The organism is Shewanella sp. Sh95 (genome assembly GCF_001308045.1).
Lineage (GTDB): Bacteria > Pseudomonadota > Gammaproteobacteria > Enterobacterales > Shewanellaceae > Shewanella > Shewanella xiamenensis.
The window spans coordinates 1-57,671 of sequence record NZ_LGYY01000088.1 but is presented as its reverse complement, the minus strand read 5'-3'; the positions used below and the strand labels follow the sequence as shown (position 1 = coordinate 57,671).

Sequence of the window (57,671 nt, the reverse complement as noted above, 5' to 3'; positions counted from 1 at the left end):
TATGACGGTTGTTGACTTAGGGGCCGCTCCAGGTGGTTGGTCACAGGTTGCTGTTAAGCTAGCTGGAGACAAAGGTAAAGTCATCGCCTGTGATATTTTACCTATGGATCCCATCGTCGGCGTGGATTTCTTGCAAGGGGACTTTCGTGAAGAGAAAGTGCTCGAAGCATTGCTAACTCGCGTCGGTGCGGATAAGGTTGACGTTGTATTGTCTGATATGGCGCCCAACATGAGTGGTTCAGATGGTGTCGATCAGCCGCGCGCCATGTATTTAGTCGAGTTGGCGTTAGATATGTGTCATCAAGTTTTGGCACCTAACGGCAGTTTTGCGGTCAAAGTCTTTCAGGGGGAGGGGTTTGACGAATATATGAAGGCGGTTAAAGAGGCATTCAAAGTCGTAAAAACACGTAAACCGGACTCGTCGCGGGCACGCTCCCGTGAGGTCTATCTTGTGGCGACAGGGTACAAGTTGTAGTACCCTAGCGTTAATCATCGCAAGACTTTATGAGGTCTAGTAATTTGAGTGACATGGCAAAAAATCTAATACTCTGGGTTGTCATCGCCGTTGTGCTGATGTCAGTGTTTCAGGGTTACTCCCCCTCTTCTTCGTCATCGCAGAAGATGGATTATTCTACTTTCCTAGACAATGTTCGTGATGGACAAGTCGCCAGCGTTGAAGTGAAAAGTGACCAACGTACTATCGAAGGTTCTAAGCGCACGGGCGAAAAATTCACGACCATCATGCCACTGTATGACCAAGATTTAATTAATGATCTTGACCGTAAAGGCATCACTATGAAAGGGCAAGAAGCCGAAGAGTCTGGGTTCCTAACTCAAATCTTCATCTCTTGGTTCCCTATGTTATTGCTTATCGGAGTATGGATTTTCTTCATGCGCCAGATGCAGGGCGGCGGTGGCAAAGGCGCTATGTCCTTTGGCAAGAGCAAAGCCAAGCTGATGAGCGAAGATCAAATCAAGACCACTTTTGCTGACGTTGCTGGCTGTGATGAAGCCAAAGAAGAAGTGAAAGAGCTGGTCGATTATCTGCGTGATCCAACCAAATTCCAAAAACTGGGTGGCCGTATTCCAACGGGCGTGCTCATGGTTGGCCCACCAGGTACAGGTAAAACCTTGCTTGCTAAAGCGATTGCTGGCGAGTCAAAGGTGCCTTTCTTTACCATTTCGGGTTCTGACTTCGTGGAAATGTTCGTCGGTGTTGGCGCATCTCGTGTGCGTGATATGTTCGAACAAGCGAAGAAATCAGCTCCTTGTATTATCTTCATCGACGAAATCGATGCCGTAGGTCGCCAACGTGGCGCAGGCTTAGGTGGTGGTCACGATGAGCGTGAGCAAACCCTTAACCAGATGCTGGTTGAGATGGATGGCTTCGAAGGTAACGAAGGGATTATCGTGATTGCGGCGACCAACCGCCCTGACGTATTGGACTCTGCGCTGCTGCGTCCAGGTCGTTTCGACCGTCAAGTGGTTGTTGGCTTGCCAGATGTTCGCGGTCGTGAGCAAATTCTTAAAGTGCATATGCGCAAAGTGCCACTTTCTGAAGATGTTAAAGCGAGCGTGATTGCCCGTGGTACGCCAGGTTTCTCCGGTGCCGATTTAGCCAACTTAGTTAACGAAGCTGCACTGTTTGCGGCGCGCGGTAATCGCCGTGTGGTCGGTATGGAAGAATTCGAGCGTGCAAAAGACAAGATCATGATGGGTGCTGAGCGCCGCTCTATGGTGATGTCGGAAGCCGAAAAAGAAATGACGGCATACCACGAAGCGGGCCACGCGATTGTGGGCTGTTTAGTGCCAGAGCATGACCCTGTGCACAAGGTCACCATTATTCCACGTGGTCGTGCACTCGGCGTGACCTTCTTCTTACCTGAGGCCGATGCGATTAGCCAAAGCCGTCGTAAGTTAGAAAGCCAGATTTCGGTTGCCTACGGTGGTCGTTTAGCCGAAGAGCTGATCTACGGTAGCGAAAAAGTGTCTACAGGTGCCTCGCAAGACATTAAATACGCGACATCGATTGCCCGTAATATGGTGACCCAATGGGGCTTCTCCGACAAGCTTGGTCCATTACTCTATGCCGAGGAAGAAGGTGAAGTATTCTTAGGGCGTAGCATGGGTAAAGCCAAGGCGATGTCCGATGAGACTGCGACGCTTATCGATGCTGAAGTGAAGGCCTTTATCGACAAAAACTACGGCCGTGCCAAGCAAATTCTGCTGGATAACATCGATATTCTGCATTCGATGAAAGACGCGCTGATGAAGTATGAAACCATTGATTCACTGCAAATTGACGATTTGATGAACCGTCGTGAAGTGCGTCAGCCTGCTGATTGGCAAGCAGATGACAATGGTTCAAATGACAAAGGCAATGGCAAAGGTGAACCTGCGGTTAAAGTCGACGAAGTGGTTAAGTCAGCGCCTGTTGAGTCAGAGCTGAAAGATGCCGATGAGTCACCCGCTAAATAACGTTTGTTAATTGAAAGAGAACCCCGTTAAGGGGTTTTCTTGTTTTATCTTGCTAGAAAATTGACTGCGCTGTCATTCAATATAAATCAGTTACATGAGTGAACTGCGCAGAATACGGATGAAACGCGCTAGCAAGCTGTCCCAAATGGAGTCAATGCGTGTTTGAATTAATTGCTGGAACCAAACGCTTATCCTTAGCTTCGCCCGTCGTGATGGGCATTCTGAATGTTACTCCCGATTCTTTTTCCGACGGTGGAAAGTTCTCTTCCTTTGAATTAGCTTGCCAACATGCTGATGAGATGGTCGCCCAAGGGGCGCTTATCATCGACATCGGTGGCGAGTCGACAAGGCCGGGTGCGGCCGATGTCACGGTTGAGGATGAACTCGCACGGGTGATCCCTTTGGTGGAATATGTCGCGAAACACCATGATGTGTGGATTTCGGTCGATACCAGTAAACCAGAAGTGATGCGCCAAGCGGTGAATGCCGGTGCGCATTTAATCAACGATGTCCGCGCATTATTAGAGCCTGGGGCTTTAGAGACCGCGGCACAACTGAATGTACCCATCTGTTTGATGCATATGCAGGGCGCGCCGCGCACTATGCAAACGGCGCCTGAATATCAAGACCTTGTTGCTGATGTGTCTCAATTTTTGACTGAGCGTATTCAAGCCTGCATCGAGGCGGGGATCCCGCGGGAGCGATTGTTAATCGACCCAGGTTTTGGCTTTGGTAAAACCTTAGAACATAACTATGAACTGCTGGCGAAGTTAGAGCGTTTTGAGCAGTTTGAGCTGCCGATATTGATAGGTTTATCCCGTAAGAGCATGATAGGAAACCTCCTTGCTAGACCGACCTCCGAGCGTCTAGCAGGGAGCCTTGCTGGCGCCATGATAGCGGCCCAGAAAGGGGCACATATCATTCGTGTCCATGATGTCCCTGAAACTGTCGATGTGCTGAAAGTGTTACAAGCGACACAGGCATATCTATAAAGGCTATTTTTGTTAAGTATTTCATTAATATTATGATCCCAACCGAAGGGACACATTGAAGTTTGTGGGGCAATATGAGCGAGCGTAAATTTTTTGGAACCGATGGTATTCGTGGCAAGGTAGGTTCAGGCCAGATGACTCCAGAGCTGGCATTAAAGTTGGGTTGGGCTGCAGGGCGGGTGTTATCCCGCAGCGGCACCAAAAAAGTGATTATTGGTAAAGATACCCGTATTTCGGGTTATATGTTTGAGTCAGCTTTAGAGGCGGGTCTTTCTGCAGCCGGCCTGAACGTGATGTTGATGGGGCCAATGCCAACACCTGCTGTGGCATACCTCACTCGCACTTTCCGCGCCGAAGCGGGGGTGGTGATCAGTGCATCCCATAATCCTTATTACGATAACGGTATTAAGTTTTTCTCAACCGATGGCAGCAAGCTGGATGATAACCTAGAGCTGGAAATTGAAGCCGAATTAGAAAAGCCCTTAGAGTGTGTTGAGTCACATCTGTTGGGCAAAGTGTCACGAATTGAAGATGCTCGCGGTCGTTACATCGAATACTGTAAAGGTAATTTCCCTGCAGATCACACATTAACAGGGTTAAAAATTGTCGTCGATTGTGCCCATGGTGCTACTTATCACATCGCACCAGCGGTATTTCGCGAGTTAGGCGCTGAAGTCATTGCCATTGGTGATAAACCAAACGGAGTCAATATTAATGACAAAGTCGGCGCAACGTCCATGGCGAAGATTTGCGAAACTGTTTTGGCCGAAAGTGCCGATTTAGGGATTGCGCTCGATGGCGATGGTGACCGAATTATGATGGTCAACAGCCGCGGTGAAGTTATCGATGGCGATCAAATTCTTTATATCCTAGCCTGTGATGCCAAGGCCCGTGGTGTGTTACGCGGAGGTGTGGTGGGGACGTTAATGTCTAACCTTGGCCTTGATTTGGCACTTCAGGCGTTGGATATTCCCTTTGCTCGCTCTAAAGTGGGCGACCGTTATGTGATGGAGTTACTCAAAGAACTCGATTGGCGCATCGGTGGTGAAAACTCGGGGCATATTCTTAACCTCGACCATGGCACGACCGGTGATGGTATTGTTGCTGGTATTTTGGTGCTGGCGGCCATGCGTCGTCAAAACGCAACCTTAGAGCAGTTAACTGCGCCAATGGAAATGTTGCCACAGGTGTTGGTGAATGTGCGTTTTGAAGGTGAACACGATCCATTAAGCTCTGATAAAGTTAAAGCTGCTCAAGCTCTGGTTGAATCACAACTGGGCGCTCGAGGTCGCGTATTGCTACGCAAATCAGGTACTGAACCGTTAATTCGCGTGATGGTTGAAGGTGATGATCACAATGCTGTGTTAGCGCACGCTAATTTGATTGCAGATGCGGTAAAATCGGCGAGCTAATCAAACCAATCTTTAGTCGAGTGCAGCTGATACCGATTAAAAATGAAGGTGTTAGCTGCATTAATGAGCAGGAACAGGGTTTGGCGTGTAAAAAGTAAGCATTCCAACCTAATATCTGAAAAAATTCGAATTTAGCTATTGTAACTTAATAAGTGGTTCGCTATTATTCACGCCGCTTTCAGAGGAGACAGTGATGGCACTCAGACGTCCTATGGTAGCTGGCAATTGGAAGATGAACGGCAGTGCGGCACTAGCCCAAGAGTTGTTCAAGAAGTTTGCCTCAAAGCTCCAAAATGATTCAGCTGAAGTGGTTTTATGCCCGCCTTCTATCTATCTAGAAAGCGTCAGGCAACTGCTAGAAGCAAACAAGGAAGCGTTAGACGGTTCACTTGTTAGGATGGGCGCTCAAAATTTAAGTCAACATGACTTTGGCGCTTATACCGGAGAAGTTTCGGGTCAGATGCTTAAAGATTGCGGATGCCGATATGTGATTATCGGGCATTCAGAACGTCGCCGTATGTACGGAGAGACGAGTAATATCGTAGCGGAGAAATTTGCCGCTGCACAAAAGCACGGTTTAACCCCCATCTTATGTGTGGGTGAATCGGGTCCAGCACGTGAAGCAAGACGTACCTTTGAGGTGATTGCAGAAGAGCTGGACATAGTGATCCAGAAAAATGGCACTATGGCTTTTGATAACGCCATTATCGCTTACGAGCCATTATGGGCTGTAGGGACTGGTAAGAGTGCGACACCAGAGCAGGCACAAGAAGTACATGCGTTTATACGCAAGCGTCTCTCTGAAGTGTCTCCGTTTATCGGAGAAAATATCAGGATTTTGTACGGTGGCAGTGTGACACCGAGTAATGCAGCAGATTTATTTGCCCAACCTGATGTTGATGGTGGACTGATTGGCGGTGCCAGTTTAAACTCTACCGAGTTTTTAAGTCTGTGTACCATAGCGATGAGCGCATAATATGTATGAAGTTTTAGTGGTTGTTTACTTGTTGGTTGCATTAGGTTTAATTGGCCTAATCTTAATCCAGCAAGGTAAAGGAGCTGATATGGGTGCCTCTTTTGGTGCCGGTGCATCAGGTACCTTATTCGGTTCAAGCGGTTCAGGTAACTTCCTGACACGGACAACGGCGATTCTTGCCATTGCGTTTTTCACGTTGAGTCTGCTGATCGGCAACTTAAGTGCAAACCACGCAAAAAATGAAGATGCATGGAAAAATTTAGGTGCTGATGAACAGGTTACCCAGCCAGTTGATCAAGCAACCGAAAAGTCAGAAACCAAAATTCCTGACTAGTAAAAGGTGTCGCCGAGGTGGTGAAATTGGTAGACGCGCAGCCTTGAGGTGGCTGTGTCCTAACGGACGTGCGGGTTCAAGTCCCGCTCTCGGCACCATAATTAAACTAAGTAAGTCCAAACAAGAACTGACTTAGTTATTGCAAGCAAAGACGATAGTCAATATACTTGCACACAGTTGACGCGGGGTGGAGCAGCTTGGTAGCTCGTCGGGCTCATAACCCGAAGGTCGTCGGTTCAAATCCGGCCCCCGCAACCAGCTCCTAGTAATGAATGTTGTTTAATTCATTATGGTTTACAGGTTCTTGAAGCTAATAACCTCGTCATTACGGGGTTTTTTGTTGTCTGGGACTTTTAAATTTGTCGTATTGTTTACGGCGTTTTACTAGGGCTATTAAGCCCTTTTTTGTTTTTTCGGGGGTCAAATTTGGCAACATTAGAATCCAGACTGGCAGACATGCTCACAGTGCCTGTGGAAGCACTCGGCTTCCAACTTTGGGGCATTGAATATGTTCAAGCGGGTAACCATTCAGTCCTGCGCGTGTTCATTGATGGTGAGAATGGCATCAATATCGAAGATTGTGCCAACGTAAGTCGCCAAGTCAGTGCTGTGCTCGATGTTGAAGACCCTATTTCTACTGAATATACCTTAGAGGTTTCTTCGCCTGGTGTAGATAGACCGCTGTTCACTGCTGAGCAATATGTGTCCTATATCGGCGAGGATGTCAAGCTTCAACTGACTATGCCTGTCGCGGGCAGTCGTAATTTAAAAGGCGCCATTACTCAGGTTGACGGTCAAATGCTGTCGGTGAAAGTAAATGGTAAAGAGCTGGTTGTCGCCTTGGATAATATCCGTAAAGGCAACATCATCGCAAAGTTTTGATGGTTTCAAGGTGAACGAGGCAAGACAAAATGAATAAAGAGATTCTGCTAGTCGCTGAAGCGGTTTCAAATGAAAAGGCCGTTCCACGCGAGAAGATTTTTGAAGCGCTGGAGACTGCTCTGGCTACCGCTACCAAGAAAAAATACGAAGGTGATATCGACGTTCGTGTTGCTATCGACCGTAAAACTGGCGCTTATGAAACTTTCCGCCGTTGGATGGTAATTGATGACAACGGTGTTGCGTTAGAAAATCCATACCGTGAGATTACGCTGGAAGCAGCACGTTTCGAAGATCCAGAGATTCAACCAGGTGAATTTATTGAAGACCAAATTGAATCAGTGGCGTTCGATCGCATTACTACCCAAACCGCTAAGCAAGTGATCGTACAAAAAGTACGTGAAGCTGAGCGTGCGCAAGTGGTTGAGCAGTTCCAAGATAAAGAAGGTGAGCTGATCACTGGTGTCGTTAAGAAAGCAACCCGCGAAAGTGTAGTTGTGGACTTAGGCAACAATGCTGATGGCGTATTATTCCGTGAAGACTTGATTTCACGCGAATCTTTCCGTCCTGGTGATCGTGTTCGTGCATTGCTTTACTCTGTTCGTCCTGAAGCGCGTGGTGCGCAGTTATTTTTAACTCGCACTAAGCCTGACATGCTGATTGAGCTGTTCCGTGTTGAAGTGCCGGAAATTGCCGATGAACTGATCGAAGTGATGGGCGCGGCGCGTGACCCTGGTGCTCGCGCTAAGATCGCAGTGAAATCGAACGATCGTCGTATCGACCCAATTGGTGCTTGCGTTGGTATGCGTGGGGCACGTGTGCAAGCGGTATCGAATGAACTCGGTGGTGAGCGTGTTGATATCGTATTGTGGGATGATAATCCAGCACAATATGTGATCAACGCCATGGCGCCAGCTGATGTGGCTTCTATCATCGTTGATGAAGACAATCACTCAATGGATATCGCTGTTGAAGCGGAAAGTTTAGCTCAGGCCATTGGTCGCAATGGTCAAAACGTGCGTTTAGCGACTCAGTTAACAGGCTGGGAACTGAACGTGATGACAGTGGAAGACATGAATAAGAAACACCAAGCCGAAAGCGCTAAGGTGAAGAGCTTATTTATGAAATCTCTGGATGTAGATGAAGATTTTGCACAAGTACTGGCTGATGAAGGTTTTACTTCGCTCGAAGAAGTGGCTTATGTACCTGTGTCAGAATTATTGGCAATTGATGGCTTTGATGAGGATCTCGTCGAAGCATTACGTGAACGTGCTAAGGCTGCGATCTCAACTCGAGCGCTCGCATCCGAAGAAGCACTAGATGGTGTGGAGCCAAGTGAAGAGTTATTAGCACTTGAAGGTGTTGAAAGACACTTAGCCTATGTTTTAGCGAGCAAAGGTATCGTGACTCTAGAAGACTTGGCTGAACAAGGCATTGATGATTTGATCGAAATTGAAGAATTGACAGAAGAAAAAGCAGGTGAGCTGATCATGGCTGCCCGCAACATCTGTTGGTTTGGCGAAGAAGCATAAGTCGATCAACAGGGGGATTTAACTGATGGCAGATACTACCGTAGAGAAATTGGCCACGGAAGTGGGTAAAAGTGTTGAACGTCTGATTGAGCAATTCTCTCAGGCCGGAATTAAGAAAGGCCACACTGATAACGTGTCTGAAGCTGAGAAGCAGCAGTTACTGGATTATCTGAAGAAGCAACATGGCGCCGATAATGCGCCGACTAAAATGACGCTGCAACGTAAAACCGTATCGACCCTGAGTGTGGCCGGTAATGGTGGTCAATCTAAAGACGTTAAAGTTGAAGTGCGTAAAACCCGTACTTTTGTTAAACGTGATGTGAGTGACGCAGTGCTTAAAGCGGAAGAAGAGGCTAAAGCCAAAGCAGAAGCCGAAGCGAAGGCCAAAGCAGAAGCTGAAGCGAAAGCGAAGGCAGAAGCCGAAGCTAAGGCTAAAGTGGAAGCAGAGGCGAAAGCGAAGGCAGAAGCTGAAGCGAAAGCAAAAGCGAAAGCAGCAGCGGAAGTGAAAGTAGCCAAAGATATGTCACCAGAAGCTGAAGCAGCTCGTTTGGAAGCTGAACGTTTAAAAGCAGTACAAGAAGCTGCTACTAAACGTAAACAAGACGAAGAAGCCGCCAAAGCGGCAGAAAAAGCGCGTTTGTTAGCAGAAGAAAACTCTAAGCGTTGGGCCGAAGAAGAGCGTCAACGTTTAGAAGCTGAGCGCTATAGCGATCACCATATCACTACCTCTAAAGTGGCTCGCGCTGCTGAAGATTCGTCGGATATGGATGAAGAAAAACGTGGCCGCCGTGCGCGTAACAAAAATACCGCCAAAACCAAACGTGGTGGTAAAGATGCTCGCGATGGTCGCGAAAAACACATGCGTAACCGCAGCACAGCGCCAGAATCAATGGCTCATGGCTTCAATAAGCCAGTTGCAGCCGTTAACCGTGATGTGCGTATCGGTGAAACAGTTACAGTGGCAGAACTTGCTCACTTAATGGCAGTTAAAGCGACTGAAATCATCAAGCAAATGATGAAGATGGGCTCAATGGTTACGATCAACCAAGTGTTAGATCAAGAAACCGCCCAGTTAGTTGCTGAAGAAATGGGCCATAAAGTGGTACTTATTCGTGAAAACGAATTAGAACAACAAGTACTTTCTGAGCGTGACGAAGAAGGCGGCGTGAAGCTTGAGCCTCGTGCACCTGTTGTAACCATTATGGGTCACGTTGACCACGGTAAAACATCGCTCCTTGACTATATCCGCCGCGCGAAAGTGGCAGCGGGTGAGGCCGGTGGTATTACTCAGCATATTGGTGCATACCATGTTGAGACCGAAAACGGCATGATCACTTTCTTAGATACCCCTGGTCACGCCGCGTTTACCGCAATGCGTGCTCGTGGTGCTAAGGCGACGGATATCGTTGTACTCGTTGTGGCTGCCGATGACGGTGTTATGCCGCAAACCATTGAAGCGATTCAACATGCTAAAGCGGGTAACGTGCCATTAATTGTTGCAGTTAACAAGATGGACAAGCCAGAAGCCGATATCGACCGCGTGAAGAGCGAATTGTCTCAGCACGGCGTGATGTCTGAAGAATGGGGCGGAGACAACATGTTTGCCTTCGTATCTGCTAAGACGGGTGAAGGCGTTGATGATTTGCTTGAGGGTATCTTACTCCAAGCTGAAGTACTTGAACTCAAAGCTGTTCGTGATGGTATGGCTGCTGGTGTGGTTATTGAGTCTCAACTGGATAAAGGTCGCGGCCCTGTAGCAACGATTCTGGTTCAAGAAGGTACACTGCGCCAAGGTGACATCGTTCTATGTGGTTTAGAGTACGGTAAAATCCGTGCGATGAAAGACGAGAACGGCCGTTCAATCACAGAAGCTGGCCCATCAATCCCTGTTGAGATTTTAGGTCTGTCAGGTGTGCCATCAGCTGGTGATGAAGCAACCGTGGTGCGTGATGAGCGTAAAGCCCGTGAAGTTGCGCTTTATCGTCAAGGCAAGTTCCGTGATGTGAAATTAGCGCGTCAGCAGAAGTCTAAGCTGGAAAACATGTTCGCGAACATGACCGAAGGCGAAGTGAAAGAACTGAACATCGTTCTGAAGGCAGATGTTCAAGGTTCACTCGAAGCGATTACCGACTCCTTAATGGGTCTGTCTACCGACGAAGTGAAAGTAAACATCATCGCTCGTGGTGTAGGTGCACTGACCGAAACCGACGCGACCTTAGCTGCGGCTTCTAACGCGATTATGGTTGGCTTTAACGTGCGTGCCGATGCGCAAGCGCGTAAGACTATCGAAAACGAAAGTGTTGACTTACGTTACTACAGCGTTATCTATAATCTGATTGATGAAGTGAAAGCGGCGATGACAGGTATGCTGTCACCTGAATTCAAACAACAGATTATCGGTCTGGCTGAAGTTCGTGACGTGTTCAAATCACCAAAACTGGGCGCAATCGCTGGTTGTATGGTGACTGAAGGCACCATCAAGCGTAGCGCACCAATTCGCGTTCTGCGTGATAACGTGGTGATCTTCGAAGGTGAACTCGAATCATTACGTCGCTTTAAAGATGACGTTAACGAAGTTAGAAATGGCATGGAATGTGGTATCGGTGTTAAGAACTACAACGATGTCCGCGTGGGTGACCAAATCGAAGTATTCGAAACCGTCGAAGTGGCACGTACACTGTAACGATAAAGAGGGCGGCATTAGCTGCCCTTTCAATTTAATGACATTAGCTATTATGGTAACTCTATTATGGCAAAAGAATTCAGTCGTACACGTCGTATAGGCCAGCAGTTACAGCAAGAGCTGGCTGTTGTCCTACAACGCGACATGAAAGATCCCCGTATTGGTTTTGTGACCGTCAATGACGTTGATGTTTCTCGCGATTTAAGTTACGCCAAAGTCTTTGTCACCTTCTTTGAAGAAGACAAAGAAGTTGTGCAAGAAAAGCTGAACGCGCTGATTGCTGCCGCTCCTTATATTCGCACCTTAGTGGCAGGCCGCATGAAATTGCGCGTGATGCCAGAAATTCGCTTTGTTTACGACAGCTCATTGGTTGAAGGCATGCGTATGTCTAATCTCGTCAGCCAAGTCATCAACAGCGATAAAGCCAAACAACAACAGTTTGGTAGTGCTGAAGATGGTGTTGTTGATAATGACATTGACGAGAGCGATGACACCGAAGGTAAAGCGTAATGGCAAGACGTTCAAAGGGCCGCTTTATTGACGGTATTGTATTGTTGGACAAGGCCACTGGCATGAGCTCCAACTTTGCATTACAGCGAGTAAAGCGCTTTTTTAATGCCAACAAAGCGGGGCATACGGGGGCGCTCGATCCACTGGCGACGGGCATGCTGCCAATCTGTTTAGGTGAAGCGACTAAGTTTTCCCAGCATTTGCTCGATTCGGATAAGCGTTATCTGGTCACGGCAAAACTAGGGCAACGTACCGATACCAGCGACTCAGACGGCGAAGTCGTACAAACACGCCCGCTCGAGTTTACAGAGGCGCAGTTAATGTCTGCCTTAGCGCATTTCCGTGGCGATACTTTGCAAGTGCCATCCATGTATTCAGCGCTCAAATATCAAGGCCAACCCTTGTATAAGTATGCCCGAGAGGGGATTGAAGTGCCGCGTGAGGCGCGTCCAATCACTGTCTTTGAACTGAACTTCATCGGTCTAGAAGGCGATGAGCTAACCTTAGACATTCATTGCTCTAAGGGCACTTATATTCGCACTATTATTGACGATTTAGGCGAAATGCTCGGTTGTGGCGCCCATGTGATCATGCTGCGCCGTACTCAAGTTGCACATTATCCCTACGATAAAATGGTCACTCTTGAGCAGCTAGAAGCCTTAGTCGCTAAAGCACAGGAACAACAACTTGATCCAAGCAGTTTGTTGGATTCGTTACTGTTACCTATGGATACGGCGGTTGCCGATTTTCCTGAGGTCAATGTCCCTGATGCGAGTGCAGCTTACTTAATGCAAGGTCAAGCGGTGCGAGTCGCGAACTTAGAAGCAAATAAGCTGGTACGGATTACCTTAGGGACTGCACGTCGTTTTGTTGGTATCGGTGAGATGAATGATGATGGCTTACTGGCCCCGAAGCGTTTAGTCGTTATTCACGACGAACCTAAAGCATCTTAATGGATTTGCTCGGATATTATTCCACCGCTTTTATTGCGCATGCCAAAGATTATGGGTAGAATAGCGCGCCCTCTGGCTGAGTTAGTGATCGGCTAGGGATTCACATTTTATATTTGGAGAGACACATGTCACTAAGTACTGAAGCGAAAGCAAAAATCCTGGCTGAATTTGGCCGTGGCGCAAACGACACTGGTTCAACTGAAGTTCAAGTTGCGCTGTTAACTGCTCAAATCAACCATTTGCAAGATCACTTCAAAGAGCACATTCACGATCACCACTCACGTCGTGGTCTGTTACGTATGGTTAGCGCTCGTCGTAAGTTATTAGCTTACCTGAAGCGTACCGAAGCTACACGTTACAATGAGCTGATCCAAAAGTTAGGTTTACGTCGTTAATCTCTCGTCGATTAACGTAAAAAAGGAGGCTTAGCCTCCTTTTTTATTGCCTAAAATTCAGTATGTTGAACTATATCCTCAGTACATTAGGCACCACGTAATCCATCAATATTACTAATGGTTGCAGTTTGACTGGCAATATATAGCGTCTCAAACTCAGCCTGTGGTAAAGGTTGGCTAAAGTAAAAGCCTTGACCTATCTGGCACTCATTACTCTTAAGCCAATCGAGTTGCAGCTCGTTCTCAATCCCTTCAGCCACAATAGTTAGGTTTAATTGCTTACCTAACATCAAGATTGTTGATGCAATTGCACTATCCTTGGGAAGATCGGAAACAAAGCAGCGGTCAATTTTCATAGTGGTGATTGGCAGATGGCGTAAGTAAGAGAGGGACGAATAACCAGTACCAAAATCATCTACCGCGATACCAAATCCTGCCGATTTAAGTTGCTCTAATTTGTTGATAGCAAGTTCTATATCATTCATTAATGAGGTTTCAGTAATCTCTATTTCTAATAACTCGGGTTGAATTTGGTATCGTAGCGCCATTTGTTTGATATCAGAGACTAAGCTTGCGTCGGCAAATTGTTGTGAGGCGACGTTAATTGCGATAGGAATGGCATAGTTATATTTCTTCTGCCACTCCCGGAGTACTCGGCAACTCTGCTCTATCACCCAACGACCGATAGGGATAATAATGCCGGTTTCTTCTGCCACCGGAATAAAGGACATGGGACTAATTAAGCGGCCATCTTTTTGCCAACGAATTAAGGCTTCACATCCGGTAATTTTACCTGTTTGCAGATCAAGCTTAGGCTGGAAGTAGAGCAGAAATTCATTATTTTTCAGTGCATCATGTAGTGATGCTTCTGTCCGAAGTCTAACCGCAGCTCGTTCTGTCATTTGCTGTTTGAAGAAAGCCCATTGATTAGAACCTGCCGCTTTTGCACTGTACATCGCAATATCAGCATGGCGGATAAGATCTTCGGCGCTATTTCCATCCTCAGGATAGATAGATATTCCGATAGAAGCCGCAGGGTGAATCGCGTGTTCATTTAATTGGATGGGGACATTAAGTTGCACTAAGAGTTTATCGACAAAGTCAGCAGCTTGGTCTGGAGAGTGAACTGAGTCGGCTAAAATAACGAATTCATCACCGCCTAGGCGAGATACAGTGCCTTTATCACCCACTACACGTTCGAGGATGCGCGCGATACGGGCGAGGAATTGATCGCCAAGGGCGTGTCCTAGGGAGTCATTAATATTTTTAAAGCGATCTAGGTCGATAAACATCAGGGCAAAGCTACGTTTGTGTACTCTAGAGCGTTGGATTGTGACGGCAATTGTTTCGAGCAGTAAAGTACGATTAGGCAATCCGGTGAGTGGATCTCGTGTTGCCATTTTTCGAAGTTTTGACTGGGTTTGACTAAATTGAATTAAGATCTGATTAAATTTCGACGTTACCAGTCCCAATTCATCATCCTTATGTGCATTGGACATGGGGAGCAGGTTTTCGTCGGGCGAATCGGGTGCGATTTTATCGATTGCTTCACTTATCCGGGCTATCGGCTGGGTTAAGAAGCGGTGGAAGACGACAGATAATACCAAGGTGAGCAAAAGTGCACGGGCTAAGGTTGCAAAAAAACTAAACCTGAGTTGGCTAAAGAGGGTATTAGTCAGTTCCTGTGTGTCATAGAAAATAGTCAATGTGCCAATAAGTTGTTGTTTTTGTGTGCCTTCGAAATAGAAGGGACGATACAGTGGGCGTGAAATTTCTTTAAGATCATCAAACAGTTTATTGCTGAGGCTTATAAAAGTTTGTGAGCTGGTTTTCTGATTATTACTCACTGACACAAACATGGAGCCATCATCGAGTTCGATGACTGCTGAGCCGACATGCTCAACTTTTATTGCACCTTCTAAGGTTTGTCTAGCGAGATTATCATCTAGTGCCCAAACGGCGTTAGCTGAAGGTTGTTCTACCGAATCGAGCAATTCCTGTTGAGTGGTAGTGAGTTGTTGTTTGGTGGATACCACCACAAGGGCAATTTCAACAATAAAAATAGCGATAGCAAAAAATAACGCAGTAAAAACGACGAGGTTAGTCTGTTTCCAAGTTAGGGATTTAAAACGACCCGTCATTCAGATCTTCCTTTTAATTGTTATTTTTCACCAGAGGGGATTGCCTATATCACTGTAGAGCATAACTCTTTGTTGATTTAACCACTTTAGTGAAAAGATAGCAGTTTGTCATCATTATCTGCTCTTTATCTATGGTTCATAATTGCAGTATACTTACGCGCGTAATTCAAGGTCATTAATTAAGGAATGGGTCACGTGAATCCAATTGTAAAGAGTTTTGAGTATGGTCAACATACAGTCACCCTGGAAACAGGCGTTATAGCGCGTCAAGCTGATGCAGCCGTGTTAGCGAGTATGGGTGACACGACAGTGTTAGTCACTGTTGTAGGTAAAAAAGAAGCCGATGCAGGCCGTGACTTCTTTCCTCTGACTGTTAACTATCAAGAAAAGAGCTACGCAGCGGGTAAAATTCCTGGTGGTTTCTTTAAGCGTGAAGGCCGTCCTTCAGAAGATGAGACATTAATCGCTCGCCTGATCGACCGTCCAATTCGTCCTCTTTTCCCCAATGGTTTCACCAACGAAGTTCAAGTTATCATCACTGTGGTATCTGTCGATCCACAAATCGAGCCGGATATTATTTCGATGATCGGTACTTCGGCGGCGCTTGCCATTTCGGGTATTCCATTCAGCGGTCCATTAGGTGCGGCGCGTGTGGGTTACATCAATGGCGAATACGTACTGAACCCAACAGTGACTCAGTTAGAAAGCAGCCAACTAAACTTGGTTGTTGCAGGTACTGAGAGCGCGGTATTGATGGTTGAGTCAGAAGCTCAAGCCTTACCAGAAGAAGTGATGTTAGGCTCAGTGGTTTATGGTCACGACCAACAACAAGTGGTTATCAAAGCGATTGCTGAATTCAAAGCAGAAGCCGGTAAACCAGCTTGGAATTGGACTGCTCCAGTGCAAGATGAAACGCTGGTTGCTCAAATCAAAGCGCTTGCTGAAGCGGGTTTAGGCGATGCGTATAAAATCCAAGTAAAGCAAGATCGTTATGCTCAAGTTGCTGTAGTTAAAGCTGCAACGAAAGAAGCGTTATTAGCAAGCAATCCTAATATTGATTTACGTGAAGTTGATGGTCTGCTCGGTAGCTTAGAGAAGAAAGTAGTTCGTGGTCGCATCATCCGTGGTGAGCCGCGTATCGATGGTCGTGAGCCAGATATGATTCGCGCATTAAGCGTATTGGCAGGCGTATTACCACGTACCCACGGTAGTGCACTGTTTACCCGTGGCGAAACCCAAGCGCTGGTGACTTGTACTTTAGGTACTGAGCGTGACGCACAGAAGATTGATAGCATTATGGGCGAGCGCACTAGCCGCTTCATGCTGCACTACAACTTCCCTCCTTATTCTGTTGGTGAGACAGGTATGGTGGGTTCACCTAAGCGTCGTGAAATCGGCCACGGCAAGTTAGCATGGCGCGGTATCAACGCAGTAATGCCATCTGCTGAAGAGTTCCCATACAGTGTGCGTGTGGTTTCTGAAATCACTGAATCTAACGGTTCAAGCTCTATGGCATCAGTCTGTGGTACGTCTCTTGCGCTGATGGATGCGGGTGTACCTATCAAGACTTCTGTAGCGGGTATCGCTATGGGTCTAGTGAAAGAAGGCGATGACTTTGTGGTTCTGTCTGACATCTTAGGTGATGAAGACCACTTAGGTGACATGGACTTCAAAGTAGCCGGTACCCGTGACGGTGTGACTGCACTGCAGATGGATATCAAGATCGAAGGTATTACCAAAGAAATCATGGAAATTGCACTGCAACAAGCCTATGGTGCACGTGTACATATCCTAAACGTGATGGATCAAGCGATTGGTTCGCACCGTGATGATATCTCTGACCATGCTCCACGTATCACAACTATCAAGATCAACCCAGAGAAGATCCGTGATGTTATCGGTAAAGGCGGCGCGGTAATTCGTGCACTGACCGAAGAAACTGGCACGACTATCGAGCTTGAAGATGACGGTACAGTAAGAATTGCTTCTTCTAATGGCGAAGCCACCAAAGAAGCTATTCGTCGTATCGAAGAAATCACTTCAGAAGTTGAAGTGGGTCGTATCTACAACGGTAAAGTTATCCGTATCGTTGACTTCGGTGCCTTCGTTAACATTCTGCCAGGTAAAGATGGTTTAGTGCACATTTCGCAAATCAGCGATGAGCGTGTTGCTAATGTCTCTGACCACCTTGAACTGAACCAAGATGTCACCGTTAAAGTGATGGAAGTGGATCGTCAAGGCCGTGTAAGACTGTCAATCAAAGAAGCACAGACTAAAGAGCCTGCTGCTGAATAATGGTCTAAATAGACATTATTGGCGTCAGTTTTGACATGACGTGACTAAAAGGAGATCAATTGATCTCCTTTTTGTTTGTTTGGGTTTAATAAAGTTGTGTTTAATGCTATTCCTCAATAGCAGTCCAGTTGTGGGATTGCTATCATGAACATTCTTCTGCGTGAGTTGGGAATCTAAAAAGGTAGAAATGGATGAGTCTTAAAATTAGAACCGCTGTTGTTGCTGTGCTGGCGGGTGCCAGCTTGATGTTGGCTGGATGTGCGACCACTCAATCCCCCTTAGACAACCAAAATGACGTTGAAGGTAAATTGGTTATCGCCCCGGTGATGACTGATTATAAAGTCGAGGTGACCCTTGCCAAGCTCAATGAGATTTTATCAGCTGTTGAATTGACCAACGAGCAGCGCGCTCGTTTCCATTACGATCGTGGGGTAATTTACGACAGCGTGGGCTTGCGTTTAATGGCGCGCATCGATTTTATGCAAGCGCTAAAATTGCAACCCGACTTAGCCGATGCCTATAATTTCCTTGGTATTTATTATACCCAAGAGGGGGAATACGATAGTGCCTATGAGGCGTTTGATGGCGTATTAGAGTTATCGCCAAACTATGATTATGCCTACTTGAATCGTGGTATCGCGCTTTATTATGGTGACCGTAACGATCTTGCCTTAAAAGATATGCAATCCTTCTATGCTGCCGATAATAAAGATGGTTACCGAGCATTATGGTTGTATTTGATCCAATCAAAGGATGATGCCGTTGAGGCTAAACGCCAGCTACAGGAACACCGTAAGGGGCTTGAAGCGGATGCATGGTCAACAGTGATTGTTGATTATTATCTGGGCGTTAAGAGTCGTGAACAGGTATTTGCCGATGCCAAGTTAGGCCTCACTCATCCTAAAGAATATGCTGAACGTTTATGTGAAGCTTATTTCTATCTTGCCAAAATGGCCATTGCCAATAAGCAATATCAAGAAGCTGCAAATTATTTCCGCCTCGCCCTTGCGACTAATATTTATGACTTTGTTGAGCACAGATATGCGCGAATTGAGCTGGCAAAGGTCAAAGGGTTACTCGAAGGCACAAAATAAGTCTTATCGCCCGAGGCTCATCTTGGGCTTTGCCTAGCCAAGCACGCACTGAGGCGCTATAATTTGCGCCTTTTTTAGCGATACGAGTGCATAGGTTAAATGTCAGACAATAAAGTAGAGGTCGATAAACGTCGCACCTTCGCGATTATATCGCACCCCGACGCGGGTAAAACCACCATTACCGAAAAAGTGCTGTTATTCGGAAACGCGCTGCAGAAAGCGGGTACCGTTAAGGGCAAAAAGTCGGGTCAGCACGCTAAGTCTGACTGGATGGAAATGGAAAAAGACCGTGGTATTTCGATTACAACGTCTGTCATGCAGTTTCCCTATGGTGGCGCGCTCGTTAACCTACTCGACACCCCCGGCCACGAAGACTTCTCGGAAGATACTTACCGCACCTTAACGGCGGTCGACTCTTGCTTGATGGTTATCGACTCGGCAAAGGGTGTTGAAGATCGTACCATCAAATTGATGGAAGTGACCCGTCTGCGCGATACACCTATCGTGACTTTTATGAACAAACTCGACCGTGATATTCGCGATCCTATCGAACTGATGGATGAGGTCGAGAACGTACTTAATATCGCCTGTGCGCCTATTACTTGGCCTATTGGCAGCGGTAAAGAATTTAAGGGTGTTTACCATATTCTGCGCGATGAAGTGGTGCTATACCAAAGCGGTTTGGGACACACGATTCAAGAGCGCCGTGTGATTGAAGGTATCGATAACCCTGATCTGGATAAAGCGATTGGCAGTTATGCCGCTGATCTGCGTGATGAAATGGAACTGGTTCGCGGAGCATCAAACGAGTTTGATCATCAAGCCTTCTTAAAGGGGGAGCTTACACCAGTGTTCTTCGGTACCGCATTAGGTAACTTCGGTGTTGATCATATCCTCGATGGTATTGTGGAGTGGGCGCCTAAACCGCTACCTCGTGAAAGCGATGTGCGGATGATCATGCCTGACGAAGAAAAATTCACCGGTTTTGTGTTTAAAATTCAAGCAAACATGGATCCTAAACACCGTGACCGCGTTGCCTTTATGCGTGTTTGCTCTGGTCGCTATGAGCAAGGTATGAAGATGCACCATGTGCGCATCGGCAAAGATGTTAACGTCAGCGATGCGTTGACCTTTATGGCGGGCGACCGTGAGCGCGCTGAAGTGGCGTATCCTGGTGATATTATTGGTTTACATAACCACGGAACCATTCGTATCGGCGATACGTTCACTCAAGGTGAAAAGTTCCGCTTTACCGGTGTACCTAACTTTGCGCCTGAAATGTTCCGCCGTATTCGTCTGCGCGATCCGCTCAAGCAAAAACAATTACTTAAGGGCTTAGTGCAATTATCTGAAGAAGGGGCTGTGCAGGTGTTTCGTCCCTTAGATACCAATGACTTGATCGTCGGTGCCGTGGGTGTACTCCAGTTTGAAGTGGTTGTAGGCCGCTTAAAGAGCGAGTACAACGTTGAGGCGATTTACGAAGGTATTAGCGTTTCAACTGCGCGCTGGGTTTATTGTAAAGATGAGCGTAAGCTAGAAGAGTTCCGCCGTAAGTGTAGCCAAAACTTGGCGCTCGACGGTGGTGATAACTTAACTTACATTGCGCCAACTATGGTTAACTTAAATCTTTCAATGGAAAGATACCCTGATATCGAGTTCGCTAAAACGCGCGAACACTAACAGGTAAGTGACTCTAGGGTTAAAGGCGGTGATTCACCGCCTTTTTTGTATCTAAAATTTGTGGGGTGATTGATGATAAGTTGGATAACTCGGGCGTGGCAGGCTTATATCCGTTGGTGTGACAAGATGGGACTCACGCCCGAGAATCGTCGTTGTTGCATGCCAAGATTAGAAGATCCGCCACTAATTCGAACTAAAGCTGATTGTCGAATAAAAGCGCAATCATCGAATGGAGACACAAAAACGGAGTGACAGATTGATGATGCTAGATACTCACGCGCACCTCGATTTTGTCGAGTTTGATAGTGACCGCGATCAAGTCATACAGCGTATGCATCATGCGGGCATCGATAATCTGATTATCCCAGGAGTCTCACCACAACACTGGACTAAACAATTGGCCATTGCTGAGCAATACCAGTGTTATTTTGCCTTAGGGATCCACCCTTGGTTTTGCCCCGAAGATGTTGATAAGGCAATCTCTGAATTAACATTTCACATTTCTCAGTTACGAGAATGTCCCCGTTTTGTTGCCATTGGTGAATGCGGTTTAGACAAACTTTATGCTGATAATTGGAGCAAACAGTTAGCGTTTTTCGATGCGCAGTTAACACTCGCCCATGAGTTGAACTTGCCCGTTATCGTCCATGCCGTCAAAGCTCACCAAGAGGTATTATTCCATTTAAAGCGTCATAAACTTCCAAGAGGTGGCGTAATCCACGCCTTTTCTGGTAGCCCCGATATCGCCGTTGAATACACTAAGCTAGGTTTTAAACTCGGCATTGGCGGTTTAGTGATGAATCCCAATGCGAAAAAACTGCTTAAAACCGTCAGTGAACTGCCGCCAGAAAGCTTCCTACTTGAGACTGATTCTCCTGCCATGACCCCGATAAGTGTTACAGAAAAACGGAACCAACCCGCTAACGCTGTACTTTTTATAGACAAAATTGCAACTTTGCAAAAAAAATCTAGTGTTCTAATATCAGAACACTTGGTGTCGAATGCAATGCAACTGTTTGACCTTTAGTTGTTTTTGGTTAAACAGGTGTAGGTCGCAATAGCATTTTGCTCTAAGCGGTTGAAATTAAACTCCAAAATTTTGATCAAAACGACGATTTTCGACTTTCTCTCGGGTATAATCTGACTCGGAAATAGGTTGATTAACAACATAATTAAAAAGTGTTAACAATAGGGTGATGGTTAATGAATATATTGATGAGCTTAGTAGGGGTGGTCGTCCTACTTGCGATAGGTTTCCTCCTATCGAATAACAAAAAAGCAATTAACTTGCGTACTGTGGGTGGTGCATTAGCCATCCAGGCCGCCTTCGGTGGTTTTGTACTGTACGTTCCTGTCGGTAAAGATATCCTGAAAAGTGTGTCTGACGCGGTTTCTAGCGTTATCGGTTACGCACAAAACGGTATCGGCTTCCTGTTCGGTGATTTAGCTAACTTCAAACTTGGCTTTATCTTCGCGGTAAACGTGTTGCCAGTTATCGTTTTCTTCTCTTCTCTGATCGCCGTTCTGTACTACTTAGGCATCATGCAGTGGATCATCCGTATCATCGGTGGTGGTCTGCAAAAAGCATTAGGCACAAGCCGTACTGAATCTATGTCTGCGACTGCTAACATCTTCGTTGGTCAAACCGAAGCGCCGTTAGTGGTTCGTCCATTCATTCCAACTATGACTCAATCAGAACTGTTTGCGATCATGGTGGGTGGTTTAGCTTCTATCGCAGGTTCAGTACTTGCTGGTTACGCGCAAATGGGCGTGCCTATTGAGTACTTAGTTGCTGCGTCATTCATGGCGGCACCAGGTGGTCTATTAATGGCTAAACTGATGCATCCAGAGACTGAAGTTGCTAAAAACGATATGGATGAATTACCAGAAGATCCTGATAAGCCAGCTAACGTATTAGACGCTGCTGCTGCGGGTGCTTCATCTGGTATGCACTTAGCGTTAAACGTAGGTGCAATGCTGTTAGCCTTCGTTGGTTTGATCGCTATGATCAACGGCATCATCGGTGGTGTAGGCGGTTGGTTCGGTGTTGAAGGTTTAACACTGGAACTGATCCTTGGTTACATCTTCATGCCTTTAGCTTTCTTAATCGGTGTACCTTGGAACGAAGCGCTGGTTGCTGGTTCTTTCATCGGTCAGAAGATCGTTGTTAACGAATTCGTTGCTTACCTGAACTTTGCACCATACCTAAAAGACATCGCTGATGGCGGTATGATTGTTGCTGACACGGGTTTAGCAATGACTGACAGAACCAAAGCGATTGTTTCGTTTGCACTGTGTGGTTTTGCGAACTTGTCTTCTATCGCAATTCTGTTGGGTGGTTTAGGTGCTATGGCTCCTAACCGTCGTCACGATTTAGCTAAAATGGGTATTCGTGCGGTTATCGCAGGCTCGTTAGCTAACTTAATGAGTGCAACAATTGCGGGTCTGTTCTTAGCTATCTAAGCGCAGAAACGTTGGGGAAGAGATTCCCTACTAACTAGGTCCTGACCATGCAGGGCAGGACCTAAGTTAATTCAACCATTTTCCAGTAGTGATTCCTGTAGTGAATAGTTTCTCCGATTGTATAGGTCAGATTACAACTAAACTTTAGCTGTGATGCTGTCTTACGGTCGTGACGTACGGTTAAGTTAATTAGTCGTAAACAATAAGTCGCGACTTTGTTCACAATTAAGAATTTTGTGTTCGTGATTTTACGCAAGATTATTGAGATTTTTTTTAATCGAGGTAAAATGCGAGCGCCACAAAAAGAACGCTACCCTAGACGGTAGCAACCAAAATAATGGGGTTGATGATGAAAAACGTTAAAACTTTAGCTTTAGCCGCTACAGCAGTAGCTGCAATCTCTGGCAACGCATTTGCTGCAGACCGTTCAGACCTTCACGGTTCTGACTACAAGTGGATGCAGTTCAACGCTATGTACTCTATCGGTGAAAAACCGGAGAATCCAGCGTCTGGCGACCAACATAACTACTTAGAAATGGAGTTTGGCGGTCGTTCTGGTGTATTCGATCTCTATGGTTATGTTGACGTATTCAACTTAGCAAACGAAAACACCAAAGACGGTGACAAGAACCCAGGTTCAGGCACCAGCAAACTGTTCATGAAATTTGCTCCGCGTGTTTCTATCGATGCATTAACCGGTAAAGATTTATCTTTCGGTCCAATCCAAGAAGTTTACTTCTCTACTCTGTTCAACTGGGACGGTCTGAACGGTGAAGGCGTTAACTCTACTTTCTGGGGTGTTGGTGCTGACGTAAACGTGCCTTGGTTAGGCAAAACAGGTATGAACCTGTACGGTTACTACGACATGAACGCGAAAGAATGGAACGGTTACCAATTCTCTGCTAACTGGTTCAAGCCTTTCTACTTCTTCGACAACAAGAGCTTCCTGTCATTCCAAGGTTACATCGATTACCAATTCGGTGCAGACGAAGACAAGACTGCTTTCGTACCAAAAACCTCTAACGGTGGTAACATCTTCTTCGGTCTATACTGGCACTCAGATCGTTACGCTCTGGGCTATGGCCTGAAAGGCTTCAAAGACGTTTACCTGTTAGAAGACGGTGCTGGTGCACTGGCTCTAGAATCTACAGGTTGGTCACACTACCTGTCAGCTACTTACAAGTTCTAATTTCTTGTAAGAGCCGTTGGAGCCGCGATGGCGGCTCCATCTTTTATGTGTCATGAATCTTTATCTAAACCCATTTATAATTTGAGCAGTGCGTTTATATAAAGGTTTGTGTTTTTCTCGCGCTAAAACGGATTTTTCGCGGAAAAGTAGGAACAAGACATTATTCGTATCCTCTCTTCCGGTCTTCAAGGATTCAAGTCGTGATCACTTATAGTCAATTTAAGTGTCAGGATGCCTAGTTATGCATAGGCAAGATTGAATACCTAATAAAAATGTAATTTGCCCTACACAAATTACTCGGCATCGCCTGAAGGCCCGGCCATATAAAAATAATCAAAATAATGCCAGCTCTGAGCGTTGCGTATAAGCGACTGATTTCTATTTATTTGTTTTTTCTTTTGGAGAGCTATTATGACTGATTTAAAAAAAGCAGCACAACGCGCCATCGAACTTATGGATTTAACCACCTTAAACGATGACGATACCGATCAGAAGGTGATCGATCTGTGTCACAAAGCCGTGACGCCAGCGGGTAATACTGCTGCCATCTGTATCTATCCTCGCTTCATTCCTATCGCACGTAAAACCCTCGATGAGCTGGGCGCCGAAGACATTCAAATCGCGACAGTAACTAACTTCCCACACGGTAACGATGATATTGCAATTGCGGTTTTAGAAACCCGTGCAGCCGTTGCCTATGGCGCCGATGAAGTCGACGTGGTATTCCCATACCGCGCGCTGATGGAAGGCAACGAAAGTGTCGGTTACGAGTTAGTCAAAGCCTGTAAAGAAGCCTGTGGCGATGTATTACTGAAAGTGATCATCGAATCGGGTGTATTAGCCGATCCTGCGCTTATCCGCCGCGCCTCTGAACTGTCTATCGATGCGGGCGCAGATTTCATCAAGACTTCTACCGGTAAAGTGCCAGTTAACGCGACACTTGAAGCGGCTGAAATCATGCTGACTGTGATCAGTGAAAAGAACACCAAAGTGGGCTTTAAGCCTGCTGGTGGCGTACGTGATGCTGCTCAAGCTGCAGAGTTTTTAGGTGTGGCTGAGCGTATTCTTGGTGCTGATTGGGTTTCTCCACGTACCTTTAGATTTGGTGCTTCAAGCTTACTCAACAGCTTGTTACACACATTAGAATTAGCCGATGCGCCTAAGCCGACTCAAGGCTATTAATCGAACATTGCATCTCGATTAATACCAAAATCGTATATCGAAACTAATTAAGTGTGACCTAAATCTAGTTGGAAACATCAAAACTTCGATAGCATGTAATTGTAATATTGCTACAGTTTTGATGTTTCATTGTAAAGCTAAATAACGGATATGTTGTATTAGTATTTAGCTTGGAGGCAGTATCATGTTTCTAGCTCAAGAAATTATACGTAAGAAACGCAATGGTTTAGCCTTGAGTACCGAAGAGATCCAGTTCTTCGTTAAGGGCATAACCACCAATGCAGTGTCGGAAGGTCAGATCGCCGCATTGGGCATGGCTGTGTACTTTAATGACATGAATATGGATGAAAGAATCGCTTTGACCACGGCAATGCGCGATTCTGGCACTGTGCTCAACTGGGACGCGTTAAACCTCAATGGTCCCATCGTCGATAAGCACAGCACAGGTGGTGTCGGTGATGTGATTAGTCTGATGCTTGGCCCCATGGCCGCTGCTTGCGGTGGTTATGTGCCGATGATTTCGGGTCGCGGACTCGGACACACAGGCGGTACGCTCGATAAGTTCGACGCTATTCCCGGTTATCAAACTGAACCTTCGAGTGAGTTGTTCCGCAAAGTGGTTAAAGACGTTGGTGTGGCGATTATCGGCCAAACTGGCGATCTGGTCCCCGCAGATAAACGTTTCTACTCCATCCGTGACAACACCGCGACCGTCGAATCCATCTCCCTCATTACCGCCTCTATTCTCTCTAAGAAATTAGCTTGTAGTCTCGATGCATTGGCGATGGACGTCAAAGTCGGTAGCGGCGCATTTATGCCAACCTATGAAGCCTCTGAAGAGCTTGCTCGCAGCATTGCAGCGGTAGCCAATGGCGCAGGCACTAAAACGACTGCCTTACTCACCGACATGAACCAAGTATTAGCCTCATGTGCGGGTAATGCGGTTGAAGTGAAAGAAGCCATCGACTTCTTAACCGGTGCTTACCGTAATCCACGTCTGTACGCTGTGACTATGGGGCTTTGCGCCGAGATGTTACTCCTTGGTGGCCTAGCAACTGATGAAGCGGATGCCCGTGCCAAGTTAAACCGCGTATTAGATAACGGCCGCGCTGCCGAGATCTTTGGCAAGATGGTTTCAGGCCTCGGTGGCCCAGTCGATTTTGTCGAAAACTACAGTAAGTACTTACCGCAATCGCAAATTATTCGCCCTGTCTTTGCGGATACCCAAGGTTATGCCCACAGCATGGATACCCGTGAACTCGGTTTAGCCGTGGTTACCTTAGGTGGTGGTCGTCGCAAACCTGGTGATGCACTCGACTACAGTGTCGGTCTGACGCAAGTCTGTGCCCTTGGCGATAAGATTGATGCTTCAACGCCGATTGCCGTGATCCACGCGCAATCCGAAGATGCCTTTGCTCAGGCGGAAGAAGCGGTTAAAAAAGCGATTCGAATTGATGAAGTCGCTCCAGAAAAAACACCTGAGATCTATGCTTATATCCGAGCAGCGGATCTTTAAGGAAGAATTATGAAACGTACAGTTATAATGATGTTGGATTCCTTTGGCGTGGGCGCAGCAGGTGACGCCGCCAAGTTTGGGGATCTAGGTTCTGACACTTTTGGCCATATCGCTAAAGCGTGTGCCGAAGGTAAAGCCGATATCGGCCGTGAAGGTCCATTAACGCTGCCAAACTTGGCGCGTTTAGGTTTAGCCCATGCGGCGATGGAAAGCACGGGGGCGTTTGCGCCAGGCTTTGCGGACAATGTTGAGCTGATTGGTGCCTATGGCCATGCTCAGGAATTAAGTTCGGGTAAAGATACCCCGAGCGGTCACTGGGAAATGGCAGGTGTGCCCGTATTATTCGACTGGGGCTATTTTAGCGAGCACCAAAACTCGTTCCCTAAAGAGCTGACAGATAAGATTCTAGCCCGTGCGGGACTCGATGGCTTTTTAGGTAACTGCCATGCTTCTGGTACTACGATTCTGGAAGAATTAGGCGAAGAACACATGCGTTCTGGCAAGCCGATTTTTTACACTTCGGCGGATTCGGTATTCCAGATCGCCTGCCATGAAGGCACATTTGGTTTAGAAAATTTATATCGTCTTTGCGAAATCGCCCGCGAAGAATTAGAGCCTTACAACATTGGCCGCGTGATTGCGCGTCCATTCGATGGCACTGGTCCAAGCGACTTTGCTCGTACTGGTAACCGTAAAGATTACTCCCTCGAGCCGCCAGCGAAGACAGTATTAGATAAGTTAAAAGCCGCCGGTGGTGAAGTGGTGAGTGTGGGCAAGATTGCCGATATTTACGCTTACTGTGGCATCACCAAAAAGGTGAAGGCAAACGGGTTAGAAGCGCTATTTGATGCGACGTTAGCCGAAGTGAAATCAGCGGGTGAAAATACTATTGTATTCACTAACTTTGTTGATTTTGACTCCCACTATGGTCACCGCCGTGATGTAGCAGGTTATGCGAAAGGGCTAGAGTATTTCGACTCGCGTTTACCTGAAATGCTCGCGCTGCTGGATGAGGACGATCTGTTAATCCTCACCGCCGACCATGGTTGCGACCCAACATGGCAAGGTACTGACCATACCCGTGAGTATGTGCCTGTATTGGCCTATGGCGCAGGGCTGAAAGCCGGTTCACTCGGTCGCCGTAACAGTTTCGCCGATATCGGCCAATCTATCGCGAGCTACTTCAAGCTTGAGCCGATGGAATACGGTGAGTCGTTTATCTAAGTAAACGCGCAAGATCTCGATTTGGCGGCCAGCATTGGGCCGCCAGTAAACAAAGACTTAAGTCTTAATAAAATAAACAGGGGTTATTTCGATGGCAACACCACACATTAATGCTGTAGAGGGCGCATTCGCTGAGACAGTTCTGTTTCCAGGCGATCCATTACGTGCAAAATATATTGCTGAAACATTCTTAGAAAATGTTGAGCAAGTGACTGACGTTCGAAACATGCTAGGTTTTACCGGTACTTATAAAGGTAAACGTATTTCTGTTATGGGTTCAGGCATGGGTATTCCTTCATGCTCAATCTATGCAACTGAATTAATTAAAGACTACGGCGTTAAGAACCTGATCCGCGTGGGTACTTGTGGCGCGATCAGCACTGACGTTAAAGTGCGCGATGTGATCATCGGCATGGGTGCTTGTACCGATTCGCAAGTTAACCGTTTACGTTTCAAAGGCCAAGATTTCGCAGCTATCGCGAACTACGAGCTGATGAATGCCGTGATCGAGTCTGCCAAAGTTAAAGGAACTAAGATCCGTGTAGGTAATGTTTTCTCTGCCGATCTGTTCTACACTCCTGATCCACAAATGTTTGACGTGATGGAAAAAATGGGCGTGTTAGGCGTAGAGATGGAAGCCGCTGGTTTATACGGTGTTGCCCATGAATTCGGTGCCCGTGCATTGTGTGTGGTAACTGTATCTGACCATATCCGTACTGGCGAAAAAACCACTTCTGATGAGCGTCAAACCACGTTCAACGATATGATCGTGATGACATTAGACGCAGCAATTACGCTGTAATGTGTCGCTAATGCAGTTATAAGAAAAGGGTTCGCATTGCGAACCCTTTTTACTGCCCTGTCTTCTTTTAGATTAGCCTGCTAAACCGTGCTGCCAAATGTTCGATGGATAAAATCCTGTAATGCGGCGCAGACCAAAGAAGCCTCAGTTTGACCTGAGACGCTTCAGTTAACCCGTTGAGTCTGTGTCTAAATCGCTCGGTTGAACAGGGACTTTCTCTGCGGAGGATTTCGAGGTATTGGTCTTCACGCGGCGGACCGATTTAACCTTAGGTTTATTTGGGGTGGATACTGAGGTTTGTGGCTCTGTGGCTGATGCAACAGCTTGCGTCGACTGCGTTTTAGACTGAGGCATAGTGTTGGATGATGACTCATCCTTTGCTCCCATCTCAGGTGCTATCTCCGGTTTCAACTCAGTTTTCAGATCAGACACTTGCTCTGGCGTTTGCTCAGACTCAGTTTTTGTTTCTGTAATGGCTTTGGCCTTCTTCACTTTAGGCTGAATACTGGCTTGATTACTGTTTTCATCCGGCACTTTAGCGTTTTCTGTGATTTTTTCTAAAGGCAAAGTATCTGTAGTTGGTTTATTTTCTTCGGTTTCTTTATTTTCTGTCGGTTTTTGAGCGGCCTCTGTATCACTCGCGATGACTTCATCCAACTGCTCATCCTGATGACCCGCAGGCTTCGATTCCTCAGCCGCTTCAGGGTTTTTTATGGCTTTATTCTTTTTAGGGTTTTTACGCAATTTGGCGCGGGTGCGGCGACGGTCAAAATCGGCGCGTTTAAAAGATAAAGCGCGGGATAACAACATGCCTATTAGGCCGGCAACCAGCAGCATTATTTGTTGCTGCTCCATATTCAGGTTATGCGCTTCTTTGATTTCATTAAAAAATAGTTTGGTATCGAGCCTAACCTCGACATAACCTAAATTCTTGCCATCCTGAGTCACGGGTTCAACATAGGGGGGATATTTGCTCAGTAGCAGACTCATTTCTTCTGATTCGGGATCTAAGGCATCTTTAGTCAGGCTTTGAGCAAAGGCTAAGCGTATTCCTTGATCGCTAAATATTGCAGCTGACATCACCTTAGGATCTTCAACTAGGGCGCTGGCGAGCCACTGGAGTTGCTCATCATTTTGTAATTGTAGGGCGGGCGCCGCGCTATAGGCCGTTTGCTGCACTAGTAATCTGGCCATCTTTTGCGTTTGGGACTTTAGAAGCAGCTGACCTTGTAGTAGGCTTGTTTGCCACAATTGCACTAAGCCGACCATCAAGGTCAAAGCAATGGCGATTTGGAGCAGTCTACTGATTTTATGGCTTTTCTTTAGCCCTTTAAGATATAACACTTTGACCCTTAATAATGAGAGCGCTTGCCTAATCATAATTGATTCTGCGTGAGCCCGATAGTTGGAGAACACGAGTCCTATGGAAAGCTTGAACCAAAATCCGCTGTTTGTATGGTTAGCAGCTAACCCTTTACCTCGCTTTGAATATCAGGGGCTCAGTTTCGTGGCTTATCAGGAATCGTCTACGCGGCCATCCCAAAGTGGATTTGCTATGCGTCTGATTTACGAGGATTTAAGCATTGAAGACTCATTAGCGGCTTGGATTGTTTCTCTAGCTAAAAGCCTCAAATTGGCCTCGCTCTCCATCGCACCTATTCGTCGTCAAGTGGCACTGCATTGCGTCGAATTAGCGCTTCCTGTAGAACCCAGTGCCGAATTGTTAGCAACCTGTCCATCTCAGGTCGAGTTACATTTAATTCACGGCCCATTACCTAAACTGAGCGAGCCCGGTTTACTGGTGATGGACATGGATTCTACCGCGATCCAAATTGAATGTATCGATGAACTTGCCGCGATGGCTGGGGTCGGCGAGCAAGTGGCGGCGATCACTGAGCGCGCGATGCAGGGCGAGTTGGATTTTGAGCAGAGTCTGCGCCAAAGGGTTGCCCAGCTTAAGGGCGCCGATGCCAAGATTATTCAAACCTTGTGTGACACTTTGCCATTGATGCCGGGTCTTGAGGCTATGTTGACCGAGCTTAAGTCGCATCATTGGCGCCTCGTTGTGGCTTCAGGAGGCTTCACGCCGTTTGTTGGTCACTTAAAACAGCTGCTGAATTTAGATGCGGCCTTTGCCAATGAATTAGTCATAACGGACGGTAAGCTGGCGGGAGCCGTCACCGGAAAAGTCGTCGATGCCCAGTTTAAGGCCGATGTGGTCAACCGTTGTAGCCAAGAATGGCAAATCCCAGTGGGGCAACGTGTGGCGATAGGTGATGGTGCTAACGATATTCCTATGGTGCAGGCGGCTGACTTTGGTATTGCCTTCCATGCCAAACCCAAACTTGCCGCCGCAGCAGATGCTCGGATCCGTAGTTTGGACCTTAGAGTATTGCCTTATCTATTGCAGTTTTAAATAAGTGTCTCAGTCGATTATGTGGTGACATTAGAGTAATGACTCTTGTTTTTTGAGGCTTAACTGGTAGTTTAGTGTTCATTAATGGACTACCAGTGACTGATTTTGACTTCAACTCCAGATGAGCATTCTGCTCAAACACTTTCACAAACCTCCCTCTATCTTCCTTATCGGGATGGACAGTTACACCTGCGCCAGTTGTTGCCAATTACAGCTGATTTTTCTAAACCGCCGATCCTGATGTTGCATGGCGCTATGTCAAATGGCCGAGTTTTTTACAGCCAGAGCGGTCGTGGTTTGGGATGTTTTCTTGCTAAGGCGGGTTTTGTGGTTTATGTGTTCGATACCGCTGGACGAGGATTAAGTTTACCAAAAATCAGTCGAGATTTTACCTTAGGACAAGGTGAGGTGATCCGTGAGCAATTGCCATTAGTACAGCAGTATATTTTGAATATTCATAATCAGGCCTGTCAGGAACAGGGGAAAATATCCCCCTCACGTGTGCATTGGTGCGCCCATTCCTGGGGCGGAGTGTTGATGGCGAGCGCCTTAGCGCGTTACCCTGAACTGCAGCAAAGTGTGCGTTCACTGCTCACCTTCGGCAGTAAACGCACTATTCGCGTCAAATCTTTCAAAAAATGGTTGATGGTCGATGTGTTTTGGAATCGCCTTGCACCAAGTTTAGCGGTTGGGCAGGGATATCTCGCCGCCGATAAACTGCGTGTCGGTATGGATAACGAGAGTCGGGCATCATTGAATCAAAGTATTGATTGGGTGCGAGGTGAGTGGCGCGATCACGATGACGGTTTTGATTATGCCAAGGCGGCTAAGGCAGCCAACTGGCCCGTCGCTTGGTTTATAGCGGGGCAAAACGATACTGTGCTTGGGCATCCTGAAGATGTCGCCGATATGATCTCTGAGTGTGGCTTTCGCCAAGTGAAATTCACTTTGCTCTCAAAGGCGAACGGCTTTAAACACGACTATGGCCATGCGGATATGCTGACTCATCTGGATGCGATGAGTGACCATTTTCCGCTGATCCGCGATTGGTATTTAGGCTTTGAACTCGCGGTATTAAAAGACGAGGAATAAGTTAGGCCTGTTTATGTAACACTGGGTATCTTAATTCCACTTCTTGGGTGATATCCAGCAATTCACCTACACCGATAATGCGCCAGAGCTGATCTTCAAGTTGTTTTGCCCTGTGATTTGCATGGATATTGATATATTCCAATTCGCGGCGCAGATACCCCATATCCGGTTTTTCGGTGGCACCTCGATAAATTCGTAGCGCCATAAAGCGTCCAGCCAATTTACTTTGGGTGATAAATGCGACTTTAGCTTGAGCATCACCGACTTCAATAGCGGGTATACATTTTAAATGGAATCGGCCGCGAGACTGACGCGTCAGTTGAATAAAGACTTCAATAAAATCCATATCCTGCTGGGGTTTCATTTGGCGGATGGGGTCGAGAATATCCCGTTTAAAAAAGCCATCCTTGAGCAGCGGAGCGAGGTTATATTGCAACGTATCTGAAGAACCCGCGGCAAAAATATCACTAATTTCATCATGTTCAGTACTGACGCCTAAGCAAGCCACTTGTGCTGATTTAGTTGTTTTTTCAACAAAGTAGGGCACAGAATGGAGTTCGCGTAATAGGATATTTTTAAGTCCATCAGCAAGCTCGTTTGCTTCACTATTATTTTCAGTGAGTTGTTCTAGCTTTTCTTTATTGTGGGCGATTAATTTGTTTAAAAACTCGACACCGACATGGGGCGTATGGCCCATGACAGCGGCTAAATGTAACGTGACGCCATTCTTACGGGTTCGAACTAAGCGGTAGGGTAAATTCTCGAGTTGAGTTTTGCCGGCAATGGTTTGCAGTTTAGGTAAACTGATCATTAAGGGTTTATTGGTTACAAACGTCGTGGGATTGTCGAGCGTGAGCTGCATGCCACGACCTGAGATATCTAAGGTGATTCCTGTTGCTTTTAGGCCACCCTGCGAGACATTGACTAAGGTTTTAAAGGCGAAACGCGCTTCCTGCCGCCGTTCACTAAATTGCATTGCAATCGGTTTGATTTGGTGGGTGCTGAGCCGTTGCTGGCCGAAAGCTTTTAGCGCATTGGCATTGCTATCATCCTGCCAAGCTTTATAGGTCGCTCTTTCATCCTCGTTGGTCAGATCGATAAGTTGCAGCATATGGCTGAACTGGGCTAATTGTTGCTCCACCAGCGGGCTGTATTTAGCTTCATCCCCTGGCAAGGTCGCTCGGCGATAGCCTTTAGCATGGTAAATTTTATCTGGAACCAGTTTGAAAATACGCCAGCTTGGTTTGGTTGAAGCAAAACCTAAAAACAATGATACCAAGCCTTTAGCTTTTAATTCGGCTAAGGTAGCCGAATAAAAATACAAGCAGCCTTGGGCGTTGTAGGTAAACGTAAAAAATAACCCATAGTCAGGATTTTCGGGATGGCTAAGTAGCGCAGAAAGCCGTGCTGATGTCAGCATTGCTGGTAACTGACTGATATCGTTCTCATCTTGAAAATAATGCACTATCTGCTGATTATCTCGACTCAGCAGCATATGGCTAATTGATTGGGTTTGTTGATTCAAAAATAACGGTAAATGTGGCAAATGCGGCAGATAATGACGCTCGAATCCAAGGCCGGATGCGGTTACTAATACGTCATTAACATCGAGTTTATAACGGAGTTTATAGCCTCGAATCAAATTGCCCAGCATCTCGCCTAGCGCATCAGTGCCACCAATACGCTTCAATCTTAACCAAATAAATTCACCATTAGTTTGGCTATCAACAATGTGGTAATCGACTCCAAGTTGTAGATCGGGGTAATAATATTCTTCACTTAGCTCGAGAAGCTTTACCTTTAGCGGTTTATCGAGGTCAAAAGGATGATTCGCCGCCAAGCGAATGCGCGCACCACCAATGGATAAATCGACGGTGATCCCCGGCATTTCAGGTCGGCCTGGTTGGGAAACGGCAATGCGGATACTGTAATTCATCCGCTCTTCAGTGCGATTAAAATAACTGCCGAGTACAACGCCTGGCACCATAAAGGGTTCGAGTTCGACGGTATCGCTTTGTTGTGTCACCTGGCGTAATTTTTGTCGCCGAAGTTGATGGGCGGCGATGACGTATTCATATACGCCTAAAGTGTATTTGTTACGGTATAAGGACATGGCCTCTTGCAGACTATGTTTAGCTGGCTCATCGAGAAAATGGCGCTGCTGACCCAGCATGACTTCACTACAGGGCAACTCTGACTTATCCCTAAGGTCAATAATCCGCGTGCAGGGCGAAGCTAAACGATTCAACTCCATTTTTAATAAAAAACGGGTGGAATTGTTTTCATCGACAGTCAGCTGCTGGAAAATCTCCTGGAAGTTAGGTTCCATGAGCAGCGGCTTGAGTTGTTCTATGAGTGCACTATGGTTATCTAAACTCATGTAGTGGTCTTTTCTAATGCTGATTTTATGCGTGCTGTGTTAGTCTAATGTCGGCAGTATTCACAGTTACTTAAATTGATTTTATACAGATTTTAATAAGTTATGGCAAAGAATAAAACCGCGTACGTGTGCAATGAGTGTGGACAGGATTTTCCCCGTTGGCAAGGGCAATGCAGTGCTTGTCACGAGTGGAATACGATAACTGAAGTGCGCTTAGGTGCCGCCTCGCCCGGACGGGGGACTCAGTTTGCCGGTTACGCTGGTGCAGGCAGTAGCGAAGTCAAAACCTTAGACCAAATTGATCTCAATGCTTTGCCACGTATAGTGAGCCACTTTGGTGAACTCGACCGAGTACTTGGAGGCGGCATTGTGCCTGGATCGGCGATTTTGATTGGCGGTCATCCTGGAGCTGGTAAGAGTACTTTGCTGCTTCAGACCCTATGTCATTTAGCCGAGCAAATGCCCGCGCTTTATGTTACTGGGGAAGAATCGCTCCAACAGGTGGCGATGCGGGCCCATCGTCTTGGCTTACCGACCAATAAACTGAGGATGTTATCCGAAACCAGTGTGGAGCTGATCTGCGAAGTCGCCCTGAAAGAATCGCCAAAAGTCATCGTTGTCGACTCTATTCAAGTTATGCATATGAGCGATGTAGCGTCGAGTCCCGGCAGCGTGTCGCAGGTACGTGAATCAGCCTCCTATCTAACCCGTTTCGCCAAGCAAAATGGCATTGCTGTTATTATGGTGGGCCATGTCACCAAAGATGGTAGCCTCGCCGGGCCAAAAGTGCTCGAGCACTGTATCGATTGCTCGGTGATGTTTGAAGGGGATAGCGACAGCCGTTATCGCACTTTGCGCTCCCACAAGAACCGCTTCGGGGCGATCAACGAGCTGGGCGTATTTGCCATGACGGAACGTGGCCTGAAGGAAGTGGCAAACCCATCAGCAATTTTCCTCTCCCGCGGCGAGGAAGAATCCTCGGGCTCCTTGGTCATGGTGGTGTGGGAAGGTACGCGCCCGTTACTGGTTGAACTGCAAGTACTGGTGGATAATTCTGCCATGTCCAATCCGCGCCGTGTGGCAGTGGGGATGGATGCAAACCGTTTGGCCATGTTGCTTGCGGTGATGCATCGCCACGGTGGCTTGCAAATGTCGGATCAGGACGTGTTTGTGAACGTGGTTGGCGGGGTTAAAGTAACCGAAACCAGTGCCGACTTAACCCTGCTACTGGCCATGGTATCGAGTTTTCGTGGCGATATTTTACCGAGTGATTTAGTGGTGTTTGGTGAAGTGGGCTTATCTGGCGAAATTCGACCTGTGCCAAATGGGCAAGAACGTTTAGTCGAAGCCGCTAAGCATGGTTTTAAACGAGCGATAGTGCCTCGAGCGAACGTGCCGAAAAAACCGCCAGTGGGAATGGAAGTGGTGGGCGTTTCCAAGCTATCAGAAGCCCTTGAAGCAATCTAATCTAAAAAACAAACAGCGCCTTAAGCGCTGTTTGTTTTTACTCGGGAGTCAAGCCCGTACCTAATCATTATCCGTGCAATCACTATCCGTGGTGTTTAATCGGCGGAATGATGTTTTTCTACAAAGAGCGCCAATTCACGGTTCAGAATTGAGGCATCGCCTAAGTTTAGCTCAACGATGCGTTTGAGGTGGCTGATGCTGTCGACATCGATAATGTTACATTTAAGCCCTAGTTGGTGATTACGTTGATGCACCAACTCAGTTTCCATTTGCAGCTCAATATCGGAGCCCTGCAGAGTAAAGTTAAGGATGATAGGCTCATCTGAATGGCTAAATCCTGCGGGTTCTTCCACTAAAGCGCCATTTAGGCTGAGATCCAATATTGAGGTTTGCCATTGCTTTTCACCTTGGTGTATTGACGCACTTGCGGCAAAGAGGATCCGTGAAAAATGTCGTCTTTCATCAATCACTAATTCTTTATCTTTCATAGTTTGTTAGCGCCCACACCAATCAATATGCCTAAGCATATGTCATATTGAGGAGAGTGTAAAAGCTCGGCAGATTTTTGTGCAATAAAGTAATGTAGATCGCATATTTTACCTTTCCTTCATATGCAAATATGAAAAAGTATGAATAATTCAGTTAAGCAAAATAAGAGAAGTTGAACATGGCCTATAGTGTGCTCGTTGTCGATGATGAAGCAGTTATTCGTGCGCGATTGAAGGGATACTTTGAAAAGGAAGGTTATCGTGTGATTGAGGCTGCCGATGGCGAGCAAATGTGGTACGAGTTTAATCGTCAACATATCGATTTAATTATGTTAGATATTAACCTGCCTGGGGTCGATGGCTTAAGTTTAACCCGCGAGTTACGCAGCCGCTCCCATGTGGGGATTATCTTAGTCTCTGGCCGTGATGAATCGATTGATAAAATCGTTGGCCTGGAGATGGGCGCCGATGATTATGTGACTAAGCCCTTCGAACTGCGGGAACTATTGGTGAGGGTAAAAAACCTGCTATGGCGGATTTCTTTGGTAAAACAAGCCGAACAGGCGCTGGTGCAGGAATTATCACAGCCCGATGATTTGATAAGTTTTGAAGGCTATCAGCTTGAATTAAATAGCCGTAAGCTGCGCCAAGGGGAGGAGCTTATCAAGCTCACTAAGGCCGAATTTGAGTTATTAACCGCCTTTGCTTTGCATCCGCAGCAGGTACTTTCTCGCGAGCGCTTAATGCAGCAAACCAGTCATCGCAATCAGGATGTGAATGACAGAACCATAGATGTTATTATCCGCCGTCTACGTAATAAGCTCAATCCTGAGCTCTTTGTCACTGTCCATGGTGAGGGGTATTTATTTGCCGCTAAGGTGGATGACTGATCTCTAACTTAGATCTTGTGTTAAGCGCTCAAGGGCGCACTTGATACAAGGGATAAAAATCCGCTTCGGCAAGGCTAAAGCCAAGTGCCGACAGGGTATTTTTTGAGGTGGTGCGCTCAACGATAGCTGGACCTATATCGCCAAAAGACGCGGCGCCTTCGAGCTGTTTTACCGTAACATCGATGGCGAGTTTGCCCTGCAATACGACTAAGTCATCATTGCTGTAGACCACTTTTTGCCGCATCAAGCCGCGCAGAATCGCGGGAGATAAGTAACTGCTCACCAGCTTGATATCTTGTGTCAGCTGTTTTTGTTTGAGGGTGCTAACGGCGGCTTCTATCGCCACCGCACTACCTAGAATATAGTTAGGCTGCTGGGCTTTTAGCAGTATCTGTAATTGATCGCGGTAGAGATTGCGATTGTTATCGGCGTGCTGAATCGCACTGATGCTAACATTGCTCCCTTCAAGTGCATGACGAATCCCTTGCTCGACTAAATCGGTGCCGCCGAGGTTTTCAGGGCCGGCTAAGAGGGCCAAGGTGGTCGGCTGGGTTGGCGTATGTGCCTTGGCATCCGCCTTAATAAAATGGCCCGCGCTTAGCCCCATTTGATACCAGTTAACGCCGATATGGGTCTGCACTTGGTCTGAATTGAGTTTATTCACTAGGGCGAGCACGGGTTTGGTTAGCGGTTCGGAAAACTGTTCGAGCAGATTGGGGCTCACTGTGCCGAGTAAAATCGCGTCGTAGTCACCGCTCATGCAGGTGCGTAACTGTTCGAGTTGCTTATCCTGATGGTAGTAGCTGCCCGCTTCGAACAGATCTAAAGATACGCCAATGAATTTGGCATGTTGGATTAGGCCATAATCGATGCCAATCCAATAAGCGTCCTTCAGGTGAGGGACGAGGACACATAGACGCCAAGCTTGTTGGGCTTTAGTGAGAGGATGATAATCAAGCGCCTGCGCCTGCTGAATTTTGGCATTAAAGGGATGGCGTTGCTCTAATGGCCAAGTTTGGCTGTTGGCATTGGCAGGCGATAAACATAACAGGCCAAAAGTGGTGAGTGTGAGCAAAGCTTGCCAAAATTTTCCCATTGTCTCGTATCATCCACAGTGATCATTTCGAAGGCATTGTAACAGAAGGAACAAGTGTGGCGCCTTTATCTTTATCGCGAAGTAGTTTAACCGGCAGACTCATGCTCGCCTTCGGTGTGCTTGGGGTATTGCTGTTGCTACTGGTTAGCTTAGGTAGCCTGAGTTTACATTGGCTCAAGCAGGCTGACAGTTATCTGTATGAAGAATCATTACCCGCCTCTCAAGCCGCGCGCCAATTAGTGCAGGCCTCTAATGCCTTATCCGATGGCGTGACCCAGTTAGGCCAAGTGGAGGATGAGCGGCAGCGGGAATTTATCGGCCGTAAGCTCAACCTTGAAAGCGCCACAATGTTAAATAGCATCAAAGTGTTACTGACACTAGATGTGAACGAAGATAATCATTTATCTGTATTAGCTGAGCAAATCATCGAGCAATTAACCTTATTGGGTAAGAGTGTGGGCCAGCGCATTACCTTAGGGGATGAGTTGCAGCTTAGGGCCCGTGAGTTATCACTTGCCGCAGCCCATGCCTCTGAGTTATTGCAATCCGAATTGGCGGTAGTCGACTCGGCGATTTTAGCAAAACTCAGCCAAGCCTACCCGGATATGGCGGGGAATAAACGCAGTGGGCAACTGCTTGATGATGTGATTGAACGTGAGCTCGATATCCAAGAACAGCTCAATCGCGCGCTCAAGTTAGTGCATCAAATTGCGCTGCTCAGTCAGTTATTTGAGGCATCTGAATTACAGTCCGAGCTGCAATTGAGTGTTCCCCGTTTATTGGCAACCTTTGCCAGCACTGCATCATCGCACCCCATGGCGCAGAATCATCCAAAACAAGGGATGGCTATCGATCTGGCATCGAGCGCAAACACAGATTCGCCTTCGGTAGAGGTGGGTATCGATTTAATGGCGCTCACCACAGTTTCTGAGTTGATACGCGATCCCGGCAGGCTCAATGCGCTAAAGGCGGAACTGGCTGTTCTTCTCCATACCCCCAAAATTATCAAATTACAGCGAGAACTGAGTCAAAGTTTGCAGCGGCAACAGCGGCAGCAGCAGGAGTTAGCGGAAAAACTCTATAGCCTCAATACGCTGGTGGATAGTGCGCTTAATCAACAGCAACAGCGGGCGGAGCTGGCGCGAAGTGATTATTTAATGCAGTTGTCTTACGCTCGATTAGGGTTGTGGGGCACGGGCATATTAATGTTAGTTATCATAGCAGTCGTGGTTTATCGAGTGATCTATCGCGGCATTGCCTTGAGGTTAAATCAGGCGACCGAAGCTATGTCGCGCTTAAGTTTAGGGGACACTAATGTGAGCCTCGATGCCCACGGCGACGATGAGTTGACCGCCATGGCCAATGCCATCGAGGCATTTAAGCGAAAAACAGCCCACAACCTGAAATTGCAGGCGGATTTACGTCAGGTCGCCGATGAGCTGACCGAGCATAAAAAGGCCCTTGAACAAACCGTGGCCACGCGCACACAGGAATTGGCCGAAGCCAACCTGCGCCTTGATGCGGAGGCCAAAGGCCATGCTAAGGCAAGAATCGTTGCCGAGGAGGCGAGTCAGGCAAAATCCCAATTCCTAGCGACCATGAGCCATGAAATTCGCACCCCACTCAACGGCTTACTCGGGACGCTTACCTTGCTCGGCCATAGCCAGTTACCGCCCGCGCAGCAACAGATGCTCGCGCTGTCGCAATACAGCGGCACGCTGCTGCAAACCGTGCTGAGCGATATTCTCGATTTCTCCCGCCTCGAGCAGGGCAATTTAACCAATGAGCCTAGGCCTACGGATATCAACGCCTTGCTCGATGAAGTCCTAGCGATCATGGTAGCGGGCGCCAATTTGGCGGGATTGAGTCTAAGACTTAATCGTCCCCAGTTACCCGCGTGTATCCAGATTGATGGCCCTAAGCTGAGGCAGGTACTGTTTAACTTGATTGGTAACGGCATTAAATTCACCCCCGAAGGCGGCGTGAGTCTGAATGTCAGCGTGCGGGGCGATAAACTCGCTTTTGTGGTGGCAGATACCGGCGTGGGGATTGCGCCCGAGGTGCGCGAGCAATTATTTATGCCTTACTGCGTATTGCCTAATCAGGGGCGCAGCCGTGGGACTGGTTTGGGGCTTGCCATTTGCAAACAGTTAGTTGAACTGATGGATGCACAGGGGCCAGGAATTTGGGTCAAGAGTGAGCCAGGTAAGGGCAGCGAGTTTGGTTTTGAGCTGAGTTTTTCCCAGTGTGATAAGGCATTCGATACGCAAACTCAGGTGCAAAAACGGGTTAATCCCCTGCGGGTGTTAGTGATCGAAGACAACAAGGTCAATGCCATGGTCGCGCAAGGGTTTTTGGCGCATTTAGGCCACAGTTCCAGCTTGGCCATCAGTTGTCAGCAGGCGCTGACGCATGTGAGTGGCGATAAGGCATTCGATGCCGTGATGCTCGATATTCAACTGAGTGATGGTTCTGGGCTAGCATTATTACCACAGCTAAAGGCATTACTGACAAATGACATTGTTAATGAGAGTATTAAGTTTGCCGCCTTTACCGCGCAGATGCAGACGGAGGATCTTAGCCTCTATCGGGAGGCGGGGTTTGATACTGTGTTAGCCAAACCCTTGAGCCTGCAAACCCTGACAGAATGGCTGGGCGTTGCTTCGTTGCCAGCGTGTGTGCCATCTTCTTCGGGGAGTGAGAGTCCTGCGTTGCCAGCGAGTCCTTCCTTAACCTTCGCATCTTCGGAGTCATTGGCTCAATCGGCTAAAACCTTATTAGATCTTAATCAGTTACAGCAAGATCTTGAGGTCTTAGGTTTGAAAGCCGTGAGTGATATGTTGGCGCTCTATCGAACCTCCAGTGCCGAGCAAATTGAGCGACTCTCGGCGTTAAGCTCTGTGGCGCATTTCAGCGAGGGCGCAAAACTATTGCACGCGCTTAAGGGCAGCAGTGCCAGCATGGGGCTAAAAGCACTGACCGAGTGTTGTCAGCAGTGGGAGAATACACACAACACCACAGGGGAAAATGTATTGGATAGCGAAGCCGTCACTGAATTAACCGCTTGCTGGCAGGCGTCGATGACAGCGTTTGAGCAGTGGCTTGCAACACAGGGCTAGCAGCAAAGGATTCGCGACAAGACGTTAACTCTATAAGTGAGTCGTCTTTAACTGCATGTATTTTGCCTAATCAATGCAAATCGAGGAATAAAAAAGCGGCTCCCATGGGAGCCGCATTTTGTTAACTTATTTCAGGACGAGACATGAGTTATCACCTTGAGTCTTAATGCTACTCTGGTTTAACGCTACTTGGGTTTAACGCTACTCGGGTTTTAGGCGGGTGGCGATCAATTGATTGTCTGTTCTAACTGCTGTTTATCTTGCTGCACCCAAGCGAGGGTGAGTGTGGCGAGAGCACTGTAAAAGCCATTGCTGTGCTTGCTATCGCACTCAACGACCTTGGCGACAAACTTTGATAACCATGAATCTATACAAGCGTTTAGGAAGCTTAACTGGGCAGCATCTTCACTGTGGCAAGCTAAGTGTCCCATATAGGCGAGGATCACGGCTAAGTGATCGGCAGGTTCAGGGAAGTGACTCTGCACTTGCAGTTTGCTCTGGTGTAAAAACTCGCTCATTTGTTGATGCTGCTGCCCAAATAGCAAGGGTTCTTCCTCGGGGCTCAAGTACAGGCTGGCATAGGGCGAGGCGCTGTGTTTTGTGCCTACGAGGAATAAACCGCAATAATCGGCGGCAAGTTCGAGCAAGGCTTCATCGCTCGTTAAGCCATTCAGCACCTTCTGTATGCTGACGACTGGCGCACTAAACTCGGGCGCATAACCCAGTTGTGTCCAGAATTGCTGCGCTTGCTCACTGGTGAGTTGCTTAAGGCGTTGCTCATCAATTTCACGGGCAAACAGAGAAGACAGCAGCTGATACACTAAGGCTCTGGCATGATTGATATCGACGTTGCTCATCGCATGTTCCTCAAGATTAACAGTGGAATGCGCCTAGTTGACTAGGCGCATCGCCTTGTGGGTTCGGTTAGATTTCGACTTCGATAGGTCCATCGAAGGAGCTGACCTTAGGGACTTTGCCTTGGTATTTCTCAAACTCGACCAGACAAGTATAGGCTGAGCAGGCTTGCGCCAACTTCGAGGTGCCAATGTCTAAGGTCAGAGTATTTGGATCGCCATAGCTACACAGGGCACCGATTTCGGCGCCACCTTCGACGCTGCCATCTTTACCCACTGGGCCATACCATGCGCCTTCATGAATTCGCACTACGCCTTTAGGGAAGCGATCCGATACCACGGCGCCCGCTAACAGTTGGCCACGGTCGTTAAAGACCCGCACTATATCGCCATCTTTAATGCCACGCGCTTTAGCATCCACAGGGCTGATATAGATGGGTTCGCGGCCGTTGACTGTGTAGGTTTCGCGGTATTCCTTCGACTCACACATTTGCGAGTGCAGACGTTTATCCGGATGGCAAGATTGTAGCCACATAGGATATTTGTCCGAACCTGGGCCACCATGGCTACGCTCGGCTTTTTCCATCCAAATGGGATGGCCTTGGCAGTCCTCATAACCGAACTGTTCAATCTTACGGCTGAAGATTTCAATCAAGCCAGAAGGCGTGCCTAGTGGATTGATTTCAGGATCGTTTCTAAAGTCGGCGTGGCGTGTCCACAGCTCGCCATCGCCAAAGTGCACATAACCTTGCTTCCAGAAGGTGGCAAAATCTGGCATCTCATACTTACCTGCGTTCGCGGCTTTACACTCGTTATAGAGGGTTTCTATCCACTCCATTTCGCTCATATTGCGGGTGTATTCTTTCTCTTTACCCATCAGCGCGGCAAAGCGAGTGAAGATTTCAAAGTCTGACAAACTTTCAAACAGCGGCTCGACCATCTTCTGCATCGCCAAAATACCGCGGTTAGCATAGGCGCCGTATACATCGATATCGTTGCGCTCATAGGTGGTGCAGGCGGGCAGCACTATGTCGGAGAAGCGGCAAGTCGCCGTCCAGTTCACATCGATAGTGACCACGCATTCAAGCTTTTGGAAGGCTTGCTTCATGCGGTTACGGTCTTGATGGTGATTCCATGGGTTATTACCCGAGAAAATCATCATCTTAATATCGGGATACACCACTTTCGAACCGTTGGCATCAATGGTTTTGCCGGGTTCGAGGATCGCATCAATCCAACGGGCGACGGGAATGGTGCTGCTCGCGCCTTTAAAGTCGGTGCTGTCGAACAGGGGTTTTTGGTTCTCGTCTAAGTTACGCGGGAAGGCGCCGGGCGCCGCCGCATTTGTCGCAGGTACACCAATACTGGAATAGTGATGACCATAGCTGATGCCACCGCCGGGCAAACCAATTTGTCCTATCATGGTCGCGAGGACTGCGGCCATCCAGTAAGGTTGCTCACCGTGTTGTTGGCGCTGAATACACCAACCCATCATGATTTGGGTGCGACCCTTAACTAAGGTTTTCGCCAGATCGCGGATGATGTGTGGCTCAACCCCACAGATTGGCGCTGCCCACTCAGGGGTTTTGGCGATACCGTCTTTAGTGCCCATCACGTAAGGCACAAACTCTTCGAAGCCTAAGCTATAGCCTTGGATGAATTTATCATCGTAAAGTTTTTGGGTGATCATCTCATGGGCGATGGCCAGCATCAGCGTCACGTCAGTCTGTGGGTTCACATACAACTGCTCACAGCCAAGGTAAGCCTGGGTTTTAGTCACCACAGGGTCGATACTTATCACGCGGATCTTGCCCTGTTTGACCTTCTCTTTTAACTGCGCGAGGTAAGCGAAGGCCTCATGGGTTTCAGCGTTCCAACCCACTTGCAGGTTTTTGTAAGGATCGTTTGACCAGAGCACAATCGTGTTGCTGTTTTCTAAGATCAGCGGCCAAGAGGTGCCTTGGGCATACACTTCGGTTGAGCCTAACACATATGGCAGAATGGTTTGGCCTGCACCGGTGGAGTAGTCTCCGATTTTCTTCACATAGTTGCCGTGCATCCCCACCGCGCGCTGCATATGGCTGGTGCTGGAATGCAGTTGCCCGGTTGCGCGCCAACCTGTTTGTCCTGCGTGTAAGCCCGATGGACCGTATTGGGTTTGGATTTCATCGAGTGAGTGTTTAAACAGCTTTAATGCTTTATCCCAGGTCACGCGAACGAAGCGGAAATCCCCCCGTTGCTGGGTATTGCTCTTATGGCCTTTCAGTAAAAAGTCTAAGCGAACCATAGGGTAACGCACACGGGATGGGTTATAGACCATACCGCGGATACCGTTAATCATATCCGTTGGATATTTATCTAAATCGAAGGCTTTGACCTCGGCAATTACACCGTTTTTACGTTTGATTTTAAAGGCGCCAAAGTGTGAGCCTGTGGTCAGCCATTCGTCTTCATTTAAGCCTGTGCTGGCGAGCGCATTTAAGGGCGCTAACACTGAGCTGCCACCTAAAGCAACGAAAGAGGTTGAGGCTAAGCCTTTTAAAAAGTCTCTTCTGTTCATGGTATTACTCCCGAATTAGTGCTCTTTTTTCACGAAGGTTGACGAATGTTCTTGCAGATATTTCTGCACCAGCGCTTGAGTGTCTTGGTCCATGTTCACGAAGGCCAACATGCCTTGGAACATGCCTGGCCAGGTATTGGCATCGAAATGCGCTTCATCTGGCTGGGTATGGCACACACTACAGCTTGAGCGGAAGGTATCGCGGGCATAGCCCCAGATTGGTTGCAGCTCGGTGAGCAGGTAATCTTTATCGGTCCAGATTTGGGCTTCAACCCGTTGCCATTTCAGGCCTGTCATTGGGTCTTCTTTCTCTTCAAAGGTTTGGATAACACCTTCGGTTTCTGCTGCATCTTTGCTTAACTGTGCCGACAGAATGTTTACGCCAAAGTCCATGTAGATCACGCGGCCTGCGCCGATTTTCTTACGCCAGCCATCGATAGCAATTTTGATGCGCTTACCTTTAGTTTCGAGCACTTTGACTTTAGTCGCGACGTTTAAGGTACCGGCTTCAACATCACCTTTTTCACTAAAGAACAGAGGCTTAGTTAGGGCACTGTAGTAGGTTTGGTTGGTTTCGACTGAGCTGACGCCAGCGCCGACTTCGGCGATGAGTTCAGGTGCACGGGCCGTGCCCATTTCAGGTAGATGGTGGGCAATGCCTTTGTGGCAATCGATACAGCTTTGGTCGATTTCGGCGGCACGTTTCATCTGTTTTTGCGCCAGTGGTGACATGCTTTCCCACTTCATCGAGTTGTAGTTGTGGCAGTTCTTACAGGCCAGTGAATTGTCGCGATCGAAACGTTTCCATTCGCGGCTCGCCATTTCGAGACGTTTAGCTTCAAATTTTTCAGGGGTGTTGACCGTGTTGAATAACCAGCCCCAAACATCGTGGGAAGCTTCCATCTTACGGGCAATCTTACGGCTCCAGTTGTGGGGCACGTGACAGTCGGGGCAGGTGGCGCGCACACCTGAATGATTCGACCAATGCACAGTTTCCTGTAACTCTTGGTAAGGCTTGCTTTCCATACTGTGGCAGCTAATACAGAAGGCTTCGGTGTTGGTGGCTTCCAATGCGGTGTTAAATCCGCCCCAGAAGATGATGCCCATGATAAAAGCACTGATGCTGACAGCGCCTAAGGTGAGAGCTTTTGTGGGTTTGTTTAGTGTGCGCCAGAGGTTGATTAACCACTTCATAATAGCGTCCTCAAAGTATCAGTGAATTAGTGGCCGACAACGCCGCCGAAGGCTTGGATCATCCAAATGATGAAACCGTAGAGACTGATCCCCGCGATAGTCAGTGCGGGAAAGAGTATGAAAATGATGAATCCCAGCGCCTTTAACTCATTGCTGCGTGAGGACTTATCCGATGTTTGCATGGTGGGCTTTGTCATTGGGAAGAGCTCCGTTCGAAAGCGATTTTTGATGGGAGCACTATAAAGGGGAGATGTGAATGGACTTGCCTGCTGGGATGAATGGGCTTTGACAATATATGAAAAATTATGAAAATTTTAAAAGTCTCATCATTTTTTGTTTTACTGACAGAGCGTTAATCTTATTTCTGTGATCGCTATCGGCAGTTTGATATGCAGTTTAGGTGTTTTTTTAAACACTGATTTTGACTTTTTTGGCTAATTATTTACTGAAGTGCAGGCGAGGTCTTAGCTATCTGGCGGCGTTTACAGTATTATCCGCGGCCAACAAAGGCTGCGTTTGCATGGTTAAAGTGATTTTAACTGGGCAAAGCGTCACTGCTTGCAGATCATGGATTTTTCCCGATGTAGGAGAATGATGTGGATCTCTCACCCAAGTCATTGGATTTGGGGCTCTAATCTGCCGCAGCCGGCGTCGCCAATGGTAAAACCAATTGGTATCGACCCTATTTTAAGAGATCACAAGGTATAACAAGATATGTCTGAGCAATTGAGTTCAACAGCCGTACCCTCTGGTTCGTTTCTGAACCGTTTTTTTTCAATTCAACAACGTGGTAGCACAGTTCGCCAAGAAGTGATTGCAGGGTTAACCACCTTCCTCGCTATGGTGTACTCAGTGATTGTGGTACCCAATATGTTAGGCAAAGCCGGATTCGACCCTGGTGCCGTGTTCGTCGCTACCTGTTTAATTGCCTCCTTTGGCTCGCTGCTGATGGGACTCTGGGCGAATCTGCCCATGGCCATTGGTTGTGCGATTTCACTCACCGCCTTTACCGCCTTCGGCTTGGTGTTAGGTCAGGGCATGAGTATCCCTGTCACCTTAGGCGCCATCTTTTGGATGGGCGTGATTTTTACCATCGTGAGCGTTACGGGTGTGCGTCAATGGGTGCTGGCTAACCTACCCAAGGGCATTGCCCATGGTACAGGTATCGGTATTGGCTTGTTTTTACTCTTAATTGCCACTAACAGTGTGCAGTTGATTGTGGCCAATGACGCGGGTCTGCCAGTGAAGTTAGGCGACATTAACAGCTTGCCCGTTATCGCGACCGTCCTAGGTTTAGCAGCGACGATTGGTTTAGAGCGTCGCGGCGTACCCGGCGGGATTTTATTGGTGATTATCGGCCTATCCCTGTTTGGTTTAGTGTTTGATCCAAGCGTGAAATTCCAAGGTTTATTCGCCGTGCCTGATTTTACCTCTGAGCACTCGCTGATTGGCCAAATGGATATTATGGGCGCCTTAAATCCAGTGGTATTACCGATTGTACTCGCGCTGGTGATGACGGCGATTTTTGATGCCACCGGCACTATCCGCGCGGTAGCTGGTCAAGCTAATCTGCTGGATAAAGACGATAATATCGTTGGCGGTGGCAAGGCATTAACTTCGGATTCTGTCAGCAGCATGTTTGCGGGTATCGTCGGCGGCGCACCTGCGGCCGTGTATATCGAATCGGCAGCGGGTACGGCGGCGGGCGGTAAGACGGGTTTAACTGCGACCATAGTGGGCGGATTATTCCTGCTAATGGTATTCCTTGCTCCGCTCAGCTATTTGGTGCCGGCTTATGCCACTGCGCCTGCGCTGATGTATGTCGGGCTATTGATGCTCAGCAATGTGACTAAGCTGGACTTTAATGACAAGGTCGATGCGATGGCGGGCTTAACCTGCGCTGTGTTCATCATCCTCAGCTGTAACATTGTGACCGGTATTATGCTCGGGTTTGTGACTTTAGTGGTTGGCCGTATTTTTAGCGGTGAAATTCGTCAACTTAAGTTAGGCGTACTCGCCATTACGCTGGGCCTTGTAGCCTTCTATATGGGCGGCTGGGCAATCTAGTTTTTTATACCAATCACATTAAATATCTAATCAGTTCAGAGCCTCACAGACATCTCAATCCAAGGCGCATTGACGAAGAAATGGTTATTCCCTTTTAAGTCAATGTAACACGGGAGTGAGATGCCTGTGAGGCTCCCGAAGGGCGGGGTTGAACGGGCTTTATACTGCGTTTAAGGCTTTCGACAGAGCACCACTATGCCTTCAAGCCTTCGCCTTGTCTAAAGCCCGTTTAACTCCCGCTGAATGAACAGATATTTGATACGATTGGTATTACTCTATAAAGTCGAAAGCGAGTGCCGTTAGCACTCGCTTTCATTCACCTCATTGTGTTCACAATAGGCTCGCAGTAAATCCTTCCAGGTCACTATCCCCACCAGATCGCCGTTTTCCAGTACGGGTAAACAACCAATATTGTGTTCCAGCAAGGTACGGCTGGCGACATCGAGCGACACATGTGGCGCTACGGTCACCGGATTGCGGGTCATTACTTGATGGACGCGTTTTTGCAGGGTTTCGAGATCTTTCGAGGTTTCGGCGCTGCTGCCCAGATTCGGACTGATAGCACGCAGCAAGTCGCGCTCCGACAGTACGCCTTCGAGTTTATATTCATCCACTACCAGCAGATGGTGGAAGTTTGCCTGCTCGAAAATCTCCTTCGCCACGGTTAAACGATCGTCCATTTCGACTGTGACGACTCGGGTACGCATAATATCGGCGATAATGATCGGCATGATAAACCCTTACAAGGATATGTATCCTTAATGCACTGTATTACAGATACTTATAACAGACCGATGTTTATTTAGCCAATACCTTAAACAGGATTATGCTTAATCCTGCTTGTCTGATCCATCTTCAGCCATCAAAGGATTGCGTAAGTCTTCGGGTAAATGAGCACCGATATAACGTTGGTACTTTTTCCCTTTCAGTTTATGGGTATCGACCAGAACCAAACCATCGACACAGTCGCCAAAATCGGCATTGATACCAAAGGCGAGAAACTTCACCCCATCCTGCTTACACAGCTCGCCATACTGCTTGTACAGGGTTGGCACCGCGGCGCCCATACTCGCCAGCATTTGTTTTAGCTGCTTAAAGTGGCTTTGGTAATCCTCGCCCGAATAGATTTCATCCAACTGCAATTTGCGCTGCTTGGATAGTCCAAAGGGGGACATGGATACCGCGAGCTGCTCTGCTGGCGCAAACTCCTTGGAGTAGAAATGCACTAGCATTTCCCGCGCGCTGCCAGGCAGTTGATTGCTGATGGACACTGGGCCAAACAGGTAGCGGTATTCTGGGTGTTTTGCGAGGAAGGCGCCAATGCCAAACCAGAGGTAGTCGAGACTGCGTTTGCCCCAATATTTGGGCTGCACAAAACTGCGGCCAAGTTCTAAGCCTTGTTTAACAAAGGGCATAAAACCATCGGCATATTGGAACAGGGATTGGCTGTAGAGGGCGTTGTCGCCGTAGCGATTTAGCACTTGCTCGCCGCTGGCGAAACGATAGGCGCCGACAATTTCAAACTGTTCTTTATCCCACAGCACCAGATGTTGGTAGTAGGAATCGTATTTATCGATATCGCGGCGCTTGCCCGTGCCTTCGCCGACGGCGCGAAAGGCAATTTCCCGCAGGCGGCCAATTTCGCGCATGATGGGGTTGCTGTCCTGATGCTGATACAAATAAATCAGCTTGTTATCTTGGGTTTCACCGAGGAGTTCACATTGTTGCAGCGCGGCCTGCAACTCTCGGCGCGACTCCGGGTGGGCGATGGCGCTTTGGGTGATAAACAGCGGGTCTTTATCTTTACCGATGCGATACAGATGATTTTTAAGCAGTTTTATCTTGGTTTTTAGCGGAAAATCCATCGAGCGCACAGCTTCATTCGGAATAAGCTCGCCGATACGAATGGGCATATTACGCTTGGCCTGTTTAAACATCTCCTTGACCAGTAGCAATGTAGCTAAGGGTTTGTAAATCATCGAAGCGCCGTAGAAGGTGGCCGAGTTTTTGGCATCCAAAAAGATTGGCAGCAGCGGCGCATTACAGGAAATCGCCATCTTTAAAAAGCCCGAGTGCCACAGGGTATCGCGCACGCCGCTCGGACGCAGGCGAGAGACTTCCCCCGACGGGAAAATCAGTACCGCGCCTTCATTGCGCAGATGCTGATGGATTTTTTCGAGGTGCTGTTTCGGCGTGCCGCCCGTCATATTGCGCACTGGTAGCAGGATCGAATGCAAAGGCTCGAGCGCCATCAGGAGCTCGTTCGCTACAACCTTGATATCGGGACGGATTTCGCTGACGAGTTTAATCAGGGCGAGGGCATCGAGGGAGCCAATCGGATGATTGGCGAAGATCACCACGCGGCCCTCGCAGGGAATATTTTCGACCTCGTTGGCGGGCACGGTAAAGCTAAAATCGAAACTGGCGAGCACTTGCTCGACAAAATCGACCCCTTGCAGATAGGCAAATTGATTGGCTATCTCGTTACATTGTTTTTCATTCAACAGGTAGCGCAGCATGGCCTTAGTCGGCTTGGCTAACCAAGGTTTGTCCTTGAGGGCGGGCAGGTTTTGCTCCACCACATTATCGACGGTAAAGATCATCGAACTGGCTTTTAAGGTAGGCATTAGCATGGCTGCTCCGCTGGCTGCGTCCTGCGTTAATGCGTTGGCGCTTAATGTGTTAGGACTTAATGATTCAGTGTTTGGGGTATGAGGTGTTAATTGGTTCATAATTAGGCAACATCCCTTGGTTGGATTTCTGCTTGTTTGGGGCTGTTTGTGGCCGTTTGTGGAATAGGTTTTGAGGCTTGAGTAGGCATTCGAATGGGCGCTTTGGGCGGCGTTTTCGCCAGCACAATACTGCTCAGAATATCGAGGTTTAAGCTTTGCTCATTCCAGCGGCAGAGCTGTAATTCCCCGTTTAAGGTTTCGGTGATCAGGCTACAGTTTTCGACCCAGTCACCATCATTGGCATAGACTATCTGGCGTTTATCCGGCGTACTGTATTGGTTATCTCGAGCGTGAATCGATAGCTCTGGCTGGTGGATATGGCCGCAGATCACGCCATCCACATCATAGTGCTGGGCATAATTCACCACGGCTTGGCGAAAACGGGCTATAGCCGTCTGTGCCTTGCCAACGCGGGATTTGATATAGCTGGCAAGTGACCAATACGGGTAACCTAAACGCTCACGCAGGCGATGGAGGTTGCGGTTGAGAAACAGCAGTAAGTCGTAGAGGTGATCGCCCAAGATAGCGTAGAAGCGGCCAACGCAAACATCGGCATCGAACTGATCGCCATGCAGCATTAACAGTTTGTGGCCGCCAATCCCCTGATGAATATGTTGGCGAGCAATTTTGATATTCAGCAGCGTCAGTTCGGCATAGGGCTTGATTAGCTCATCGTGGTTACCCGGCAGATACATCACCTGAGTGCCGTTTTGTGCCAGTTCAATCAGCTTTTGCAATACCTTATTGTGGCTCTCGGGCCAGTGCAGGCGGCGTTTGAGCGCCCATAAATCCACAATATCGCCGACCAGATACAAGTGCTGACAACGCACGGTATTTAATAGGCTTAACAGATAGTCGGCTTTGCAATCCTTACAACCTAGATGGATATCCGATAGCCAGAGGGCGTTGACTGTGATGGTTTGGTTATTTGCGGCGTTGGCAATATGTGGTGTTGAGAAGGAAGTGTCGTAAACACTGGATGGAGCATTGTCGGAAGAGTTGGAAGGAGTGTTACGGGAAGAGTTGCGGGGAGTCTTGAGAGCGTCGATAAGCGTTCGATCAAGTCTCCTGTAATTAGCTCCAGTCATCTCATATTCACCCTATGCGGCTGTTGACTGCCTTAGAGATTAGTGACGGGCTTTGACTGAATGATGAAGCTTAAGTGACATGCAGATGACAAAAGAGTGGATTAGGCTGGAGTTAACCCAACAAGATTCCGTTCTGGGTGCATTGACTGTCGATAGATTGAGTTAACTCATTTTTGCCCCCAAAGTGATTTAACAAGTTGTCTGTGGTGCATCTAAAAGCAGACTTTCTTGCCTAAAAGTTTTCATCCTTAATAACTCAACTTTTGCAATTCATACAGATGACTAAAGGCTGGATAGGCATACAGTCATATTTAAAAATGATGATTTTCATCCTAACTTTGTGCGCGTTTTCACATTTGAATACAAATAAATATATTTATAATCAATTACATATAAATCACATGGATTAGATAATAGGTTTGGAAAACGCGCATGCGCGTTTTTCCAGATGGTGTATTTGGAAGAAAGCTGATAAGTTCTTTGCATACAGATAGTTAACCGTGCGCGTTTTCACTGGTCCAACGAGGTAAACGCGCATGCGCACGAATAAAATGTTATGCGTAAAGGAAATACCGAGTGAGTAGCGAAGACTGGTATAGAAACAAAGAGTGGAGCGAAGAAATTGAAAGCAAGTTCTTCGAGAAGCTAAAGCGTGCTCGTCGAAAAGAGCAGTATTTGCGAATCCAGGCTTGCACCATTGCCAGTACAGAACCTGATATTGCACTTTCGCTACTCAAACAATACTTCGAGCTTAACGATGACTTCGACCATGCTCAGGCTTACTGTGATATGGCAACTGCATATATCGCTAAGGGTGAGCTCGAAAATGCAATCAACTCTTATGGCAAGGCTTTAGAAAGAGAGTCGGTATTTCCAAATTTAAAGACCGATGCATATATTCTTTATCCGCTAGTGATCGTTGAGAACAAACTTTCTAAGTTATATCAGTCTGCCAACCAAGTCCTAGATGAACATCAGGAGCGGTTAATGTTTCCAGTTGACCATTTTCGTTGGCATGCAGCAAAGGCAATAATTTCCGCAGAAAGTGGCAACTCTGAGCAGGCTGCCAATCATGCCGGACAAGCATTTGACGCTGCTCAAATAAAGAAGTCTGGTTTTCGGTTCCATCAAAACCTTGGCTTGGTGGGCAAAGAATATAAAGGCTTGGTAAATGAGCTTCGTGCCATTCACGCATAACAAGTCAAAGCACTCGGACTTGGTAAAGCTGTCACCTTTTTCGCTTGCGCAAAAAAGCCGCCAACTTCACCAAGCCGGTGTTAGAGGCGTTAGGCATCAGGAGATATACACATGGAATTGAGTCCCGCAGAGCAATTTGCTCATAGCACTGTACGAATTGAATGTGATATGAAAGGTGGTGGGGTTGGTACTGGTACTGGCTTTTTCTATAGCTTGGATAAAAACGGTGATCAACATATCCCTGTTATCGTAACCAACAAGCATGTAATAGAAGGGGCAACCAGAGGTCGATTTCTCCTAACCTTGAGAAATGCCGAAGGTGGTCCTGATATTGGTAACTCAAAATCATTTGAGCTTGATAACTTTCAAGCAAGATGGCTACCACATCCTGATAATGAAGTTGACCTATGCGTTATGCCTATAGCGCCGCTAATCCGGGAAGCTGAAGCAACAAACACCCAGTTTTATTTTATAACTCTGGATAAGGAGCTTATTCCCACAGAGGCCGATCTAAACGATATGCTCGGGTTAGAGAATATTTTAATGGTTGGCTATCCTAACGGATTATGGGACAAGGCTAATAACCTTCCAATTTTCAGAAAAGGTGTTTTGGCATCTGATTACAAAAGAGATTGGAACGGAAAGAAAGAGTTTTTGATTGATGCGGCTTGTTTTCCTGGCTCCAGTGGCTCACCTGTTCTGCTGTTTGAGATCGGTAATTACCAAACTCGTAATGCGCTTGTGATGGGGTCTAGGATAAAGCTTTTAGGGGTGTTATACGCAGGACCTCAACATACGGTGCAAGGTGATGTAATAGTTGTTCCAGTTGCAACGCAACAACGAGCAGTGGCTGTTGCAGGAATTCCGAATAATTTAGGGATCATCATAAAGGCGGAGCAGTTGTTGGCCTTTGAAGGGAAGCTGAAATAATGCCTAACAAATCAATTAACTTCGCGCCTTCGGCGCCGGACGCGCTACCACGCGCCGCTTATTTCAGACGTTAGGTGTCAATAGCAATTCATCTCATGGCTTCTCAAATGTATATGAAAAAATTAAGTGAAATAACAAGAACGGAAGTTTTTTTTACTTCATCTCTGCATCATGCGTATGTCAGCGATCGTGAACCGCTTCAAACGTTGTTAATCAATAAGCTAGGTTTGGATAGTGGTGTTGAAATAATAGATAGTGGCTATGAAATATGTTTATTCAGAGATTTAGCGAAAGAGGGATATATTGGTCGTGAAGATAAGTCGTTTGAGAAACAGACATTCGATAATGTGTTTGTTCTTTCTGATGAATCAATCGTATTGGTTGAGGCCAAAGCAAACCAAAAATTTAGCCCTAATCAAATCGAAAAGATGGTTCTTGCTAAAGAAATGATACAGAGTAGTGAGCTACCTTGGAATCAAGTTTATCTTGTAGGGTTGTGCTCATCGAAATACAGGCCTAAAGCAACTACTGTTAGGAATTTCGACGCCGTTATTACTTGGGCTGAAGTTGCGGTATGTTCAAATGAACACAGAGCTGTTTTTGAACGAGCCGATAACATTTACAATGACCGCGCAGCGCACAGCTAACAAAGTTGTAAACGCGAACAAAAAACCGTTGGCTTTGTTCGTGCCTCACAAAATTTTAGCCAACAATTTTTTGCCGATTACAACGCCGTTATCGCCATAGAAATTTTTATCCGAAATTCGCCTGATGCAGCCGAGGTTCTGACACGCTTTTGTCCCTTAGCTTTTTGCGTACATACGGCAAATGGGTAGTTAAAATTGGCATTGGGGCATCAGTGACCGTTGGCGACATGGATGTCGCCGTCGAGCCTATAGGGATATATTCACGGCGAGTCACTGGGGAAACAATGACAATAAACTCGTTGAGCAGATCAAATGGCTATTTTGCTTTTATTCTTAAACTGAGTTGTGTGGTTACGAGTGGAGTTTGGACAGTATAAAAAAGGGGAGTCAGTTAATCTGACTCCCCTTGATATTTTAGGTGATGTTGCGCTTAGAACAGCAAATGAGCCACGCCAGCAATGACTGGCAACGTCACTAAGGTACGCAGTACGAACACGACAAATAGCTCAACAAAATTCACTGGGATCTTACTGCCAATCAGCAGCGCGCCCACTTCACTCATGTAAATCAGCTGTGTGACTGATAAGGCAGCAATCACAAAGCGGGTCATATCCGATTCGATAGAGCTGGCTAAAATCGACGGGATAAACATATCGGCAAAGCCGACAACGATGGTTTTAGAGGCTTCGGTCGCTTCAGGGATATGCAGCAGTTCCAGTAACGGAATAAACGGCATACCTAAGTAATTGAAGATGGACGTATGCTCGGCGATGATCAGCGCCGTGGTACCAATGGCCATTACTACAGGGAGAATGCCAAATATCATATCGATAACGTTTTTAATACCTTCATTTAAGACGGCTTTGATACCACCAGCACTGGCCGCTTTCTCGAGCGCTTTATCAAAGCCCCAAGAGAGTGCGCCGTGTCCTGCGGGGATCATCTCATCATCGGGTTGACGTGGCGTATCGTCGATATAGTTATCCTTCTTCCACGACAGTGGCGGTAACTTAGGTACAATCACGGCCGCCGCAAAACCCGCTAAACACACAGTCAGGTAGAAGGGCACAAACATATGCTCTAACTTCACCTGTGAGATCACCACTAAGCTGAAGGTAATTGACACCGCCGAGAAGGTGGTACCGATAACCGCGGCTTCCCTTTGGGTGTAAAAACGCGCTTCGTATTGCTTGCTGGTCAGCAGGATCCCAACGCTACCATCACCTAACCAAGAGGCCATACAGTCGATGGCGCTGCGACCTGGCAGGTTAAACACGGGGCGCATCACTTTAGTCAGCAGAGTACCAAATAGCTCTAATAGACCGAAGTTTAATAGCAGTGGCAGCAACATACCGGCGAAGATAAACACCGAGAAGAGTACGGGTAACAGGTCGTTCAGCACTAAGGCACCAGTACTTGAGGAGTTAATCGCTTCAGGGCCAATGCCAAAGTAGGTCAGCACGATAAAGACAGCGCCAACGACACGGGTGGTAAGCCACAGCGGGCTGATGTTGAGTAAACCATTGAGGAAGTGATTGTTCAGCACAAACTTAGGTTTGAGTAACTTTGTCAGCACAGAGGCAAAGGCCATGGCGACAACAATCACAGTCACGATTAAGGTTAATACATCGCTTAACACGCTTTGCAGTGCTTTAGAGATGATTGCGATGGGAATCGTTATCGCATCGTTATAGCTGATAGGGGTCATAAACAGCAGCAGACCGATCAGCGAAGGGACGATAAAGGTGAGTATCGTCTTAATGTTGCGGTTTTTATGTTCAGTAGCCAATGGTGTACACCTTAAAGTACGAGTCGCACAAATAAACTTGAATAAATGCTCTCTCAAAACCGCATTCTTTGCTGGGGTGAGGTGCATTTTCATTCAACTCAAAATCGAGAAGGGGGAAGATTACTCGCTTAGCGCCGCCATGTAAAACGATTCGGAAATTTGTTTGAGATAAGCAGCAAAATAGCATAGTTATTTGGACGATTTCTAATGAATGATTTGGGCATAAAATAGCGTTTTGATGCAGTTTATTTTAATTTAATCAACTAATTATAGAATGGTGTTGCGAATTGTTTATTGAGTTGTTTTGCTCTTGGGGTTATTGGTTTTTTTGTGATATTTTGTTCAAAATTTTCTCAATGGATCTTCACTAATTACACTTTTAGATGCTTTTTTGTCCATGAATCGTATCGGGGCTTCAGTTGTTGCTAACTTAATGTGAGCCAACTAACACTGGTGAGAATGATGGGGTAACCTTTTGGGACGATACAGCGATAATTGAATTTATTGTGATTATTTATTCATTTTTAACTTTGGATTTGCATATATTTTATTGAAAAATGACTAAATTACGAGTGTTTTTGCGATGACTAAAAAATCGCGAATAGTGATGAAATAAAATATTACGCTAAAGAGGATAGGGGCCGCTTTAATTCTTTGTAATTCCATGTAAGTTAGTACTACTTTGGTTTGGCTAAATTATCCATGACTGTTATAAAAATGAATATGGCGACAAGGGGCTCGGCACTTGCCACTAAGTTTGGTTTTCTTGGTATTTTTGGATTGATGCTGGGGATCTGTGTGGCGGTATCCCCCTGTGTCAGGATTGTTGTCACCCCTAAATAATCATTATGTTTAAAGACAGGGTGCGGCAAAAGAGAACGATATGGCTCGGTATTCACCAGAACGTAAAGAGGCGATCCTTAAAAAATTATTAC

The 57,671-nt window shown here is 47.1% G+C and carries 45 protein-coding genes and 2 tRNA genes (1 of these 47 running past the window's edge); 34 read left to right on the top strand and 13 right to left on the bottom strand.

Going from position 1 to position 57,671, the window contains the following annotated elements; translation table 11 throughout:
• The 14 genes from rlmE to rpsO form a co-directional block, all read left to right on the top strand.
• Positions 1–475, top strand: the 3' portion of a protein-coding gene (rlmE, locus tag AEA42_RS06620) for a 23S rRNA (uridine(2552)-2'-O)-methyltransferase RlmE (RefSeq protein WP_011625490.1). Its footprint begins 155 nt before the window's first position; 475 of the gene's 630 nt are visible here — the last part of the coding sequence; its start codon lies beyond the left edge, outside the window; it ends in the stop codon at positions 473–475.
• 29 nt (positions 476–504) lie between these two features.
• Complete coding sequence (gene ftsH, locus AEA42_RS06615) at positions 505–2,478, top strand: ATP-dependent zinc metalloprotease FtsH (RefSeq protein WP_037429699.1); 1,974 nt, start codon at positions 505–507, stop codon at positions 2,476–2,478.
• Positions 2,479–2,636: 158 nt separating this feature from the next.
• Positions 2,637–3,470 carry a dihydropteroate synthase gene (folP, locus tag AEA42_RS06610; RefSeq protein ID WP_055647287.1) on the top strand — a complete coding sequence of 278 codons (834 nt, stop codon included), beginning with the start codon at positions 2,637–2,639 and terminating at the stop codon, positions 3,468–3,470.
• A gap of 74 nt (positions 3,471–3,544) precedes the next feature.
• Positions 3,545–4,882 carry a phosphoglucosamine mutase gene (glmM, locus tag AEA42_RS06605; RefSeq protein ID WP_055647286.1) on the top strand — a complete coding sequence of 446 codons (1,338 nt, stop codon included), beginning with the start codon at positions 3,545–3,547 and terminating at the stop codon, positions 4,880–4,882.
• 193 nt (positions 4,883–5,075) lie between these two features.
• Positions 5,076–5,858: a triose-phosphate isomerase gene (tpiA, locus tag AEA42_RS06600; protein WP_011071430.1), complete on the top strand. Its 783-nt coding sequence runs from the start codon at positions 5,076–5,078 to the stop codon at positions 5,856–5,858.
• Position 5,859: 1 nt separating this feature from the next.
• Positions 5,860–6,192, top strand: coding sequence for a preprotein translocase subunit SecG (secG, locus tag AEA42_RS06595; RefSeq protein WP_011716140.1), 333 nt, complete (start codon positions 5,860–5,862; stop codon positions 6,190–6,192).
• Positions 6,193–6,203: 11 nt separating this feature from the next.
• Positions 6,204–6,290: transfer RNA gene (locus tag AEA42_RS06590), tRNA-Leu, on the top strand.
• Positions 6,291–6,373: 83 nt separating this feature from the next.
• A tRNA-Met gene (locus AEA42_RS06585) sits at positions 6,374–6,450 on the top strand.
• Positions 6,451–6,618: 168 nt separating this feature from the next.
• Complete coding sequence (rimP, locus tag AEA42_RS06580) at positions 6,619–7,074, top strand: ribosome maturation factor RimP (protein WP_055647285.1); 456 nt, start codon at positions 6,619–6,621, stop codon at positions 7,072–7,074.
• Positions 7,075–7,103: 29 nt separating this feature from the next.
• A complete protein-coding gene (gene nusA / locus AEA42_RS06575; protein WP_037415246.1) occupies positions 7,104–8,603 on the top strand; it encodes a transcription termination factor NusA in 1,500 nt (499 codons plus the stop codon).
• A 25-nt stretch (positions 8,604–8,628) separates the two neighbouring features.
• Positions 8,629–11,286: a translation initiation factor IF-2 gene (gene infB, locus AEA42_RS06570; protein WP_037415258.1), complete on the top strand. Its 2,658-nt coding sequence runs from the start codon at positions 8,629–8,631 to the stop codon at positions 11,284–11,286.
• A 66-nt stretch (positions 11,287–11,352) separates the two neighbouring features.
• Positions 11,353–11,796, top strand: coding sequence for a 30S ribosome-binding factor RbfA (rbfA, locus tag AEA42_RS06565; protein WP_037429693.1), 444 nt, complete (start codon positions 11,353–11,355; stop codon positions 11,794–11,796).
• The gene (gene truB, locus AEA42_RS06560) at positions 11,796–12,749 is read left to right on the top strand and encodes a tRNA pseudouridine(55) synthase TruB (RefSeq protein WP_037429691.1); all 954 of its coding nucleotides are present in this window, start codon (positions 11,796–11,798) and stop codon (positions 12,747–12,749) included. Before rbfA ends, truB begins: the two co-directional genes overlap by 1 nt.
• 125 nt (positions 12,750–12,874) lie before the next feature.
• Positions 12,875–13,144: a 30S ribosomal protein S15 gene (rpsO, locus tag AEA42_RS06555; protein WP_037415266.1), complete on the top strand. Its 270-nt coding sequence runs from the start codon at positions 12,875–12,877 to the stop codon at positions 13,142–13,144.
• 86 nt (positions 13,145–13,230) lie between these two features.
• On the opposite strand, the gene AEA42_RS06550 is transcribed toward rpsO, so the two are convergent.
• Positions 13,231–15,285 carry an EAL domain-containing protein gene (locus AEA42_RS06550; protein ID WP_037429690.1) on the bottom strand — a complete coding sequence of 685 codons (2,055 nt, stop codon included), beginning with the start codon at positions 15,283–15,285 and terminating at the stop codon, positions 13,231–13,233.
• A gap of 195 nt (positions 15,286–15,480) precedes the next feature.
• On the opposite strand from AEA42_RS06550, the gene pnp reads away from it, so the two are divergent.
• The 11 genes from pnp to deoD all read left to right on the top strand — a co-directional run bounded on the left by pnp (position 15,481) and on the right by deoD (position 28,730).
• Positions 15,481–17,580: a polyribonucleotide nucleotidyltransferase gene (gene pnp, locus AEA42_RS06545; protein ID WP_055647284.1), complete on the top strand. Its 2,100-nt coding sequence runs from the start codon at positions 15,481–15,483 to the stop codon at positions 17,578–17,580.
• Between the two features lie 191 nt (positions 17,581–17,771).
• Complete coding sequence (nlpI, locus tag AEA42_RS06540) at positions 17,772–18,674, top strand: lipoprotein NlpI (protein ID WP_037415349.1); 903 nt, start codon at positions 17,772–17,774, stop codon at positions 18,672–18,674.
• Positions 18,675–18,773: 99 nt separating this feature from the next.
• Positions 18,774–20,354 (top strand): peptide chain release factor 3, encoded by a 1,581-nt coding sequence (gene prfC, locus AEA42_RS06535; protein WP_037415348.1) that lies wholly within the window; start codon positions 18,774–18,776, stop codon positions 20,352–20,354.
• A 69-nt stretch (positions 20,355–20,423) separates the two neighbouring features.
• Entirely contained in the window at positions 20,424–20,606 is a 183-nt protein-coding gene (locus AEA42_RS23090; RefSeq protein ID WP_308219524.1) for a hypothetical protein, read from the top strand.
• A 10-nt stretch (positions 20,607–20,616) separates the two neighbouring features.
• Positions 20,617–21,381, top strand: a complete 765-nt coding sequence (locus AEA42_RS06530; RefSeq protein WP_055647288.1) for a TatD family hydrolase — start codon at positions 20,617–20,619, stop codon at positions 21,379–21,381.
• Positions 21,382–21,557: 176 nt separating this feature from the next.
• The gene (locus AEA42_RS06525; protein ID WP_055647283.1) at positions 21,558–22,817 is read left to right on the top strand and encodes a NupC/NupG family nucleoside CNT transporter; all 1,260 of its coding nucleotides are present in this window, start codon (positions 21,558–21,560) and stop codon (positions 22,815–22,817) included.
• 349 nt (positions 22,818–23,166) lie between these two features.
• Positions 23,167–24,006: an outer membrane protein OmpK gene (locus AEA42_RS06520; protein ID WP_055647282.1), complete on the top strand. Its 840-nt coding sequence runs from the start codon at positions 23,167–23,169 to the stop codon at positions 24,004–24,006.
• Positions 24,007–24,417: 411 nt separating this feature from the next.
• Positions 24,418–25,188 (top strand): deoxyribose-phosphate aldolase, encoded by a 771-nt coding sequence (deoC, locus tag AEA42_RS06515; protein ID WP_011716152.1) that lies wholly within the window; start codon positions 24,418–24,420, stop codon positions 25,186–25,188.
• A 184-nt stretch (positions 25,189–25,372) separates the two neighbouring features.
• Entirely contained in the window at positions 25,373–26,704 is a 1,332-nt protein-coding gene (gene deoA, locus AEA42_RS06510) for a thymidine phosphorylase (RefSeq protein ID WP_055647281.1), read from the top strand.
• A gap of 9 nt (positions 26,705–26,713) precedes the next feature.
• Positions 26,714–27,928: a phosphopentomutase gene (locus AEA42_RS06505; protein WP_055647280.1), complete on the top strand. Its 1,215-nt coding sequence runs from the start codon at positions 26,714–26,716 to the stop codon at positions 27,926–27,928.
• A gap of 91 nt (positions 27,929–28,019) precedes the next feature.
• Positions 28,020–28,730: a purine-nucleoside phosphorylase gene (gene deoD / locus AEA42_RS06500; protein ID WP_011621831.1), complete on the top strand. Its 711-nt coding sequence runs from the start codon at positions 28,020–28,022 to the stop codon at positions 28,728–28,730.
• A gap of 168 nt (positions 28,731–28,898) precedes the next feature.
• Here the strand turns inward: deoD and AEA42_RS06495 are convergent, their stop codons facing one another.
• Positions 28,899–30,074: an AhpA/YtjB family protein gene (locus AEA42_RS06495; protein WP_099458452.1), complete on the bottom strand. Its 1,176-nt coding sequence runs from the start codon at positions 30,072–30,074 to the stop codon at positions 28,899–28,901.
• Between the two features lie 79 nt (positions 30,075–30,153).
• Between AEA42_RS06495 and serB the strand changes: the two genes are divergently transcribed.
• Both serB and AEA42_RS06485 read left to right on the top strand, forming a co-directional pair.
• A complete protein-coding gene (serB, locus tag AEA42_RS06490; RefSeq protein WP_055647278.1) occupies positions 30,154–31,146 on the top strand; it encodes a phosphoserine phosphatase SerB in 993 nt (330 codons plus the stop codon).
• A gap of 105 nt (positions 31,147–31,251) precedes the next feature.
• Positions 31,252–32,238 (top strand): alpha/beta hydrolase, encoded by a 987-nt coding sequence (locus AEA42_RS06485; protein WP_192937890.1) that lies wholly within the window; start codon positions 31,252–31,254, stop codon positions 32,236–32,238.
• 1 nt (position 32,239) lies between these two features.
• Here the strand turns inward: AEA42_RS06485 and AEA42_RS06480 are convergent, their stop codons facing one another.
• Positions 32,240–34,618, bottom strand: coding sequence for a PilZ domain-containing protein (locus tag AEA42_RS06480; protein ID WP_055647276.1), 2,379 nt, complete (start codon positions 34,616–34,618; stop codon positions 32,240–32,242).
• Positions 34,619–34,720: 102 nt separating this feature from the next.
• Between AEA42_RS06480 and radA the strand changes: the two genes are divergently transcribed.
• Entirely contained in the window at positions 34,721–36,085 is a 1,365-nt protein-coding gene (gene radA / locus AEA42_RS06475; RefSeq protein ID WP_037415324.1) for a DNA repair protein RadA, read from the top strand.
• Positions 36,086–36,180: 95 nt separating this feature from the next.
• On the opposite strand, the gene AEA42_RS06470 is transcribed toward radA, so the two are convergent.
• Complete coding sequence (locus AEA42_RS06470; RefSeq protein ID WP_086024078.1) at positions 36,181–36,573, bottom strand: PilZ domain-containing protein; 393 nt, start codon at positions 36,571–36,573, stop codon at positions 36,181–36,183.
• Positions 36,574–36,752: 179 nt separating this feature from the next.
• Between AEA42_RS06470 and torR the strand changes: the two genes are divergently transcribed.
• A complete protein-coding gene (gene torR, locus AEA42_RS06465) occupies positions 36,753–37,463 on the top strand; it encodes a two-component system response regulator TorR (protein WP_055647275.1) in 711 nt (236 codons plus the stop codon).
• Positions 37,464–37,491: 28 nt separating this feature from the next.
• Here torR and torT read toward each other — a convergent pair whose 3' ends face one another.
• Positions 37,492–38,559, bottom strand: coding sequence for a TMAO reductase system periplasmic protein TorT (gene torT / locus AEA42_RS06460; RefSeq protein WP_055647274.1), 1,068 nt, complete (start codon positions 38,557–38,559; stop codon positions 37,492–37,494).
• Between the two features lie 56 nt (positions 38,560–38,615).
• On the opposite strand from torT, the gene torS reads away from it, so the two are divergent.
• The gene (torS, locus tag AEA42_RS06455; protein ID WP_055647273.1) at positions 38,616–41,678 is read left to right on the top strand and encodes a TMAO reductase system sensor histidine kinase/response regulator TorS; all 3,063 of its coding nucleotides are present in this window, start codon (positions 38,616–38,618) and stop codon (positions 41,676–41,678) included.
• 227 nt (positions 41,679–41,905) lie between these two features.
• Here the strand turns inward: torS and torD are convergent, their stop codons facing one another.
• From torD to torE, 4 genes are all read right to left on the bottom strand, one after another.
• Positions 41,906–42,535 carry a molecular chaperone TorD gene (gene torD / locus AEA42_RS06450; RefSeq protein WP_055647272.1) on the bottom strand — a complete coding sequence of 210 codons (630 nt, stop codon included), beginning with the start codon at positions 42,533–42,535 and terminating at the stop codon, positions 41,906–41,908.
• 67 nt (positions 42,536–42,602) lie between these two features.
• Positions 42,603–45,092, bottom strand: a complete 2,490-nt coding sequence (gene torA, locus AEA42_RS06445; protein WP_055647271.1) for a trimethylamine-N-oxide reductase TorA — start codon at positions 45,090–45,092, stop codon at positions 42,603–42,605.
• A 15-nt stretch (positions 45,093–45,107) separates the two neighbouring features.
• Positions 45,108–46,286 carry a pentaheme c-type cytochrome TorC gene (gene torC, locus AEA42_RS06440; RefSeq protein ID WP_055647270.1) on the bottom strand — a complete coding sequence of 393 codons (1,179 nt, stop codon included), beginning with the start codon at positions 46,284–46,286 and terminating at the stop codon, positions 45,108–45,110.
• 26 nt (positions 46,287–46,312) lie between these two features.
• A complete protein-coding gene (gene torE, locus AEA42_RS06435; protein ID WP_011071462.1) occupies positions 46,313–46,483 on the bottom strand; it encodes a trimethylamine N-oxide reductase system protein TorE in 171 nt (56 codons plus the stop codon).
• Positions 46,484–47,000: 517 nt separating this feature from the next.
• On the opposite strand from torE, the gene AEA42_RS06430 reads away from it, so the two are divergent.
• Positions 47,001–48,353, top strand: a complete 1,353-nt coding sequence (locus AEA42_RS06430) for an NCS2 family permease (protein WP_037415303.1) — start codon at positions 47,001–47,003, stop codon at positions 48,351–48,353.
• A gap of 299 nt (positions 48,354–48,652) precedes the next feature.
• Here AEA42_RS06430 and AEA42_RS06425 read toward each other — a convergent pair whose 3' ends face one another.
• The 3 genes from AEA42_RS06425 to AEA42_RS06415 form a co-directional block, all read right to left on the bottom strand.
• Positions 48,653–49,084, bottom strand: a complete 432-nt coding sequence (locus tag AEA42_RS06425) for a CBS domain-containing protein (protein ID WP_055647269.1) — start codon at positions 49,082–49,084, stop codon at positions 48,653–48,655.
• Between the two features lie 99 nt (positions 49,085–49,183).
• Positions 49,184–50,986 carry a lysophospholipid acyltransferase family protein gene (locus AEA42_RS06420; protein WP_231640361.1) on the bottom strand — a complete coding sequence of 601 codons (1,803 nt, stop codon included), beginning with the start codon at positions 50,984–50,986 and terminating at the stop codon, positions 49,184–49,186.
• Positions 50,987–51,087: 101 nt separating this feature from the next.
• A complete protein-coding gene (locus AEA42_RS06415) occupies positions 51,088–52,173 on the bottom strand; it encodes a UDP-2,3-diacylglucosamine diphosphatase (protein ID WP_055647267.1) in 1,086 nt (361 codons plus the stop codon).
• A gap of 576 nt (positions 52,174–52,749) precedes the next feature.
• Between AEA42_RS06415 and AEA42_RS06410 the strand changes: the two genes are divergently transcribed.
• From AEA42_RS06410 to AEA42_RS06400, 3 genes are all read left to right on the top strand, one after another.
• The gene (locus tag AEA42_RS06410; RefSeq protein WP_037428562.1) at positions 52,750–53,370 is read left to right on the top strand and encodes a hypothetical protein; all 621 of its coding nucleotides are present in this window, start codon (positions 52,750–52,752) and stop codon (positions 53,368–53,370) included.
• A gap of 111 nt (positions 53,371–53,481) precedes the next feature.
• Complete coding sequence (locus AEA42_RS06405; RefSeq protein ID WP_037428560.1) at positions 53,482–54,300, top strand: serine protease; 819 nt, start codon at positions 53,482–53,484, stop codon at positions 54,298–54,300.
• Positions 54,301–54,395: 95 nt separating this feature from the next.
• Complete coding sequence (locus AEA42_RS06400) at positions 54,396–54,947, top strand: hypothetical protein (RefSeq protein ID WP_140906908.1); 552 nt, start codon at positions 54,396–54,398, stop codon at positions 54,945–54,947.
• Positions 54,948–55,377: 430 nt separating this feature from the next.
• Here the strand turns inward: AEA42_RS06400 and AEA42_RS06395 are convergent, their stop codons facing one another.
• Positions 55,378–56,736: a YjiH family protein gene (locus AEA42_RS06395; RefSeq protein ID WP_037415367.1), complete on the bottom strand. Its 1,359-nt coding sequence runs from the start codon at positions 56,734–56,736 to the stop codon at positions 55,378–55,380.
• Positions 56,737–57,671 lie beyond the last annotated feature (935 nt).

Bases quoted from the DNA above. Each gene is read 5' to 3' on its own strand.
- ftsH (WP_037429699.1), top strand. From the start codon at position 505: ATGAGGTCTAGTAATTTGAGTGACATGGCAAAAAATCTAATACTCTGG.
- glmM (WP_055647286.1), top strand. From the start codon at position 3,545: ATGAGCGAGCGTAAATTTTTTGGAACCGATGGTATTCGTGGCAAGGTA.
- tpiA (WP_011071430.1), top strand. From the start codon at position 5,076: ATGGCACTCAGACGTCCTATGGTAGCTGGCAATTGGAAGATGAACGGC.
- secG (WP_011716140.1), top strand. From the start codon at position 5,860: ATGTATGAAGTTTTAGTGGTTGTTTACTTGTTGGTTGCATTAGGTTTA.
- nusA (WP_037415246.1), top strand. From the start codon at position 7,104: ATGAATAAAGAGATTCTGCTAGTCGCTGAAGCGGTTTCAAATGAAAAG.
- infB (WP_037415258.1), top strand. From the start codon at position 8,629: ATGGCAGATACTACCGTAGAGAAATTGGCCACGGAAGTGGGTAAAAGT.
- rbfA (WP_037429693.1), top strand. From the start codon at position 11,353: ATGGCAAAAGAATTCAGTCGTACACGTCGTATAGGCCAGCAGTTACAG.
- truB (WP_037429691.1), top strand. From the start codon at position 11,796: ATGGCAAGACGTTCAAAGGGCCGCTTTATTGACGGTATTGTATTGTTG.
- rpsO (WP_037415266.1), top strand. From the start codon at position 12,875: ATGTCACTAAGTACTGAAGCGAAAGCAAAAATCCTGGCTGAATTTGGC.
- AEA42_RS06550 (WP_037429690.1), bottom strand. From the start codon at position 15,285: ATGACGGGTCGTTTTAAATCCCTAACTTGGAAACAGACTAACCTCGTC.
- nlpI (WP_037415349.1), top strand. From the start codon at position 17,772: ATGAGTCTTAAAATTAGAACCGCTGTTGTTGCTGTGCTGGCGGGTGCC.
- prfC (WP_037415348.1), top strand. From the start codon at position 18,774: ATGTCAGACAATAAAGTAGAGGTCGATAAACGTCGCACCTTCGCGATT.
- AEA42_RS06530 (WP_055647288.1), top strand. From the start codon at position 20,617: ATGCTAGATACTCACGCGCACCTCGATTTTGTCGAGTTTGATAGTGAC.
- AEA42_RS06525 (WP_055647283.1), top strand. From the start codon at position 21,558: ATGAATATATTGATGAGCTTAGTAGGGGTGGTCGTCCTACTTGCGATA.
- AEA42_RS06520 (WP_055647282.1), top strand. From the start codon at position 23,167: ATGAAAAACGTTAAAACTTTAGCTTTAGCCGCTACAGCAGTAGCTGCA.
- deoC (WP_011716152.1), top strand. From the start codon at position 24,418: ATGACTGATTTAAAAAAAGCAGCACAACGCGCCATCGAACTTATGGAT.
- deoA (WP_055647281.1), top strand. From the start codon at position 25,373: ATGTTTCTAGCTCAAGAAATTATACGTAAGAAACGCAATGGTTTAGCC.
- AEA42_RS06505 (WP_055647280.1), top strand. From the start codon at position 26,714: ATGAAACGTACAGTTATAATGATGTTGGATTCCTTTGGCGTGGGCGCA.
- deoD (WP_011621831.1), top strand. From the start codon at position 28,020: ATGGCAACACCACACATTAATGCTGTAGAGGGCGCATTCGCTGAGACA.
- serB (WP_055647278.1), top strand. From the start codon at position 30,154: ATGGAAAGCTTGAACCAAAATCCGCTGTTTGTATGGTTAGCAGCTAAC.
- AEA42_RS06480 (WP_055647276.1), bottom strand. From the start codon at position 34,618: ATGAGTTTAGATAACCATAGTGCACTCATAGAACAACTCAAGCCGCTG.
- radA (WP_037415324.1), top strand. From the start codon at position 34,721: ATGGCAAAGAATAAAACCGCGTACGTGTGCAATGAGTGTGGACAGGAT.
- AEA42_RS06470 (WP_086024078.1), bottom strand. From the start codon at position 36,573: ATGAAAGATAAAGAATTAGTGATTGATGAAAGACGACATTTTTCACGG.
- torR (WP_055647275.1), top strand. From the start codon at position 36,753: ATGGCCTATAGTGTGCTCGTTGTCGATGATGAAGCAGTTATTCGTGCG.
- torT (WP_055647274.1), bottom strand. From the start codon at position 38,559: ATGGGAAAATTTTGGCAAGCTTTGCTCACACTCACCACTTTTGGCCTG.
- torD (WP_055647272.1), bottom strand. From the start codon at position 42,535: ATGAGCAACGTCGATATCAATCATGCCAGAGCCTTAGTGTATCAGCTG.
- torA (WP_055647271.1), bottom strand. From the start codon at position 45,092: ATGAACAGAAGAGACTTTTTAAAAGGCTTAGCCTCAACCTCTTTCGTT.
- torC (WP_055647270.1), bottom strand. From the start codon at position 46,286: ATGAAGTGGTTAATCAACCTCTGGCGCACACTAAACAAACCCACAAAA.
- torE (WP_011071462.1), bottom strand. From the start codon at position 46,483: ATGACAAAGCCCACCATGCAAACATCGGATAAGTCCTCACGCAGCAAT.
- AEA42_RS06430 (WP_037415303.1), top strand. From the start codon at position 47,001: ATGTCTGAGCAATTGAGTTCAACAGCCGTACCCTCTGGTTCGTTTCTG.
- AEA42_RS06425 (WP_055647269.1), bottom strand. From the start codon at position 49,084: ATGCCGATCATTATCGCCGATATTATGCGTACCCGAGTCGTCACAGTC.
- AEA42_RS06420 (WP_231640361.1), bottom strand. From the start codon at position 50,986: ATGCTAATGCCTACCTTAAAAGCCAGTTCGATGATCTTTACCGTCGAT.
- AEA42_RS06415 (WP_055647267.1), bottom strand. From the start codon at position 52,173: ATGACTGGAGCTAATTACAGGAGACTTGATCGAACGCTTATCGACGCT.
- AEA42_RS06405 (WP_037428560.1), top strand. From the start codon at position 53,482: ATGGAATTGAGTCCCGCAGAGCAATTTGCTCATAGCACTGTACGAATT.
- AEA42_RS06400 (WP_140906908.1), top strand. From the start codon at position 54,396: ATGGCTTCTCAAATGTATATGAAAAAATTAAGTGAAATAACAAGAACG.